Annotated in this window: 48 protein-coding genes, 4 pseudogenes, 1 riboswitch and 1 other annotated feature (1 of these 54 cut by a window edge); of the genes and pseudogenes, 34 read left to right on the forward strand and 18 right to left on the reverse strand. The window is 38.7% G+C overall.

Annotated features, from left to right (window positions below; genetic code table 11):
• Positions 1-558 precede the first annotated feature (558 nt).
• On the forward strand, positions 559-2,925 hold the full coding sequence (gene helD, locus HNQ85_RS06545; protein WP_181536939.1) for an RNA polymerase recycling motor HelD: 2,367 nt from the start codon (positions 559-561) through the stop codon (positions 2,923-2,925).
• A 613-nt stretch (positions 2,926-3,538) separates the two neighbouring features.
• Here the strand turns inward: helD and brnQ are convergent.
• From brnQ to HNQ85_RS06560, 3 genes and pseudogenes are all read right to left on the reverse strand, one after another.
• Complete coding sequence (gene brnQ, locus HNQ85_RS06550) at positions 3,539-4,876, reverse strand: branched-chain amino acid transport system II carrier protein (RefSeq protein WP_181536940.1); 1,338 nt, start codon at positions 4,874-4,876, stop codon at positions 3,539-3,541.
• Between the two features lie 48 nt (positions 4,877-4,924).
• Positions 4,925-5,171, reverse strand: a binding site (T-box leader).
• Positions 5,172-5,378: 207 nt separating this feature from the next.
• Positions 5,379-5,567: pseudogene (locus tag HNQ85_RS06555) on the reverse strand (IS607-like element ISCbo10 family transposase); the annotation flags it as partial.
• A 426-nt stretch (positions 5,568-5,993) separates the two neighbouring features.
• Positions 5,994-6,857 (reverse strand): SDR family oxidoreductase, encoded by an 864-nt coding sequence (locus HNQ85_RS06560; protein ID WP_181536941.1) that lies wholly within the window; start codon positions 6,855-6,857, stop codon positions 5,994-5,996.
• 505 nt (positions 6,858-7,362) lie between these two features.
• Here HNQ85_RS06560 and HNQ85_RS06565 point away from each other — a divergent pair.
• Together HNQ85_RS06565 and HNQ85_RS06570 are read left to right on the forward strand one after the other, a co-directional pair.
• Positions 7,363-7,758 carry an IDEAL domain-containing protein gene (locus HNQ85_RS06565; RefSeq protein ID WP_181536942.1) on the forward strand — a complete coding sequence of 132 codons (396 nt, stop codon included), beginning with the start codon at positions 7,363-7,365 and terminating at the stop codon, positions 7,756-7,758.
• Between the two features lie 115 nt (positions 7,759-7,873).
• A complete protein-coding gene (locus tag HNQ85_RS06570) occupies positions 7,874-8,308 on the forward strand; it encodes an FAD-dependent oxidoreductase (protein ID WP_246326792.1) in 435 nt (144 codons plus the stop codon).
• Between the two features lie 291 nt (positions 8,309-8,599).
• Here HNQ85_RS06570 and HNQ85_RS06575 read toward each other — a convergent pair whose 3' ends face one another.
• From HNQ85_RS06575 to HNQ85_RS18020, 3 genes and pseudogenes are all read right to left on the reverse strand, one after another.
• Positions 8,600-9,082: a hypothetical protein gene (locus tag HNQ85_RS06575; RefSeq protein WP_181536943.1), complete on the reverse strand. Its 483-nt coding sequence runs from the start codon at positions 9,080-9,082 to the stop codon at positions 8,600-8,602.
• Between the two features lie 155 nt (positions 9,083-9,237).
• Positions 9,238-10,167 carry an SDR family NAD(P)-dependent oxidoreductase gene (locus tag HNQ85_RS06580; RefSeq protein ID WP_181536944.1) on the reverse strand — a complete coding sequence of 310 codons (930 nt, stop codon included), beginning with the start codon at positions 10,165-10,167 and terminating at the stop codon, positions 9,238-9,240.
• 758 nt (positions 10,168-10,925) lie between these two features.
• Positions 10,926-11,120 (reverse strand): annotated as a pseudogene (locus tag HNQ85_RS18020) (hypothetical protein); the annotation flags it as partial.
• A gap of 288 nt (positions 11,121-11,408) precedes the next feature.
• Here HNQ85_RS18020 and HNQ85_RS06585 point away from each other — a divergent pair.
• The 12 genes from HNQ85_RS06585 (at position 11,409) to HNQ85_RS06640 (ending at position 23,454) form a co-directional block, all read left to right on the forward strand.
• The gene (locus tag HNQ85_RS06585) at positions 11,409-12,203 is read left to right on the forward strand and encodes an ABC transporter permease (protein ID WP_181536945.1); all 795 of its coding nucleotides are present in this window, start codon (positions 11,409-11,411) and stop codon (positions 12,201-12,203) included.
• A 39-nt stretch (positions 12,204-12,242) separates the two neighbouring features.
• Entirely contained in the window at positions 12,243-13,298 is a 1,056-nt protein-coding gene (locus HNQ85_RS06590) for a taurine ABC transporter substrate-binding protein (protein ID WP_181536946.1), read from the forward strand.
• A 22-nt stretch (positions 13,299-13,320) separates the two neighbouring features.
• Entirely contained in the window at positions 13,321-14,151 is an 831-nt protein-coding gene (locus tag HNQ85_RS06595) for an ABC transporter ATP-binding protein (RefSeq protein WP_181536947.1), read from the forward strand.
• A 55-nt stretch (positions 14,152-14,206) separates the two neighbouring features.
• Positions 14,207-15,139 (forward strand): TauD/TfdA dioxygenase family protein, encoded by a 933-nt coding sequence (locus HNQ85_RS06600; RefSeq protein ID WP_181536948.1) that lies wholly within the window; start codon positions 14,207-14,209, stop codon positions 15,137-15,139.
• A gap of 364 nt (positions 15,140-15,503) precedes the next feature.
• The gene (locus tag HNQ85_RS06605; RefSeq protein WP_181536949.1) at positions 15,504-15,884 is read left to right on the forward strand and encodes a DMT family transporter; all 381 of its coding nucleotides are present in this window, start codon (positions 15,504-15,506) and stop codon (positions 15,882-15,884) included.
• A gap of 366 nt (positions 15,885-16,250) precedes the next feature.
• Positions 16,251-16,583: a nucleotide pyrophosphohydrolase gene (locus HNQ85_RS06610; protein WP_181536950.1), complete on the forward strand. Its 333-nt coding sequence runs from the start codon at positions 16,251-16,253 to the stop codon at positions 16,581-16,583.
• A 1,174-nt stretch (positions 16,584-17,757) separates the two neighbouring features.
• The gene (gene gabT / locus HNQ85_RS06615) at positions 17,758-19,092 is read left to right on the forward strand and encodes a 4-aminobutyrate--2-oxoglutarate transaminase (RefSeq protein WP_181536951.1); all 1,335 of its coding nucleotides are present in this window, start codon (positions 17,758-17,760) and stop codon (positions 19,090-19,092) included.
• A gap of 90 nt (positions 19,093-19,182) precedes the next feature.
• Positions 19,183-20,034: a substrate-binding periplasmic protein gene (locus HNQ85_RS06620; protein ID WP_181536952.1), complete on the forward strand. Its 852-nt coding sequence runs from the start codon at positions 19,183-19,185 to the stop codon at positions 20,032-20,034.
• Between the two features lie 58 nt (positions 20,035-20,092).
• Positions 20,093-20,800: an amino acid ABC transporter permease gene (locus HNQ85_RS06625; RefSeq protein WP_181536953.1), complete on the forward strand. Its 708-nt coding sequence runs from the start codon at positions 20,093-20,095 to the stop codon at positions 20,798-20,800.
• Positions 20,801-20,804: 4 nt separating this feature from the next.
• The gene (locus HNQ85_RS06630) at positions 20,805-21,545 is read left to right on the forward strand and encodes an amino acid ABC transporter ATP-binding protein (protein ID WP_181537015.1); all 741 of its coding nucleotides are present in this window, start codon (positions 20,805-20,807) and stop codon (positions 21,543-21,545) included.
• Positions 21,546-21,673: 128 nt separating this feature from the next.
• Positions 21,674-21,853, forward strand: coding sequence for a hypothetical protein (locus HNQ85_RS06635; RefSeq protein ID WP_181536954.1), 180 nt, complete (start codon positions 21,674-21,676; stop codon positions 21,851-21,853).
• A gap of 188 nt (positions 21,854-22,041) precedes the next feature.
• Complete coding sequence (locus tag HNQ85_RS06640) at positions 22,042-23,454, forward strand: LysM peptidoglycan-binding domain-containing protein (protein WP_181536955.1); 1,413 nt, start codon at positions 22,042-22,044, stop codon at positions 23,452-23,454.
• 170 nt (positions 23,455-23,624) lie between these two features.
• Here HNQ85_RS06640 and HNQ85_RS06645 read toward each other — a convergent pair whose 3' ends face one another.
• The 3 genes from HNQ85_RS06645 to trhA all read right to left on the reverse strand — a co-directional run bounded on the left by HNQ85_RS06645 (position 23,625) and on the right by trhA (position 26,333).
• Positions 23,625-24,500 (reverse strand): fructosamine kinase family protein, encoded by an 876-nt coding sequence (locus tag HNQ85_RS06645; RefSeq protein WP_181536956.1) that lies wholly within the window; start codon positions 24,498-24,500, stop codon positions 23,625-23,627.
• Positions 24,501-24,503: 3 nt separating this feature from the next.
• A complete protein-coding gene (locus tag HNQ85_RS06650; protein WP_181536957.1) occupies positions 24,504-25,226 on the reverse strand; it encodes an NAD-dependent deacylase in 723 nt (240 codons plus the stop codon).
• A 462-nt stretch (positions 25,227-25,688) separates the two neighbouring features.
• Entirely contained in the window at positions 25,689-26,333 is a 645-nt protein-coding gene (gene trhA, locus HNQ85_RS06655) for a PAQR family membrane homeostasis protein TrhA (RefSeq protein WP_181536958.1), read from the reverse strand.
• Between the two features lie 264 nt (positions 26,334-26,597).
• Between trhA and HNQ85_RS06660 the strand changes: the two genes are divergently transcribed.
• Both HNQ85_RS06660 and HNQ85_RS06665 read left to right on the forward strand, forming a co-directional pair.
• Positions 26,598-27,053 (forward strand): OsmC family protein, encoded by a 456-nt coding sequence (locus HNQ85_RS06660; protein ID WP_181536959.1) that lies wholly within the window; start codon positions 26,598-26,600, stop codon positions 27,051-27,053.
• 244 nt (positions 27,054-27,297) lie between these two features.
• Positions 27,298-27,735, forward strand: coding sequence for a YdcF family protein (locus HNQ85_RS06665; RefSeq protein ID WP_343046491.1), 438 nt, complete (start codon positions 27,298-27,300; stop codon positions 27,733-27,735).
• Positions 27,736-27,886: 151 nt separating this feature from the next.
• Here HNQ85_RS06665 and HNQ85_RS06670 read toward each other — a convergent pair whose 3' ends face one another.
• Both HNQ85_RS06670 and HNQ85_RS06675 read right to left on the reverse strand, forming a co-directional pair.
• Positions 27,887-29,278, reverse strand: a complete 1,392-nt coding sequence (locus HNQ85_RS06670; RefSeq protein WP_181536960.1) for an amino acid permease — start codon at positions 29,276-29,278, stop codon at positions 27,887-27,889.
• A 565-nt stretch (positions 29,279-29,843) separates the two neighbouring features.
• Entirely contained in the window at positions 29,844-30,917 is a 1,074-nt protein-coding gene (locus tag HNQ85_RS06675; RefSeq protein ID WP_181536961.1) for a thermonuclease family protein, read from the reverse strand.
• A 319-nt stretch (positions 30,918-31,236) separates the two neighbouring features.
• On the opposite strand from HNQ85_RS06675, the gene HNQ85_RS06680 reads away from it, so the two are divergent.
• On the forward strand, positions 31,237-32,193 hold the full coding sequence (locus HNQ85_RS06680) for a DUF6454 family protein (RefSeq protein ID WP_181536962.1): 957 nt from the start codon (positions 31,237-31,239) through the stop codon (positions 32,191-32,193).
• A 553-nt stretch (positions 32,194-32,746) separates the two neighbouring features.
• Here HNQ85_RS06680 and HNQ85_RS06685 read toward each other — a convergent pair.
• Positions 32,747-34,786, reverse strand: coding sequence for a molybdopterin oxidoreductase family protein (locus tag HNQ85_RS06685; protein WP_181536963.1), 2,040 nt, complete (start codon positions 34,784-34,786; stop codon positions 32,747-32,749).
• 191 nt (positions 34,787-34,977) lie between these two features.
• Between HNQ85_RS06685 and HNQ85_RS06690 the strand changes: the two genes are divergently transcribed.
• The 3 genes and pseudogenes from HNQ85_RS06690 to HNQ85_RS17560 form a co-directional block, all read left to right on the forward strand.
• Positions 34,978-35,430 carry a hypothetical protein gene (locus tag HNQ85_RS06690; protein ID WP_246326794.1) on the forward strand — a complete coding sequence of 151 codons (453 nt, stop codon included), beginning with the start codon at positions 34,978-34,980 and terminating at the stop codon, positions 35,428-35,430.
• Between the two features lie 1,299 nt (positions 35,431-36,729).
• Positions 36,730-37,329, forward strand: coding sequence for an NAD(P)-binding protein (locus HNQ85_RS06695; RefSeq protein ID WP_181536964.1), 600 nt, complete (start codon positions 36,730-36,732; stop codon positions 37,327-37,329).
• A gap of 436 nt (positions 37,330-37,765) precedes the next feature.
• Positions 37,766-37,939, forward strand: a pseudogene (locus HNQ85_RS17560) ((2Fe-2S) ferredoxin domain-containing protein); the annotation flags it as partial.
• Positions 37,940-38,264: 325 nt separating this feature from the next.
• On the opposite strand, the pseudogene HNQ85_RS18025 reads toward HNQ85_RS17560, so the two are convergent.
• Positions 38,265-38,428 (reverse strand): annotated as a pseudogene (locus HNQ85_RS18025) (ABC transporter substrate-binding protein); the annotation flags it as partial.
• Positions 38,429-38,581: 153 nt separating this feature from the next.
• A riboswitch (SAM riboswitch) is annotated at positions 38,582-38,687 on the forward strand.
• 105 nt (positions 38,688-38,792) lie between these two features.
• On the opposite strand from HNQ85_RS18025, the gene HNQ85_RS06700 reads away from it, so the two are divergent.
• Positions 38,793-40,118: a Na+/H+ antiporter NhaC family protein gene (locus HNQ85_RS06700; protein ID WP_181537017.1), complete on the forward strand. Its 1,326-nt coding sequence runs from the start codon at positions 38,793-38,795 to the stop codon at positions 40,116-40,118.
• 326 nt (positions 40,119-40,444) lie between these two features.
• Here the strand turns inward: HNQ85_RS06700 and HNQ85_RS06705 are convergent, their stop codons facing one another.
• Both HNQ85_RS06705 and HNQ85_RS06710 read right to left on the reverse strand, forming a co-directional pair.
• Entirely contained in the window at positions 40,445-40,837 is a 393-nt protein-coding gene (locus tag HNQ85_RS06705; RefSeq protein WP_181536965.1) for a VOC family protein, read from the reverse strand.
• A gap of 572 nt (positions 40,838-41,409) precedes the next feature.
• Positions 41,410-41,742: a thioredoxin family protein gene (locus HNQ85_RS06710; RefSeq protein WP_181536966.1), complete on the reverse strand. Its 333-nt coding sequence runs from the start codon at positions 41,740-41,742 to the stop codon at positions 41,410-41,412.
• A gap of 770 nt (positions 41,743-42,512) precedes the next feature.
• Between HNQ85_RS06710 and HNQ85_RS06715 the strand changes: the two genes are divergently transcribed.
• The 6 genes from HNQ85_RS06715 (at position 42,513) to HNQ85_RS06740 (ending at position 48,981) form a co-directional block, all read left to right on the forward strand.
• Complete coding sequence (locus HNQ85_RS06715) at positions 42,513-43,694, forward strand: ABC transporter substrate-binding protein (protein ID WP_181536967.1); 1,182 nt, start codon at positions 42,513-42,515, stop codon at positions 43,692-43,694.
• Positions 43,695-43,804: 110 nt separating this feature from the next.
• On the forward strand, positions 43,805-44,683 hold the full coding sequence (locus HNQ85_RS06720; protein WP_181536968.1) for a branched-chain amino acid ABC transporter permease: 879 nt from the start codon (positions 43,805-43,807) through the stop codon (positions 44,681-44,683).
• 15 nt (positions 44,684-44,698) lie between these two features.
• Positions 44,699-45,673 carry a branched-chain amino acid ABC transporter permease gene (locus HNQ85_RS06725; protein WP_181537018.1) on the forward strand — a complete coding sequence of 325 codons (975 nt, stop codon included), beginning with the start codon at positions 44,699-44,701 and terminating at the stop codon, positions 45,671-45,673.
• On the forward strand, positions 45,648-46,427 hold the full coding sequence (locus tag HNQ85_RS06730) for an ABC transporter ATP-binding protein (protein WP_181536969.1): 780 nt from the start codon (positions 45,648-45,650) through the stop codon (positions 46,425-46,427). Before HNQ85_RS06725 ends, HNQ85_RS06730 begins: the two co-directional genes overlap by 26 nt.
• Complete coding sequence (locus HNQ85_RS06735; RefSeq protein ID WP_181536970.1) at positions 46,427-47,134, forward strand: ABC transporter ATP-binding protein; 708 nt, start codon at positions 46,427-46,429, stop codon at positions 47,132-47,134. The genes HNQ85_RS06730 and HNQ85_RS06735 overlap by 1 nt, the downstream gene beginning before the upstream one ends.
• Positions 47,135-47,553: 419 nt before the next feature.
• Positions 47,554-48,981 (forward strand): aldehyde dehydrogenase family protein, encoded by a 1,428-nt coding sequence (locus HNQ85_RS06740; protein ID WP_181536971.1) that lies wholly within the window; start codon positions 47,554-47,556, stop codon positions 48,979-48,981.
• Positions 48,982-49,486: 505 nt separating this feature from the next.
• Here HNQ85_RS06740 and HNQ85_RS06745 read toward each other — a convergent pair.
• The 3 genes from HNQ85_RS06745 to HNQ85_RS06755 form a co-directional block, all read right to left on the reverse strand.
• Positions 49,487-49,813, reverse strand: a complete 327-nt coding sequence (locus HNQ85_RS06745) for a hypothetical protein (RefSeq protein ID WP_246326795.1) — start codon at positions 49,811-49,813, stop codon at positions 49,487-49,489.
• Between the two features lie 220 nt (positions 49,814-50,033).
• Positions 50,034-50,489: a CBO0543 family protein gene (locus HNQ85_RS06750; protein WP_181536972.1), complete on the reverse strand. Its 456-nt coding sequence runs from the start codon at positions 50,487-50,489 to the stop codon at positions 50,034-50,036.
• Positions 50,416-51,585, reverse strand: a complete 1,170-nt coding sequence (locus tag HNQ85_RS06755; protein WP_409994122.1) for a DUF2515 domain-containing protein — start codon at positions 51,583-51,585, stop codon at positions 50,416-50,418. The genes HNQ85_RS06750 and HNQ85_RS06755 overlap by 74 nt, the downstream gene beginning before the upstream one ends.
• Before the next feature lie 98 nt (positions 51,586-51,683).
• On the opposite strand from HNQ85_RS06755, the gene shc reads away from it, so the two are divergent.
• The 6 genes from shc to HNQ85_RS06785 all read left to right on the forward strand — a co-directional run.
• Positions 51,684-53,564, forward strand: a complete 1,881-nt coding sequence (gene shc, locus HNQ85_RS06760; protein WP_343046493.1) for a squalene--hopene cyclase — start codon at positions 51,684-51,686, stop codon at positions 53,562-53,564.
• A gap of 434 nt (positions 53,565-53,998) precedes the next feature.
• Positions 53,999-54,760, forward strand: a complete 762-nt coding sequence (locus tag HNQ85_RS06765; RefSeq protein WP_181536974.1) for an IclR family transcriptional regulator — start codon at positions 53,999-54,001, stop codon at positions 54,758-54,760.
• Positions 54,747-55,493 carry a 5-oxoprolinase subunit PxpB gene (gene pxpB / locus HNQ85_RS06770; protein WP_181536975.1) on the forward strand — a complete coding sequence of 249 codons (747 nt, stop codon included), beginning with the start codon at positions 54,747-54,749 and terminating at the stop codon, positions 55,491-55,493. The genes HNQ85_RS06765 and pxpB overlap by 14 nt, the downstream gene beginning before the upstream one ends.
• The gene (locus HNQ85_RS06775) at positions 55,471-56,475 is read left to right on the forward strand and encodes a 5-oxoprolinase subunit C family protein (protein ID WP_181536976.1); all 1,005 of its coding nucleotides are present in this window, start codon (positions 55,471-55,473) and stop codon (positions 56,473-56,475) included. Before pxpB ends, HNQ85_RS06775 begins: the two co-directional genes overlap by 23 nt.
• A gap of 2 nt (positions 56,476-56,477) precedes the next feature.
• Positions 56,478-57,239 (forward strand): LamB/YcsF family protein, encoded by a 762-nt coding sequence (locus tag HNQ85_RS06780; RefSeq protein WP_181536977.1) that lies wholly within the window; start codon positions 56,478-56,480, stop codon positions 57,237-57,239.
• Positions 57,240-57,265: 26 nt separating this feature from the next.
• Positions 57,266-57,671, forward strand: the 5' portion of a protein-coding gene (locus HNQ85_RS06785; protein ID WP_181537020.1) for an NRAMP family divalent metal transporter. It continues 824 nt past the right edge of the window; the window shows 406 of its 1,230 coding nt (coding positions 1-406); it begins with the start codon at positions 57,266-57,268; the stop codon falls past the right edge of the window.

The raw sequence follows: 57,671 nt of genomic DNA on the forward strand, positions 1-57,671 counted from the left end.
TTCTTCCTTATTCCACAATTGGGCCATTTAATTGAATAACACTTGGTAGTTAATTTGGATATTTGGCAGGAATGAAAGAACTAGAAAAAAGCCTAAAAAAATTTTGTTAATAAGCTTGCAAGATGTCGACAAATCCTTTTAAAAATAAAGACTGAAAAGAAATGGAGAAGATCTTTAATGAAAGTAGTAATGAAGTTACAGAATGAGGCTCTAGATGAAATTAAACTCGTGAATAACTGTATTATGCTAGATATGTTCTCTGAAGGATTTCTCAATAAATATGATTCATCTAACCTTACTTTAACTGATCGTATATTTGGATATCATTTTTTGTGAGTCAATTGTCTTGTTAAATAGTTTTTTTTCTTTAAATTGGCAACAAGTACGATCATAGCGGCGGTAGTGTTAAATACATTGATAAAATTGAGAAACTATGATAAATTAGTATAGAAACACATTTTATTCATTAATTTAAAAATAATATCCCAATTTTAATTATACAGCATAAATCCCCTTCAGTCAACCCCAATTTTTCATTTTTTTAAAGGAGTGATTGATATGAATACAGAACATCGGCAGGAGCAAGAACGATTGGACAGCATAATGGAGACAATTACGGAGCAAATCGGCATGCTGGAAGACGAAACCAGCCGGCGTCGGAAAGAAGTGATTGATTTCCGCAAACATTTTTGGGATGACGTCAAGGTGAATACAGATACGTTCGATGATTATCTTGAGACGATCATCGCATTGAGACAACAGGCGCAGAACCTGTCTGTGAGCCAAAGCACCCACAGACAAGCCTTCAAGAGATTGTCCACCCTGCGCCGCATGCAGGAGGTGCCTTATTTCGGCCGAATCGATTTCATTGAAGAAGGGGATTCCGCCGCCGAACGAATCTATATCGGCATCTCCACGCTCACGGATACAAGCGGAGAGAACATCCTTATCTACGACTGGCGGGCGCCGGTCTCGAGTGTCTACTACGATTACGCTCCCGGCCCGGCAGAATATGCTACTCCCGGAGGCACAGTCCGTGGCACACTGGAGAAAAAATGGCAATATATCATCCGCGGCGGCGTTATCAAATCGATGTTCGATACGAGTCTCACCATTGGAGACGAGATTTTACAGCAGGTGCTTGGCAAAGTCACAGACAAACATATGCACAACATCGTGGCCACCATTCAAAGGGAACAAAATCGGATCATCCGGCACGATCGCGGGCGGCTGCTCATTGTTCAAGGCCCCGCTGGCAGCGGCAAGACATCGGCCGCCCTGCAGCGGATCGCTTACTTGCTCTACAAGTATCGGGATAGTCTGAAATCCGATCAAATCATTCTATTTTCACCTAATTCGATGTTTAACAGCTACGTATCCAATGTGTTGCCCGAACTCGGCGAAGAGAATATGCAGCAGGTCACATTCCAGGAATACTTGGATCATCGGCTGAGCAAAGAATTTCAAGTCGAGGGTCCATACGAGCAATTGGAATATGTGTTGACTGCAGCGGATGACCCTTCGTACCGGACTAGGATTGCGAGCATCCGACTCAAGGCATCGACCCGTTTTTTCGAGACGATCAAAACATATTGGAAGTCGCTGGAATTATCCGGCATGTTATTCAAAGATATTATATTCAGAGGAAAACCGATCGTCACCGCCAAACAAATCGCGGAAAGATTTTATAGCAGCGACACCTCGCTCCGCTTTCACAACAGACTTGAGAAGTTGACGGATTGGCTAAACAAGCAAATAGATGAAGCTGAGAAGCTTGAACGGACCAAGCCATGGGTACAGGAAGAAATCGAGCTGCTTAGCAACGAGGATTACCATAAGGCTTATACCCACTTACGGAAAAAACGCGGCTTTAAAGGAGAATCGTTAGACAATTATGAGAACGAGATCGAAGCGCTAGGCCAATTGATCGTTCGCCAGAAGTTGAAGCCGTTGCGCAAATGGATCCGGACGCTTCGTTTCATCGACATGAAGGGAATATACAAGCAACTTTTCGCCGATCCAACGCGGATCAAACGGTGGATGGAGGGGAAAACACCCGAGAAGTGGGAGGATATTTGCCTATCGACTGTGAAAATGCTAGACGAAGGCAAACTGTTTTACGAAGATGCAACTCCGTTTTTATTTTTGAAAGAGCTGATTCAAGGCTTTCAGACGAACGTCTCGATCAAACACGTGCTTGTAGACGAAGCGCAAGATTATTCTCCGTTTCAATTCGAGTTTTTGAAATGTTTGTTTCCTTCGGCAAGGATGACCGTGCTCGGCGACTTTAACCAGGCGATATTCGCCCATGCCAGCGAAACGGTCAATTTTCATACACTTACCAGCTTATACGGACCGGATGAAACGGATGTGATAACCTTGACCCGCAGCTACAGATCCACAAGACCGCTCGTCGAATTTACGCGCGGACTCGTGCCTGATGGTGAGCGGATTATTGCTTTTGAGCGCGACGGCGATAGACCTGTGCTGACGCAATTGTCCAATCATGCCGAACTGCACCGCTGCATTGCTTCCAAAGTCGCGGACTTGCGGAAACGGGGGTATAATACGATCGCGATTATATGCAAATCTGCTGCGGAAAGCACCGCCGCATATGAAGCACTGAAAAGCGTTGAAGAAATTAAACTCGTGAAGAGCGGCACTACCGAATATGAACAAGGTGTTGTCGTCATACCGGCGTATTTGGCCAAAGGCATCGAATTCGACGCCGTCATCATTTATAACGCATCGTCGCAAGTATACGGCGATGAGAGCCTGCGCAGATTGTTCTACACCGCCTGCACCCGGGCTATGCATTACTTGCAGCTTTACAGTGTAGGCGAACCGAGCCCCTTTTTGCGCTATGTTGCGCCGGGGAGTTTACTTCTGATCCAGAGTGAACACGGGACTGGTCGGGAGTCTTAATGTACCACTGTAATTAAAAATAGAAAATGGGGTTTTGCCATTATTAAATTGAATAATCCAAAATTAACTGACCATTCTATCAGAAACTTAAACGGAGGGATTAAAGTGGAGAAAGAACAATCAGGAGTCAACGACTATTGTGGTTCAGGAAGTTTTCCCGAAAAGCCAGCTCGGTACTTAATGTAAATTCGTGTGAAATAAAATCATGATTGGAGTTATATATAACTGATTAATTGTTTCGACATAGTGAAAATCTATCAATGTACTGTGTGACTGTGGTCAATCCTTAAATAACAGACAATCATAAATTCAGCATTAAGATGCAATAGAGATCTATTGTTTTGGCGAGCAGTGCCTGTGCATTGTGATTCCAAGAGTAGACAGTATAAATTCAGTTAATGCGAAGAAATTAGGACTAAATGGCGCTAGTTCCTTTTGTTTTCTCGTTATGACTTTAAGCTAAACATAAGACGGCTTCTTGTGGAAATCAAGACAAGGAGCGCTTCAGAAGCGACTCATCGCACGAAGGAAAGCGCAGCTTTTCGAGGATTTCCTGCAGAATCCGTCTTATGTTTGTCGGAGATAAACAAGGCGCTTACGCTTTTCTAATAAACTACGAAACTTTTACATCAACCTGTTCTTGTACGCCCTGTTTCTTGCTGAATTTGCTTAAAGCGATTCCTATACCTGTACCGACAAGCGCCGGCACAATCCACTCTAACCCAACGGATGAAAGTGGAAGAATATCTCTTATCGTTTGAAGCGGGCCCAAGTCCAAACCAAATGCATTTAATCCGCCAATTACGGCAAATACTCCAGTAAATAACATGGCGCTTCTGTATACTGTTTTCGAATTCTTAAAGAAACGGTTAAAAAAGGTAAGTGTGATTAATACAATTGTTAATGGATACGCCGTGACAAGGAACGGTACTGATATTTTAAGGATTTGGTTTAATCCTAAGTTTGAAAGAGTGAAGCTTACTAGAGTAACGACTAATACTACTGATTTATAACTTGCTTTTGGAATGAGATTTGAAAAATATTGGCCGCAGGCTGTTGTTAATCCCACAACTGTTGTGAAACAAGCTAACGTAAAAATGAAACCAAGCAAAGCTGTGCCGCTTTGTCCCAATAAAATCGTTGAAGCAGAGGACAGGATATCTGCTCCGTTTTCAAACGATCCATTCGCAGCCATTTTTCCTCCAATAAATCCAAGACTGACGTATACTAGTGCAAGCAATATCCCAGCAATCATACCGGCTTTCAAAGTATATTCTGTTAATTTCTTACTGTCGCGCACTCCTCTTTGTTGAATGGAGGTGAGAATGACAATTCCAAAGGCCAATGAGGCCAGGGCATCCATTGTGTTATATCCTTCAATGAAACCTTTAAAAAATGCTCCGGTTTGATAGGCTTCTGATGGCGATTGGAACGGTGCATTAAGTTTAACAAACCCAACTGCACACAAGATAACCATCGATAAAAGTAAGATCGGAGTGATCCAACGTCCCATGTATTTTTCCATTTTGGAAGGGTTTAAGCTTATCACATAGACAAGGGAAAAGAAAATAATAGTATATAAAAATAAGGACAAAGATGAGTTCCTCCACGATTCGCTAAGGAAAGGCGTAATGCCCATTTCATACGCAACATTTGCATTTCTCGGAATGGCCAGGAATGGTCCGATACATAGATAAATGATAACCATAAAGACGGTGCTGAATACCGGATGAACGCGATTTCCGATGGTTTGAACACCGCCCTTTACGAGGGAAACAGCAAGCAGCACTACAAATGGCAGGCCAACGCCGGTAATGATAAATCCTGACATGGCCGGCCAGTAGGAAGTACCGGATTCAGCTCCTAAGAATGGTGGGAAGATCAGGTTTCCTGCTCCAAAAAACATCGAAAATAACATTAATCCAATAAATAAGGTGTCTAATTTTTTCAAAGTAATCTCTCCTTTATTGTTTAGAATATATAAAAACCCGTCCCTATATATAGGGACGGGTTTGTGCCCGCGTTACCACCCTTATTCCGCATATATCGTCAAAAAGCATGCGGCTCTCAGTCACGTACAATCATACGCATTCCATTGTAACGGTGGAAAACCCGTCAAAGCTTACTATGTTTCAGCTTTGCATCTCAGAGATGATCTTCGGATAAGGCCTGACATCGGCTTTCACCAAACGCCGACTCTCTGTAGACCAGGACTCCTATCTTACTCTTCTCGTCATTGATTTTTGTTATTTGAAAATAATTTAGCAGAGGAAAATTGAAATGTCAATATTTTTAGATAATTTACACTCTTTTTGTAAAGAAAGATTCTTGATCTTCGTGTAGGCACAGTCCTGCCTATTCATTTTGTCGAACTCATATTGGACGAACTAGAGTATGTTTCCTTTCAAAAGCAGGGTCAGAACTGTTCTTCCAGGTTACGAATAATGTTTAAATCATAAGAAGATATTCAAATTCTTCCGTGATGAATGTAATTTTATCGAATAACAAGGCAATAAGTTTACTATTTCTTCAACGATCTCTTGAGAATCTAATTTTTCACTCCCTACTTCTGACATAACAACCATTTCGGTATTAAATTTTTTTAATAAATATTCAAATAAACCAAATCCTACACGACTCAATCAATGGTAGTGCCGAGAATTTTGTGTCATGTAAGTTGGGGAGGGAGCCTCTAAATGCAATTTTAGGTAGGGTACTTCTTTCTTTGGGATTGTTGACCCAATCAGAGAATAGCCTACCTTTTTCTTTTGGTCTAGATAACTTGTCACAATATTTGATACATCAGCAACAATCTTTTACGATAAATTCGGGGGCATGGTATTCTTTTTCATGCAGAGCGTCTCTTTCCTTGGTTTGTTTGGTGGTACTTACGTTCTACAGGAAAGGTGCTCTTTTCTCTATCGATTACTGGATTTTATTCGTTAATCAATATGCCTGTTTTCTTGTATGATTTATTCACCCTGAACAAATAAAAAACAGGTCACATGTTGGATATACCGTTCGGTGACCTGTTTTTTATTCAACTTATTTGCGTTATAAGTAATTCCTTAAATTTGCAAAGCTTGTTTTACGGTTTCTTTAAGAGGTGTCAAGGATCCGATAAGTTTCTGCAGATCATCTGACGTTTTGGACGTTTCACCTTCGGAAACCGCGTGATAGATAACCGCCGTAAGTTCAGCAAAAGGCTCAGGGACACCAGCGTTTACGAGAATATTTTTCTCTTCTTCGAATGAAACGGACTGATGCACGACTTTTTTACCGGAAACCTCAGAGAGAATTTGAGCCAGATCGTCAAAACTCCACGGTTGATTGGCAACAAGGTTATACGTCTTGTTTTCATGTCCTTCCTCTGTTAGAACCGTCGCGGCAGCCAAGGCAAGATCACTACGGGTTACCGAATTAATTCTTCCACTTCCTGCATTCGTAACCACTGCTCCAGACTCTATGGATGCGCGCAGACCCTCATTCACAAAAAGTTCCGTATATAAGGCGTTGCGCAGGAAAGTATAAGGAATGTTGGTGGTACGAATGGCATATTCCGTAGCTAAATGAACGTGAGCAAGAGGTAATTTTGCTTCCTCAGCAAAGGCATATCCGGTATAAGCAATATGTTTTACCCCTGCATCTCTAGCTGCTTTTACGACATTTGCATGTTGAACGATACGCAGCGTATTATCAGTATCTGGACTTGAGATAAAGAGCAGCTTGGAGGCACCAGCAAAAGCCTTTTGAAGAGATTCCGGTTCAAGATAATCCCCCTGACGAACTTCAACTCCTAGAGCAGCGAGAGCTGAGGCTTTTTCTACATTACGGGCAATGACGATGATTTGGCTTGCTGGCACTTTTTTGAGTAAATGTTGAATAACAAGACCTCCGAGTTGACCGGTAGCACCAGTAACAACAATTGACATAAACATCTTCCTTTCTTTTCATAAATTTTTGAGAGTGGGTGTGATGAAACCGTCGTGGTTACAACTGATATAAAAAAAATTAGCTCTTTGAAGAGCCGATTTTTCAGGATAGGACTGCAATGGAGAAATGACTGCTAATTTTTTGATGTGTTTCACCCTCTCGTTGTAACCATTATAATTACAACAGAACTGAAAGTCAAATCTCACTTGTGTACCGTCAGGCAACATAAAAGCTTATCATGAAATGGTCAGGTATTTTCTCCGGAGGCAGGTGGTGAGAGAAGAAGACATATTTGGAAAAACATTTTAACATTTTTTCCGAGAAGTCTCCCGTCTCTAAACGGAGTGTAGGGGGAAAGTTTTAAACAATGTCAATGATATTGTTTGATTTTTTTAAAATAAAATGTAATAATTTTTGTTACAGAAAATGTGCTATTCACAGTTACGTGCTTTTTTAAAGATAACTGTAATTATTTTTATAACACTTTAAGTGGTGGTGAATTCAATGGATAGAGTCAATCAGTCGCCAGTGAAAGTAGGAGATTGGGTAAAAGGGAAGACAAAAAATGGAGAATTGATATACGGTTATATTGAAACGATAAATCCATTACAAAGAACTGTAAAAATAAAGGTTATGGATTGTGATAATGAACGAATCATTGGAAGGACCGTTGAAACACTAGAACACTGGGTTAAAAAATTACCTATGTCGACCTTCGATGATGAGGAACAGATTAAGGCATTAATCGATGTAGCTTTACTCACCAAGGATGAAAGCTGGTTTATGGAACTGTCCGCCAAATTAAAATCTATGAGACAAGTGACAAAAGGAAGCGAAATGAAGAATACCGCTCATCCTTCATTTAAAAATAGATTGGGAACATGCGGCATGAGAGATTGAATGATGAAAAATACTCGTGGTGCGCACCAAGAACGAGCGTATGAGCGAAGAAAACCATTTTCAAAGCAGTTTCAAATCCATCCAGACTGGTTGAATGAATGGAAGTAAGATGAGCATGCGAAATCTCCTTTTATTGCAAAATAAAAGTGCAAAGAATTGCCAAACGTTTATACCATCCTATGCACTGGGCTTTACATGGAGTGGTAGTCATTCAGAGTTAATTGTTGAAAATGAAAATCCTGATGCTGTCATTATTGCCACAGGCGCTAAACCGTTTGTACCAAACATATCTGGAGTTAACCTACCAGAAGTGGTGTTTGCTCAGGACGTATTAGCAGGCAAAAAAGATGTAGGCCAGTCATTCGTAGTTGTAGGGGACAGATTGGTGAGTGCAGAGACAGAGGCGCACCCGGCAAATCACGGTAAGAAAGTGGTTATTATTGAGATGCGAAAAGAAATGGTAAAAGACGGCGAACCAGCAGTTAAACATTTCCTTCTTAAAGATTTACAAGAACATAATGTGGAAATTATTACATCTGCCACAGTATAGGTTCATTTTCGTTTGTAGAGGACTTAAAAGAAGGATTCCAATATGTGAAAGGGAACCGAAACCGGCACAAGTATCGCAGGCGTTTACATGATGATAACGTCACTTATTACCGTTTTTATTACTACAAGTGGTATATTTATCGTTGCTGCGTTCGTAAGTTTAAACTTAAATATGAAGGATCGCCTGAATACAGATAGATTAATAAAACGGAGTCCCTTTCATACGGATACTACCCAAAATCAAGAAGAAACTCCAAAACAAAAAAGGTTGGATGAGAGAACCAACCTGTTATTAATAAACATTGTATTCCCCGCTTTGCGGTTCACTTTCAATAGGGAACGAGATTCCCATCGACTTTAATGCTGTTTTTGTTTGAGATAAATAAGATTCTGCTTGATTTTGCCATTGGATGATCAGTTTAATAAAAGGTCTGAAATCTGGAGTAGCATTTTCCTCCATTATTTTTAATCCATCACGAACTTTTTTATCCTGATTTTCTGCATGAATGATACAGGCCGTCATTGTTTCTACAATAGATGGCTGCTGCTCCCCATTTGTTAGTCTTTGAGCTGAACCCACTGCGGTGATACGATGATAGGAAGCGGGAACTAGGTGATTATGCATCTCACTATTACCTTTTAAATCTTTCGTTTTTGGGATATGAAAAAGCTGACTACTCATGGCACATACCATTTCTTCTGCGTATAGGCTTCGCTGTAACAACATTAAAATTTGTGTCCATGGATTCACTCGATACAAATAGTGAAAATGCAAAAAATCATCTCCTTTTTGATAAAATAGAAACTCCTATCTTCATTTTTATGAATAACATTCAAAGTTAATGTAAATGTATGTGAAATAAAATCATGACTGTCACCACGCGAGTTTTTTGAAGATTTGTAGATATTCGGGTGGCGGCAGGGGCTTTTTTACGATTTCATTTGTTTTAATGTTTCCTTGATTCCTATCTCATAGGGGGTTCGCGGAACGGGACCTATCACTCTCTCATACTTGCTGCCGTCTAATATAACGGGTTTTTCATTCAAATACATCATTTCAGTGTATTCTCTCATAAAGGGATCAAATAAGCCAACCAGTTGGATCATCCATTTATATATAGGCTTTACGCGAATTTCTTTTTTTAAATATTCTCCAGCGATCTTGGCAATTTCCTTTCCAGAAATCGTACCGGCTCCAGGAATGTTCCATGCTTGTCCAAAGGAGTCTTCTCTTAGCGACAGCTCCACTAATGCTTCGGCTCCATCTTTTATGTAGATAAACTCTCTTGGAATGGATGTATCTCCAACATAGAAAGCCGTTTTCTTTTTTAGCATCTGCTGAAAAGTAAAGTGAAGTAGTGTATTTCCAGCATTTGGACCATAAAAGTCGGGAAAGTGTGCAATTAAGTATTGGACTCCAGACTGCTCGATTTGTTTCAATAGTTTTAACCGTAACTTTCCTTTTTTTGTGTGTGGATTCTTTGGTGCAGATTCAGTGGTTTTGTGATCTTGTATTCCATAGGAATAAATATTGTCTACATAGATAAAAGGCTTATTCTCAATCCGACATGCTTCTAGAATATTAGAGAGGATAATCATAAGGTTAGGATCCCAATGCTGATAAGGTATGTTTATAGCATGGAAGATAAGGTCAGCATCTGTAACGGCTTTCCTGACATCTTCCGCGTTCATTGCATCGCCGACCATCGGAATGGCTAAAGTTCCCCATCTTTTTTGTTTTTCTAATAAGACGTGTTCTGAGCGTGCAAAAGCAATTACGGAAATTCCTCTTTTCACAAGAGCTTCCACAAGGGCATTCCCCATTCCGCCGGTAGCTCCGAATACGACAGCTGTTTTCATTGTTCCACTCCTATCTTTGTTAGAGAATTATTTAGGATCAGATGCCTGTCACGCTTTGAAGCGATAAGCTTATCAAGCTCCTTAAAAGAAGGAGTCCTAGCCATGAATATGATCCATGTGATCTTTTCGTCTTCTGCTCTTATTTTATGATATTTTTATACACTATTGGTAAATAATTCTGTTTTTTTGATCCGTCTTTTAAGATTTTTTTCGACAAGTTTGGTAGATTTATGATGGTGGGACTTGCACTTTCCCTCGTATTAAGCCTGTTTGTACCAGATACAAGAAAAGTGGTCAATTCTCGTTATGACGAAAGTGTGAAAATTGTCGAAAGATGACGAGTTATCTCAGAGCCAAGGCTTCCACATAGCATAAAAAGCCTTGAACTTGAGAAGGTTCAGAGTTAGAAGATTTGATGAGCTAATGGGCGAATCGTTCAATCATTCTTCCTTCACTTCGAAACTGGTGGGTAACCACGCTCTGCATCTCTGTTGGGACTCTACTCTTACGGACCTTATAGGAAGAGACAACTAGATCGAAAATCGAACGAATCATTTTATTCGTGATTATGTATAGGGCATTAATAAGGTAGAACGGGGGGAGGTTACGCCCTCCACGCAAAAACGCCGTTGTCCCTTTGGAACAAGGGAAGCGGCGTTTTTGCTTTCGGAAATGTGAGCAGAGACAGGCGCTATCTAAGCACTTTCTTGACATACTTGGGGTCAGTTTAGTAATTAGTGATATTGATTGGAATGGTACTACATCCCTTGATTACTATGTAGAAGGATGTTTGAAGCCGTTCTTTTTTTGATCGCCATTTTAATGTTTTTTCTACAAGCTTCATATCGTTTCTGAAAAACGATTATTTTATGATTAAACAGGTCCACCATAGTAGACAAATAGACTGATTGATGATGTCCTTTAAACTCCGTAATATTCGTCATCCATTTTTCATTTGGTTTCTCTGCTTGAAACTCTCGATGTTAGCGCGAATATGAGGGTACTCCATCTTTTTCTTTTGGTCTTGTCAAATGCTTGACACAAAATTTTATACATCATCTTTTAGAACTCAACAAGTAACAAGAGTAGAAAAAAATATTGACAAAGTAAAAACCACTTGTTACCATATTTCCAAGTAATCCTATAGGATTTTAAAAATATAACCAGACTACGGATATTATCTTGAGTTTTTTTGCAAAAAAGGAACTTATTATGAAAACTCATGAAGAAGGGGATGTAAAATGGTTCCAAAATTTGTATGTAAAAAACAAATACTTACTAGAGGGATTTCGATGATCAGTATTACATTGATACTGATCATTTGGACAGTGAGTACAAATTTAAAATGGTTAGATCCTGTTTTTCTCCCAACTCCCCAATCTGTTTGGAGAGCATTTTTAGAGTTAATAAGAGACGGATATAAAGGTACTTCGTTAAGCACTCATATACTAAATAGTTTGTACAGATTATTTTTAGCCTTAATTTTAGCATTTTTCACAGCCGTGCCATTGGGAATGTTCTGCGGCATTTCAAGGTATATACTCGCGATTTTTGATCCTATTATTGAATTTTACAGACCTCTTCCTCCGTTAGCCTACTATGCCTTACTTGTTTTATGGCTAGGAATCGATGATAAATCGAAAGTTGCACTTTTGTTTTTAAGTGCTTTTGCCCCCTTGTTTATTTCAACTGTATCTAGTGTACAACGTGTGCCACAAGATCGTATAAATGGAGCATTGTCTTTAGGAGCTTCGAAACCAAAAGTCCTTTTATATATCATTCTCCCATCTTGTTTGCCAGACATCATAACAGGTCTTCGTACAGCCATCGGTGTTACATATGCTACATTAGTTGCTGCTGAAATGGTAGCGGCTACCTCAGGTATTGGATGGATGGTATTAGATGCGAGCAAATACCTGAGAAGTGATATTGTTTTTGTGGGGATCATCTTAATGGGTGGAATCGCCATTCTTATAGATAGCATCATTAGATTGTATCAGCATGTTCGATTCTCTTGGATTGGAAGACAAGACTAACAAAGTACATAAATGATGAGCATTAAGGAGGAAAATGACATGATATTGAAAAGGAAAGTAAATGTGATATTGTTTATTCCGTTGCTTATCGTATTCATTCTAATAACCGGTTGCTCTAGTCAAAGCGCATCTACTATGAAAAATGGAGGGTCAACCGTCTCTTCTAGTAACGCACCAAAAGAGATTAGATTAGGATACCAAGTTTCTCCAAATGGAGAACTTTTAGCAAAAGCATTGGGTTTGCTAGAGAAAAAGTATCCTCATATTAAAATTAATTGGATTAAATTTGATTCCGGACGAGATGTTAATAACGCAATGGCAAGTGGAAGCATTGATTTTGGTCTTGTTGGTACGCCTCCTGGGTCAATTGGTATCGCAAATGGATTACCTTATAAAGTGTATTATCTTCATGATATTATCGGTGAAAGTGAAGCGTTAGTAGTAAAAGAAGATTCTGGTATTAAATCTTTAAAGGATTTGAAAGGTAAGAAAATTGCTACTACATTTAGTTCGACCTCTCATTTCAGTTTACTAGGAGCCTTAAAGGAAGCAAAAATTACCTCTGAAAAAGATAGGATCACTCTTCTTGATATGCAACCTCCTGATATTTATGCTGCATGGAAACGAGATGATATAGACGGCGCTTATATTTGGCAACCTACACAGACTAAGTTAATAAATGAGGGAGGCTGTGTTATTGTCACATCAAATGATTTGTCTAAAAAAGGGATTGTAACTGGAGAGTTCGGAATTGTGAATAAAGAGTTTGCAAGAAAATACCCTGAAATTGTAAAAGGCTATATTTCTGTTTTAGATAAGGCTGTTCATTACTATCGGAATAAACCGAAAGAAGCATCTCAAGTTCTTTCTAAAGAATTGGGGTTATCGCCTGCGGAAAGCTTAAAAACAATGAAACAAATTATATGGTTGGACGCTTCCCAACAAAAGGAGTTTTTTGGGGAACCAGAGAAACCGGGAAAGCTAGCCAAAATATTAAAAGACACAGGAGATTTTATGGCTAAACAGAAAAACATATCATCTTCCCCTAGCCTAGCCACTTATCAACAAGCTCTATTAAGTGATCTTTACAAATAACCATGAATAGAGAGGGATGTTTATGTATGTAAGCACGTCGATCAAAGCACGTTCCGAGATTTTTAATAATCGCAATCCCACATTAATCGAATTGAAAAATATTAGCTTATATTATTCAAATGAAAATAATGGCCTTCCTATATTGGACAATATCAATCTTCAATTAGAGGCCAACGATTTTGTATGTCTATTAGGTCCGTCAGGTTGTGGTAAATCTTCTTTATTAAATATACTAGCTGGTTTTCAGAAACCAACCACAGGTGAGGTAATGATTAACGATAAACCACATACTGGCCCAAGTCCTAATGTGGGAGTCGTATTTCAACATCATAACCTTTTTCCATGGATGACCATCGAAAAAAATATTGAATTTGGTTTAAAGATGAAATCTATATCAAAATCAGAAAGAAAAAGACTCGTTTCCTACTATTTAAATCTTGTAGGATTAGAATCTTCTGCTAAAATGCTGCCTTACCAGCTCTCTGGAGGTATGAAACAAAGAGCATCCATTGCAAGAACATTAGCTACTGACCCACAAGCCATTTTAATGGATGAACCTTTTAGTGCATTAGATGCTTTAACTCGAGAAAACATGCAGATTCATCTTCTTGAACTTTGGAAGAAAACAAGAAAGTGTATATTTTTTATTACTCATGATGTAGAAGAAGCCCTATTGCTAGGAAAGAGAATTTTAGTTATGCACTCTAAACCCGGAAGGATTATAGTAGATTTGCAAAATCCATTATCACAGTATAATCAATCAGTCCAAAAAATTAAACATTTAAAAGAGTTTAATGAACTGCGACATGATTTAATTTCCGCTATAAGAGGTTATTCTAAAGCAAACAATTGAGTTGTTTTAGTAACTATATATCAACTCTTAATTACTATATGAAAGGGGTATGTACATGTCTGGGATGAATACACATTATTCTCGGCCACTCAAGTTTGAAAATCGTGAGGATTATGTAGGTCCACGTCTTCTACGACGCCTACCCGAAGGTGTGGAGGATCGACCGTACTTGTTATTTGAAGTCAAACCTTTAAGTCCAATCATAGGTGCTGAGATCATCGGAGTTGACTTGAGAGAACCAATTACCCCTGAGCTACAAGCCGAGCTGAACCGTGCACTATTAGAGTGGAAGGTTCTCTTCTTTCGCAATCAAAAAATCACTAGCGAACAGCAGCGAGCATTTGCCCGGCTGTGGGGGGAATTAGAAGTTCACCCATTTTTTCCGATTGAAGAAGGTCAATCAAAAGAAATTGTTCGCTTCTCTAGGAATAATAAGCAAGGTGGTTACGAGAATATTTGGCATGCCGATGTCACCTTTCGAGCCAATCCTGCTAAAGCAGCTGTATTGAGGTTGATTGAAGTTCCTCCTGTTGGTGGCGACACGCTATGGGCCGATATGGGCGCCGCTTATGACAATTTACCCGACGAGATTAAGGGGCGTATCGATAACCTCACTGCTATTCACGATTTCACCCCTGCTTTCAGCCATTTAATGACACCAGAAGAGTTAGCTATTAAACAGAAAGAATTTCCACCTGTTGAACACCCAGTGGTTCGAACTCACCCAGAAACAGGCCGGAAAACTCTGTTTGTGAATCCATCCTTTACTACTCGAATCGTCGGGCTCGAGCCAGAAGAAAGCGAGAAACTACTTCAGTACCTGTTTCGCCAAGCTCATATTCCTGAGTACCAGGTTCGTTTTCACTGGGAGAAGGACTCGGTCGCCTTCTGGGATAACCGTGCTACTCAACATTATGCAGTTTCCGACTATTACCCTTATTCTCGTAGGGCTGAGCGGGTAGCAATCGTTGGAGATCGTCCATTTTAAACATGTCGACGAATGGAACTTAAAAGGTTCCATTCGTTGTGTTTGTATAACCATGAATATGCTACAAAACTTATAACATAAGAAGTTCATTCTGTCGGAAATTACAAATCTCCTATTAATCATCGAAACTAGGAGAAGAGAAAGAGTGATCATGGCCAAAGTGATTTCTGGTTCTGAAAAAACAAATTCGAAAAATGCTTGTTTCAGTTCTGCCACAAGGTTGAGCAGACATTTAATCAGTTAAAGAATGTCAGACTCGAACAGCTACGGTGAATACGGGGCTCATCACTATTTACTCAATGTACCATTTTTGCAACAACATCGAAATTCATTTATTTTCTATTCAGGGGAGGGGAGATAATGAATGAGCTGGATTTTTCTTTTATTAGGAATTATTTCAGAAGTTTTAGGTACAACCTCTATGAAGATGTCAGAAGGATTTACGAAGTTAATTCCCTCAATTTTAATGTTTATTTTTTATGGAATTAGTCTTACTTTAGTAACATTATCACTCAAAAAGCTTGATGTAAGTATTGCTTATTCAATATGGTCCGGACTAGGTACAGCTATTATTGCAACTATAGGAATTTTATTCTTCAAAGAACACTTTTCCTTATTCAAGATGCTGGCAATACTAATGATTATTGTCGGTGTTATTATGTTGAATATAAGTGGAGAAGCGTATGGAAAAGAAGAATCTTTGCCATACCTACAAATAAAAAGAAGTGGAAATGGTGAACAGTAGCAGATGTTGTCCACCTATGGATTGGTTGTTGATCATTGTAATCTTAGGGAGAAAATAAATAAAAACATTTATTTTTTTATGTGCTCTCCTATACTATATACATTCAGTTTATCATTCCGGACAGGTAGTGGAATTTTGCATCCAATCTTTTACGTTGATATAGATATCTGGAATCACTCGAAAATGAGGCCTTGTGGAGAGATTGTTACTTTTTTAATATATTTCTATATTTTTTTCATTTGTTGTTCGTTAAAATAAGGGAGATCATATTTATTCTGCTAGAGCGATCGTTCCATCTATCTTGTGAACGTTGTGGTGATGTTGCAACACGATCAAAATTTCGATAAAGGTTGAGAGGTGACAACATTGAAACACTTACAACAAAAAATCATTGAATTTCGTGATGCACGTAATTGGAAACAGTTTCATACCCCAAAAGATTTAGCGATTTCATTAAGCTTGGAAGCAGGAGAATTGCTAGAAAATTTTCAATGGAAAACCAGCGAGGAAGCGGTTCGAGAGAATTTTGAAAATATGAAGGATGAACTTGCAGATGTAGTGATTTATGCCCTTTTGCTTTCTCATGAATTAGGGATTGATTTAGAGGAAGCTATTATGGATAAAATGAAGAAAAATGAACAAAAGTATCCAATTGAAAAATCCTTTGGATCGAAAAAGAAATATAGTGAATTGGGGTAGGGGGCTAGAAAATAAAACGTCTTCTCCCTCTGTTAAGTTCTTTTAATAACATTCTAGAAGAAAATCTTGTCCGGATCATGTCACGAAACAAAAAACAGGAGCTCAAATAGCTTCTGGCGCAAACATGATCACGCAATATAAATGGATTGATATCTTTCTCCAGTCTTACGAAATCGATGTTTGTCTCCGTTGATTCAAAATGTTTGCGGGCGAATTTGATTTTGTCTTGTTCTTCTTGCTTCAACTTTTTTGATTCCTTTTGACTAAACAAAATGGTCCGGTTAACTTTCCTTGCTGCTGTACACAGGTGCTTTGTTAGAAGGAGAGACGATCACTTTTTATAGTGACGGTCTCTCCTTCTCTTTTATTCTCCCAATCTTTCGGCATTATTATTTGTGACATCTGACATCATTCCTAATGTCATTTGTCAATTAGGGATGTATGTTTGTTGTTCGAGACAGCGTCATCGGGTCGTTATATTTTAGGATGAAGAAGGTTGAGAGATTCTAGTCGTCACCAACCTAATGAATACGTCTGCGGAAACGATTGCGGAGATCTACCAAAAGTGTCGGGAGATTTTCTTAATAAGGGAATGATTTTATTAATTCATTATTCGGAAAATTTTTAATAAGTATATAATGAGCGATAATTTGGATAAGCATTCAAGGTAGGTGGTGAACTTTTAAAAAATGCTTACTACTTGTCTATTTTTCAGAAAAAAGCGATTGCGATACAAGAAAATTCATTACAACCATATGCAGTTGTCTTAAATCATCCAGTATTCTGTTCGATTAACTGGACATAACGGTTTGCTTTTACGTAATTGATGATGGCCTAGATGCTTCCCATGATTTACTCATCTAACAATAAAATTCTGAAAATGGTTACGGTGAGTCTTCTGGGAAATTCGTACTTAATTAAATGTCTTCACAAAATGATTTCTTTCATGCATATGATTCTCACTGTTTATGATGGAGCTGATACACATTCTAAGGCTATTTACAGTTGTGACACCAATCGTGCAAAACAACTCACTCACCTTCCTATTCCTTCAATGTACGAGATATTGATTTTACAAAGAAATTTAATCGTTCGCTTTCGATTCATGAAATGATTGCGAAATATACGAACCTAAATTTTTGGAAATGCAATGTATACAAAAGGAGGATACAATATGTCACATATCCAAATGAAAACAGCTATACCAGGTCCGAAGTCTCAAGAGTTATTAAAGCGTAAAGAGAAGGTTGTTGCACGTGGTCCATTCAATACGGTGCTATCCTTTGCAGAGTATGGCGAAGGAGCATTGCTAACAGATATTGATGGAAATACATTTATTGATTTTGCCGGTGCGATCGGCACGCTCAACGTCGGTCATCGTCCGGCGCGTGTTGTACAAGCCGTGAAAGATCAGCTTGATAAGTACATTCATACTTGCTTTAACGTGATGATGTATGAGCCTTACGTAGCATTGGCGGAAGAACTTGTGCGAATCACGCCCGGCGATCATGCTAAAAAGGTGTTTTTTGCCAATAGTGGTGCGGAAGCTGTAGAAAATGCCATCAAAATTGCAAGAAAGTATACAGGCAGAAAAGGAATTATTTCCTTTGAGAGAGGCTATCACGGCCGGACATTGCTAACCATGTCTTTAACAAGCAAAGTAAAGCCATACAAATACCAATTCGGACCGTTTGCACCAGAGACATTCCGTGTCGGCCATCCGTATTACTACCGTAAACCGGAAGGAATGACAGAGGAAAAGCTTGATCAAGAATTGTTGCAGGAGTTGGAAACCTTTTTCCTCTCAGAGGCGCCAGCGGATGAAATTGCCGCGATTATCATTGAACCTGTACAAGGAGAAGGTGGATTTATCGTTCCATCAGTTGGTTTTATGCAAGGATTAAAGAAAATTTGTGAAAAATACGGAATTCTTTTTATTGCAGATGAAATTCAAACTGGATTTGCTCGAACAGGCTCCATGTTTGCAATTGAGCAATTTGGTATCGTACCTGATATTATGACGCTGTCTAAATCGCTCGGTGCTGGTTTGCCGATTGCAGCGGTAGTCGGTCGCTCGGAAATGATGGATGCACCGGGCCCAGGAGAAATCGGAGGAACGTATGGAGGAAGTCCTCTTGGATGTGTAGCTGCCATGGAAGTAATCAAAATGATTGAAGAGGAAGGTCTTGTTGAACGGTCGCAGGAAATCGGCCGGATATTAACAAGTCGCTTCCGGTCATGGCAGCAACGATTCGAACAAATTGGCGATGTACGTGGACTCGGTTCAATGGTTGCGATGGAGTTTGTAAAAGATCGGGTAACGAAGGAACCGGATAAGGAGCTGACCGGGAAAATTATCGCTACAGCACAGCAAAAGGGACTCATTTTGTTAAGTGCTGGATTATATGGGAACTGTATTCGCACACTCGTGCCGATTGTTATCACAGACGAACAACTTGAAGAAGGTTTAAATGTTTTAGAATCAGTCATAACGGAGCTATTAAGTTAGCCTTCTTAAGAATAAAAAATAGATTTCAAGGTTTATACATGATATCTGTTCAGCTTTATATAGCGTCTAAAAAATAAGGAGAGAGTCAGAATGAAAAAATACACTTTTTTATGTTTAACAGTGTTCCTTTTCATCATGTTGCTTGCTGGCTGCGGTGGTGAAAAGACAGTAACTTCATCTTCAAGTGAAGGAAATTCTTCGAGCAACACGTTGGACGAAATTAAAAAGCGCGGTGTACTAGTCGTCGGTTCATCAAACGATGCCCCATTTGCTTTCATCGATAAAGACACAAAGCAATTCAGTGGGATTGACGCAGAAATTATTACAGAAATCGCTAAACGTCTTGGTATTCCAAAAGTGGAAATGAAAGAAGTGAAGTTTGAAAATTTATTGCTTGAATTAAATAACAAAAATATTGATATTGTCACAGACGGGATGTATGTCAAACCAGAGCGTGAGAAAATCGCTAAATTTACAAACATCTGGTATAAAGAGGGGGAAGCGATTGTTGTTTTAAAAGATTCTCCTATTAAAGGTATTGAAGATTTAAAGGACAAGGTTGTCGGCGGTCAAAAGGGTACGGCGTTTTTAGAATTTGCACAAAAGCTTCAAAAAGAAGGGAAAATTAAAGAGGTAAAAGTGTTCGGCTCTCAAGCAGAGCTGCTGTTGGCCGTGAATACAAATAAAATTGATGCTTGTATTACTGACAGTGCAGTAGCAGGATACAGCATTACAAAAGACCCTTCTTTAAATCTAAAACTTGTATCCCCTTACAAGGCTCAGGCGGCTGGGAACATTGCTGCGGCAGTGCGGAAGGAAGACAAAGAGCTGTTAGATGTCATTAATAAAGAGCTAGATAAATTGAAAGAAGAAGGGTTTGTTTTAAAGGTATTGAAAAAGTACGGATTAAATGAAGATAATGCCGTTCCTGTCGAGAAATAGAAAACGGTAAGGGAGAGTCTAGTTCTCTCCCTATCTTTTTAAAATGTGAGGTGATTATATGAATTTGTTAGAAAAATTAGATTTTCCAACAGCGTTTCGTGAACTCAGCCCTATTTTGATACAGGGTCTTGGAATTGTATTAGGAGCCACTTTGTGTGGATTTTTTCTAGCACTTCTATTAGGAACGTTAATTGCTTTGGGACGCATTTCAAAAGTGGTCCTGTTAGATAGAATGTTAATCATTTTGCTTGAAATTGTTCGAGGAACTCCGTTGCTTGTTCAATTAGTGTACATGTATTATGTTGTTCCTCTACTGATTACGATTGTTGGTCAACTATGGGATCCGTCGTTCCGCTTTACCTTGAGTCCATTTACGGCTGGTGTAATCGGTCTTGGCATTAACTATGGGTGTTATTTATCAGAGGTTATACGATCGGCGATTACAAGTGTCGATAAGGGACAATTCGAGGCTGCTTTAGCGTTGGGCTACACGAACCGTCAAGCGATGTGGCTGATTGTTATTCCGCAAGCGGTAAGAATCGCACTTCCTACGTTTGGAAACTACATCATTATGATGATTAAAGATACTTCCTTATTAGCATTTATTACAGTCAGTGAATTACTACTCCGCACACAAGCTTACGCTTCCCAAACTTTCTTAACGATCGAATCTTATACCCTTCTAGCACTTGCTTATCTCGTGTTGAGTTTGCCTTTAGCACAGATTGTACGAATCATGGAAAGGAGGCTGACTCGGCATGTGTGATGTGATGATTGAAGTGCGTGATCTTAGAAAATCATTTGGATCAAATGAGATTTTAAAAGGAATTAATATGACAGTAAAAAAGGGAGAGAAAGTGGTCATTATTGGTCCTTCTGGTTCTGGAAAATCCACGTTTCTAAGATGTCTTAACTTTCTAGAGATTCCTACATCAGGAACGGTTAGAATAGATGGACATTATTTTGTGAAGCCGAATGAAAAGCTGAATGAAAAGCATGTGGCGGCTCTTCGAACAGAAATAGGAATGGTTTTTCAACGATTTAATTTATTTCCAACGATGACGGCACTGGAAAACGTAATGGCTGCACAGATGAAAATCCGTAAGAAATCAAAGGAAGCCGCTCGTGAAACAGCAGAGAAATATTTAAGAAAGGTTGGGTTAGCTGAAAGAATGAACTATTACCCAAGTCAATTATCCGGAGGACAACAACAACGTGTGGCAATTGCACGAGCGCTTGCTATGGAACCAAAAGCGATGTTGTTTGATGAAGCGACGTCTGCTCTCGATCCCGAGTTGGTCGGTGAAGTATTAAATGTCATCCGCGAATTGGCTGAAGAAGGTATGACGATGGTTTTAGTCACACATGAAATGAAGTTCGCCAAAGAGGTTGGAGACCGCATCATTTTTATGGATGGCGGAGTCATTGTAGAGGAAGGTCATCCGAAAGAGTTTTTCCATCATCCGAAGGAAGAACGGACAAAAGCCTTTATTAAAAAGGTGGAACATTAGAAGGACTGTTTATATGATTCATATCGGTTCGTTTATGAACGGAAAGGCTGTTTCTTAAAAGATTGTTGCTAAATAAAAAGGAAAACAGTGGTCAAATTTCAAATAAAAAAAGGGGGGGTTGAAAACTTATGAACAAATATCAAAAAATTTCCATAGGCGTGATGATTGTCTTTCCAATATTTTTTTTAGTAGTGAGCATGTTTACTGGAAAATGGGGGTTTTTCCTTTGGAGTTTACCACCAAGTTTTATCAGCGGTATGACAGGGTTTTTCGCTTCTAAACATGCAAATAGAAATACCTACAATTAATAATAACAGAGTTTATCAGAACGCTGTGAAGAAGGCGTTCTTTTTTATGCTGACCTTCCCTTGCCAATTAAAAATTCTTGATTATCTTGTATATTTCGTTAGACCTTGTGTTGGGTTTTGTTACTAATAAAAGAACATGAAAGGAATATAGTAGATATAGATACATGACTTTTTAGGGAGAGATGCGGATGCAAATCCATGTGGTACAAAGAGGGGAAAACTTATGGTTGATTGCACAGCGTTACGGCGTTACCATTAATCAAATTGTAACTGCAAACCGGTTGGCAGATCCAAATCGTTTGGTTGTCGGCCAAGCGCTAGTCATTCCAACCCCCTTCAAATATCATACTGTCCGTTCAGGAGAGACATTATGGATGATTGCCAGGCGGTATGGAACATCGATTGAGGCTATCGTTCAGGCCAATCGAATCAGTCCTTCTTCCCAGATTTATCCTGGAACCGTTTTGGTAATTCCTCCAAGAACGCATACGGTTCAGCGTGGGGAAACGTTAAGTCAAATTGCTCAGCGCTATGGCACCACGGTTCAGGAAATCATTAGGATAAATCAAATTACCAACCCGAATCTCATTTATCCTGGCACGATTTTATCCATCCCTTTTTACAAGCCAACCATTGAGGTAAACGCCTTTACACTTCATATGGGAGAAGAAGGAGCTCGGCTAGTCCGGGAAGTAGGCCGTCATTTAACATACGCGTCCCCTTTTGCTTACATTATAAGAGAAGATGGTGGATTGGATTCGATTAATGACACCCCGATTATTCAAGCTGCCATAGCAGAGAAAGTTGTTCCAATGATGTGTATCACGAATTTTACGTACAAAGATCCCGGATCCCGGTTGGCGAGAACAATCCTTTCAAGTACTAATCTGCAAGATCGATTGTTAACCAATATTGTCAATACGATGAAAGAAAAAGGATATCGGGGTTTAAACATTGATTTTGAAAATGTCTATCCAGCTAATCGTGAGTTGTATAATCAATTTCTGCAGCGTGCTGTTGACAGACTTCATCCACAAGGATATTTTGTTTCAACGTCCGTTGCTCCGAAGACCAGTGGCGAACAAAAAGGGCTTTTATATGAAGCACATGATTATCCTGCGCATGGAAGAATTGTTGACTTTGTGATTCTAATGACGTATGAATGGGGATATAGGCTAGGCCCTCCTCAGGCGATTTCACCGCTTAATCAAATCAAACGTGTTCTTGATTATGCCGTCACGGTCATACCGAGAAACAAAATTTTTATGGGCTTCCAAGTGTACGCCCGCGACTGGCTTCTTCCTCATGTACAGGGACAAGAGGCGGAAACGTTTAGTCCGCAGGAAGCGATTGAGCGAGCGATTCGATATGGAGCGACCATCCAATATGATCGGACAGCTGAATCGCCGTTTTACCGATATGTCGATAGTCAAGGTCGTACGCATGAAGTTTGGTTTGAAGATGCACGCAGCGCCCAGGCCAAATTTGATGCGGTGAAGGATTATGGTCTACGCGGAATTAGCTATTGGGTCCTTGGTTATCCATACCCACAAAATTGGCTATTACTTGAAGATAATTTTCAAATTCGGAAAATTTTATAAATGTCCCATTTCATGAGTGGGAATCTTATAGCCTAAAGACAAAAAAGAGCCATGTAAACGGAAAAATTCCGATCACATGCTCTTTTTTATTGGTGTTCAAAATTAAACTACCAACCATCTCGTCAAATAAACCAAAATGTTAAAACTTTTAACCAAGGAGAAGGTTAAGCTTATCCAACATACCTCTGCAAGATTCGATCGACAGAATAACCGTATGTTTCTCCGAACAGATTGAGATGAACAAGCAAATAAAAAAGTTGATACAGTTCTTTTCTTTCCTTATATTCTGGAGAAAGTGGTTGAACCTCGCTGTATGCTTGATAGAACGGATCTGGAAATCCGCCAAATAATTCCGTAAATGCCAATTCGAATTCGTAATGACCATAAAACACAGAAGGATCGATGAGGTAAGGAACTCCTTTTGCTCCGACAATCCAATTTCCTCCCCAAAGGTCACCATGTAGTAAAGAAGGCTGACATTTTTGTGGAAGCCACCGATCAAGCGAAACTAACAATTTTTCTAGTTTGTTTCGTCTAGCTGTTGGCATTCTTCCTTTTTGTTCCGCTAATTGGATTTGAGGAAGAAGCCGGCATTCGGTAAAATAATCGATCCAGTTTTCATACCATCCATTTTTTTGCGGAAGAAGGCCGATATAATTGTCTTCCGCTAAACCAAAATGTTGACCATAACATTGATGAAGCTGAGCGACTGCTTGGCCAAGCAAAACGGCTGTTTGTTCCGTTTTTTCTCCTTCAATCCATTCAAGCAATAGCAAGCCATAGGCTCCATCTTCTGCTTCCATGACGTGATACACGTTTGGAACTTGAACCTCATTCGTTTTCCTCAGAAGTTCAAGACCGGCCGCCTCACTTTTGAAAAAACGAGGAGGAATATTTTGATTGATTTTTACAAAATACGAACGACATTCGCTTCGTACATAAAAGGCGGAATTGATATCGCCGCCAGACACGCTTTGGCATTGGATGATGGCTGTTTGGTCACCCATTTCGTCAAGCGCCTTCCGCAAAATAGTCGAAACGTTCATTTTCTATTCACCTGCCTTTAGCTCATTGTCCATTTCTTTAAGAACTTCACCGATTTTTTGATGATGGATGACCAAATCCGCCCATTCATCCAATTCCGTCGGTTCCATATTCACGATGGCCAGTTTGGCTCCGCTTCGTTTGGCGATGAGCGGCAGTTGATTGGCTGGTGATACTTGTAATGAAGAGCCTAACACGATCAATAATTCCGCTTTTTGCGCAGCAAGCCATGCCTTCTCGATCGCATCCGATGGCAATGATTCGCCAAATAAGACGACGGAAGGGCGCAAAAAACCGCCACAAGCACAATGAAAGTTTTCATTTATATACATATCGCTGGCGTATACCTTATGACAGGATTGACAGTGAACGGTTCTCAATGACCCGTGAAGTTCGATAACGTTTTCACTGCCTGCTTGTTGGTGAAATCCGTCCACATTTTGCGTAATGATGTTCTGAATAATTCCTCGTTTCTCCCATTCGGATAAAAGAATATGTCCTGCATGCGGCTTGCATTGATGAAGCGTACGAATACGATATTGATAAAATGCAATAAACTCATCCCGATTGTGCGCGAGTGCGTATGTACTCGCTAGCTGTTGTGGATTTTTCTTATTCCATAATCCGGTTTGTGCCGAACGGAAATCAGGCAGCCCGCTTTCTGTCGACATACCAGCCCCTGTAAGTACGACCGTATACATGGATGTCTTTAACCATTGCGCTAACATTTCTTCACCTTCTTACTTAATGTTTTTTTACAAAATGATATAACAACTAATTTTTTAATTGGAATCTTTTGATTAGCCATTATCTCTCTAGAAAGATTTTAAATACTTTTCTCGATCTATTTCCACATTTGATTGGCGATATGGAGAAATAGAGTGATTTACTTGTATAACTTACCTTTCAGAAGGTGCTTGGAATGAGGATAGAAAGGGACCTTCCGTCATTGATATGGGACATCAAGAAAAGTTTCTATTGGTATCAAAATGTGATGAAGACAAACGGAGAAGATCTTGGTGAGTAATAAGAATGGTGAGTGGTGTTTATCCATCTTGGTGATGATTCGGGATTCATTCCATAAACGAATACAGAAGAGGAGAATGGATAGCTATGAAGTGAAGCTTCAAAATGTTCCGAAGCTTCACTTTGTAATTTAGACATAGATGATTTCTAAACATGTAAATCCATCAAAAAACCGGAAGTAAAAATAAGACTGCGAAGAAATGAGAGGTGGAACCTGCTAATACAAAAAGATGCCAGATGGCATGGTGAAATTTAAACCCTCGCCATACATAAAATATAGCCCCGACTGTATATAATATTCCACCTAATACAAGGAACATTAATCCTTTAGAAGAAAGACTAGCGACTAATGGTTTCCATGCAAACACAATGAGCCATCCCATAACGACATATAAAGTTGTTGAAGTGTATAAAAATCGATTGACAAAAAAACATTTAAAAACAGTGCCTGCAACAGCAAAACCCCAAACGACTCCAAATAATGTCCAACCTATTGCTCCTTTTACCGCTAGAAAAAGAAAAGGAGTATAGGTCCCAGCGATGAAAAAATAAATGGAGGAATGGTCGAAAATCTGAAACAGTTGTTTTACTCTTCCTTCTGGTAGACCATGAACGATTGTAGATGCTAAATATAACATAAGCATTGTGCTGCCAAACAAACTAAAGCTTACAACATGCCACTCACTTCCATAAATCGATGCCATTACAACCAAAATCACGAGGCCCGCTATGCTTAATAATGCTCCAATCCCGTGAGTGATGGAGTTGACGACTTCCTCCATTTTCGTAAACGTATGCGTATTTGCCAAATGGTCCATTCCTTTCCATCAAGAGGTGTTTCCTCTCATTCTAACATATTTATTTTATGGGGAATATCATTAGTGTTTCATTCATTTTAAAATTCATAATTAAAAATGATAATGGATGGCTACAGTTGGTCCCTGCTCAAATCCATAAAGGATGACATTTATGATCAAGACGTGACTTTGAATCTTTTTTCTTTACACCTGATTGTTATTTTTTTATAATTTATTTAATTCTGAAAAATTTATTTCGTTAAAGGAGGAAAGAGTATGGCTAAGTCTTCTACATTATTTAAAGTGTCTGCTACAGGTAAATGGGAATCCGGTGTTAAAACCAATATCTCTATACGAAATTTTCCTACTTTTTCTATGGATGAACCAGCAGAATTAGGAGGGGGTGATACAGCGCCAACTCCACTGGAATATGTAGCTGCAGCTCTGAACGGTTGTAATGGAGTGATGATTCCATTAGTTGCTCAAGAATTAAACTTTACTTTCTCGGGAATTGATTTTGAAACAACAGGCATTATTGATACCCGTGGACTAATGGGGGAAGAGGGCGTTCGCACGCACTTCCAAAAAGTTCGTTTCCAAGTGAATATCGAAACAGAAGAAAGCGAAGAGAGAATTGAGCAGCTGAAAAATGAAGTAGAGAGAAGATGTCCTGTATTGAATCTTTTGCTTGATGCAGGGGTTAAAGTGGATACAAAATGGAGTAAGAAATAATACAATCATCTTAAGAAGCAGGTCAATTGCCGGATTTAAAATAAATAATAAATAGAGTAAGTAAAAGGGATGGGGGCATACCATCCCTTTGTTTTTTCGTGCGCTTAGCTAGGGCTGCTGTTTGATATTAGTCTAGTTATAGACACACAACGAATGGAGCAATGTAGGGGGAGTCATCCTGTTTTAGGCAAACAAATATCCTTAAAAATGGGATGGTCACCATGTTCTGATAATCTCTAAAAATATTTATACAGAAAATTCAAAGATCATGGTAACTGGTGGAGTTCCTAAACAAGGAATTACAGAAGCAGATGCCATGAGCAACTGGTTGATTTCTCAAGGAATTGATAAAGATCGAATTATTCTCGAAAATAAGTTAACAGATACTGTCGAAAATGCCCTTTTCACAACTGCCATCCTTGAAAAAGAGGGAATAAAAGACGTGACGCTTGTAACAAGTGCAAGCCACATGAGAAGAGCGTTAACGGTATTTAAAGAAGCCAGCGATTTTTACGATAAAATGAATGGCAAAAATACGAACAGAAACTTCACCAACGTTGTGTATTTGGACTATCCAACAATCGAGGAAGCACATAAAGTAACAAAAGATGAAATGCTTGTGATCTACCGTGATCTGTTTAGAGTTTCTGGAATTTGGCAATATCCAGGACTTCAAAGATAATCAATGCAATCAAAAAACCTCGGATTCTATTCAATCCGAGGTTTTTGAACACTAATAAAAACATATCACCAACCATCAATGATAACTAGGAATGGCTGTGTTTTCTAGAATACAACCCACGTTTGTCAACGGGCCTTGTAATGTCCAGGTTTCAGAGATTTTGCACCAGACCCTTTTTTTCCTCCTTGTTATATTCACTGCTTTTTTCTCTTTTGTTTTTATTCATAAAAGAGAATGTAGTCAGTAGCACTAATATGACAAGGCAAACAGTAGAACCGATGATATTATTTTTATTAAATATAAAAGAGATGAAGATGATCAATAAAGATACGATTGCCAAAATAGTTGTGTATGGGAACCATTTTACCTGGAAGAAAGGTTTCTCCTTATAATGGGAACGGAGCTTTAGTTGAGCTAAACAAATGCTCATCCATAATAAAAGAATCGTAAAACCAGGTATGGTCATTAAATAGCCAATGACTTGATCTGGAGTCATATAAGCTAAAAATACCCCAAACAAAATACATATTGCTGTTATAATAATACAGTTTATAGGTATTCCTTGTTTGGAAATCTTTAAAAACCTTGTTGGAGCTTCACCGCTTTGAGCCATTGAATATAATGTTCTGGAAGTTGCATAGATCCCAGAGTTTGCTGCTGATAAAACGGCTGTTATAAGAACAAAATTCATGATATGAGCGGCTCCAGGCAGCCCTGTGATGCTGAATACCTGAACAAATGGACTTTCTTCCCCCGTAACTTTATTCCATGGCATTAAACCGCATATAATAAGAATAGGAAGAATATAAAAAAGAATAACTCTCCACATGGTTCCCTTAATTACTTTTGGCAATACCTTCTCTGCATCTTTTGTTTCAGTAACAGCGACACCAATTAACTCTGCCCCGCCATATGAAAACATAACGACTAAAAAGGCACTTAGCATTCCTCCGATTCCATGAGGAAAGAACCCGCCATGTTCCGTGTAGTTAGACAAAGGATCATCAATATTGCTTGGAATGATTCCTAATAAAATACAAAAACCTAGAATAATAAAAGCTGTTAATGCGATAATTTTAATTCCCGCGAACCAAAACTCAATCTCCCCATAGTACTTCACTTGAAACAAGTTAATTCCGACGATTAAGACGGTACAAAGGAAACTTAAAAGCCATAACGGTACGGATGGAAACCAATATTTTAGAAAGCTTCCCGCTGCTAAAATTTCGACAATGGTGACAATAATCCAATTGATCCAATAAAGCCATCCTACGATAAAGGATATATGAAAGCCAAAAGCTTTATATACAAGATGCTGAACGTTTAAGTTGGGATAGACAATGGCCATCTCAGCCAATGCCGTCATCACAATAAATAATAATAGGCCTCCTAATAAGTAAGCAAAAACGACACTTGGCCCCGCTATATTTAAAGTCTCTGAACTTCCTTTAAAAATACCCGTTCCAATCATGCCTGCTAAAGCAATGAACTGGACGTGCCTAGGCAATAAACCTTTCTTTAAATCTTGATGATTTTTTTCCATGTTGCTCCTGCCCTTCTGTCAAAATATTAAATGATGGTTTGTTACAGATAATGATAGTGTTATAAAATTTTAGAAAAATAGGTGAGATAATGACCAAAGGCTGTTAAGATGAAAGCGGCTTTTTCATTTTCATAAATTTCCTTTCTAAACTTTTTTACTTAAACGCTTTTACGCTTTTATGCTTTTATGTAGTTAAGTGTAAAAGATGTTTTTAGAATATAATAGTGTCCTTCTGTTTGTCAAGAGCGTGTCGCCAAACTCATAGAGATTGATAGCTTGGGAATCATGTGGATCAGAAAGTTAAATAAAAAGGGGAATGTGTAGAGAAAATAAACTGGTGTTATCTGATTGTGTTTATGGAGATCGAATCGTACCTTCCTTATTTCTTCAATTGACGTTCTAGATCAGTTGAAGATAAAATGATAAAATAATCCATCTACCAATAAAGCTAATGTAGAGGGTTAAAAATAATAAATAAATGAGGAAATAGTGAAGGCGACCTTGTCATTCTAATCAGGATGATCAAGGTCGCTTACTGTTGCTATAATTTAGGCTTATTTTCTAATTAGTTGTTAGAAGCTCCTTTGGTCGGTGTTGAATCCATCGTAGCAGACCAGCTTCCTCCGTCTGGCATCCGTACCCAAGACTTATCTGCAACAGAAGAAGAGTAGTGATACTGATCAATAATGGTTCCATCCGGGGATTTTAAAGTCACATCGTCTCCGGAATTATTGTAATATGCAGTAGTTTCCCATACAAAGTATCCTTTTGCAGGGATGGTCGTTCCATTTGGAATGGTATAAGGAGAAGAACCCCCATTGACAATATCATCAATGATATAGCCAGATAAATCAACGGGAGAATCTGTTGGGTTATAGATTTCTACAAACTCTTTCGGATAGATAGTTCCGGATGCAGGTAGAACCTCATTAATCACAAGATCACTAGAGACTGTAGAACCTTCTTTTGTATATCCAGCAGAAAGAGCATCCGATTCCGTAAAGAAAAACACACGCTTTTCAATCGGGATTTGTGTATAGTCGTTTGGTACAACATATTTATGGGTGAAGAAATCCCCTACATACTTGTCTTGAGATTGTCCTGAGACGCGGTCACGAAACTCAAAAGGAAGTTCCGGAATGGGATTGGATGGATTCCACATTCCCCGACCGTTCTGTTTTGCTTCAAGATAAGCTTGCTGATACTCTTCGAAATGAAGCATATTTGGCCAGATGTAGTAAGTCACGGCATGTCCTTGACGAACCATTTCTTTATTGATATCTAATGAGCCTTTATGGATATGAGCGAGTAAACGGCCATAAGCATCTGTTTCCTCTACATCCGTCTCAATCGTTACACGGGTTCCGGATGGAAGGAGTTGATTAAGATAGTTCTTTGCCGTGGTTCCCCAAGGCTCTTGAGCTTGTCCTTGATAGTTGGTTTCAGGAGTATCGATGGAAAGCATTCTTACCTTGTTCGTCCCTTGGATCGTTTCTTTGAGATAAACCGTGTCGCCATCTACTACCCGATCAATAGTAGCCGTGTAAGTAGCAGCAGATGAAGTGTGCGGGAAAAGCCCCAAAAGCGGAATAAGAGTAACAACGACAGGTAAAGCTAGAGAAAAAAATCGTTTCTTCATTGCAATTCCTCCTTTAATCATAAAATCTACTTTCATTAGACCATAATATTGTTTGAGTATTATAAATTTTAAGTTTATATATTGTAAATTTTTGTAATAAAAAAATGATAATCCTTGTAGAAGCACAGTTTTTAAGGAATGATGAAAATTGATTCATATATAAAATGAAAATTCTCTCAAGTGCATTTTTCTTTACGATGTAAACTTCATTTAAAATTTCTGTAAAAGTTACAGGGAAAGGCTTTTTGCATGATTCGGGAAAAAATAAAATGGAATTGAAAAAGGGAAAATTTTTATACTGAATAGGAGGATCATCATCGTGAGAAAAATTGTATTCACCGTTACCGCAACACTTTTAATTGGTGTCGCATCCACAGCTCTAGCAATGCATCAATCGAACAGTATCAGTGCAAAAGAGCAAATACTAGATGATCAGTTCCAGCAGCTTTCCCGTAACACGAAGTGGCAGCAAAAAGAAAAGATTCATCTACAATTTAATGCCTATCACCCACAAGGAATGACTCGAATCGGAGACCTCTATTATATGTCCTCTGTGGAAATCATCGAAAAACCAGTGAAGTATGACCAGCCTCGAGATGGATATGATCGCACTCCAGGAAAAGGAGTCGGCCACTTGTTTGTCTTTAACAAAGAAGGTAAACTACTGAAAGACATCCAGCTTGGTGAAGGGATGATATATCATCCGGGCGGCATAGCTTTCGACGGCAAATACATCTGGGTTCCTGTGGCCGAATATCGCCCTAACAGCCACTCCATTATCTACAAAGTTAATTATGAGACTATGAAAGTAGAAGAAGCATTCCGGGTCAATGACCATATTGGCGGAATGGTTCATGACGCCCAAAGTGGAAAACTTATTGGAGTGAGCTGGGGTTCGCGTAAATTCTATGAGTGGGATGAAAAAGGTCAACAGATGCGTGTAAAAGTAAACTCCAGTCACTTTATCGATTATCAAGATTGTGAAGGCGTGGGACAAGGTAAAATGGTTTGCGGTGGTATTTCTGAACTTCCAAACCCTGCAACTGAATATACTAAGCCTTACGAGCTAGGAGGATTAGCATTGATTGATATGAAAAAATTGAATACGATTCATGAAGTGCCATTCATGGAGTTTTCTCCACAAGGACATGTCATGACCCGTAATCCAGTGTTTCTGGAGAATGCTGGTGATGAGCTGCGACTTTACGCTGTGCCGGATGACGATGATGCATACTTGTTAGTGTATGAAACAACCAACCTTAATTATAAGAAGTAGGATCTGGTAGAGGTTTTGATTATGATATAGAAAAAAGAGCTATTCTTCCCAAAAGGGAAGAATAGCTCTTCTTTTGAAATGACCTCTCTAAGAAACTCGACTCTCTTACTACTTCATGGAAAGCCTCATCATTCAGAATTGAGGAGCATAATTAAATTTTGTTCAACGATCGGGTGTTTGGTTGAAGAAGAGATTGTATAAAACCCCGTTTTTTATGCAGGATTTCTTCAGATTATAAAGTCCTCCATAAACGATAAATTCATGTGCAGTAATAAAAAGGTAAAAACTGTTCCATTAACGAGCTATTTAATTGAATAAGGGGCTGCATACCCCCCATTTTTTTATGCAGCAGTTAGAAAGCTTTATCTGCTGAACCATTTCCTTGCTTGCCGCTTCGCAACCCATGTCCGCAGACACTCCATGTCAGCCACAAACACACAGGGGGGAAGGATATTTTAATGGGAAAATAGTAAAAACATACTCGTTAATGAATTACAAATATTTATTCAATATTCAGATTACTTGTCTAAAAATATAATTAACTATCTCAATCCTAAAGTTTCTCTACGTCTACACGACCAGAAAAGAAAGTCGCTCCATTGCCCATATCGGCAACTCGGTCAGGAGTAAGAGAATTTACCAGATGTTTCGTACCTGGGGAATGGGCCCAGAGACCTTGAGTGACAACGACACCTGGAAGTACGTTTTCTCCAACAGAAACCTTCAATACACATTCTCCTCGATTGTTCCACACTCGGACTTGATCTCCATCCATAATACCTTTCGATAAAGCATCTTTAATATTCATATGCAAACGTGGTTCTTTTTCAAAAGAAATATGTTTTTCATTATTTGAAAAGGTTGTGTTTAAAAAATTATGGTTAGGACCAGGCACAAACAAAAATGGAAAGTCTCCATCGTTTACAAGTGGTGTATAGGTTGGTAAAGGAGGGTAGCCATCTTGTTCCATCTTCCTTGAATAAAGTTCAATTTTTCCACTAGGTGTTGGTAGTTTTCCTGGCAACAATGGTTTTACATTTGCTTTTACATACTGCTTTTTAACCAATGTTTCATAATCGATTCCTTCAAGGTAAGGATTGTTTGGGTTATCAAGGGCTTGCGAAATCATTTCTTCTTCTGTCTCATATAAACACTGATCCTCAAAGCCCATTTTTTTCGCAAGCAATTGGAACACTTCGACATTTGATTTGGACTCTCCATATCGTTCAATAACTGGCTGCTGAATTTGAACATAATGGTGCCAGTATGATGTATACAGATCTGTATTTTCGAATGAAGATGTTGCAGGAAGTACAATATCTGCGTATTTTGCTGTTTCTGTCAAAAATAGGTCATGCACGACGACAAAGAGATCTTCCCTTGCCAGTCCTTTTCTTACTTTATTGCTATCCGGTGCGACAACCGCAGGGTTTGTACCGTACACGAATAATGATTTTATCGGTGGGTTTAATTCCAATAATGCCTGGCCAAGCAGGTTCATATTTATGATGCGTGTATGTTTATTTTGCAATAAATCCGGGCGTTGCAAGTTCTTTGTATTAAGGGCCAAATAACTACTATTTGACTTGATGGCCCCGCCGCCTTTTACAAGCCATTGTCCTGTCAGGGCAGGAAGACAGGCAATTGTACGAATACACATGCCCCCATTATCATGATGCTGTAGCCCATTTCCGATTCGAATAAACGAAGGCGTGATTTGGCCATACATCCTGGCTAATTTATAAATATCTTCAACTGGAACACCTGTTATTCCAGAAACAGTGATGGGATCGTACTGGACAACATGCTCACGCAACTCTTCATGTCCGACTGTATATTGCTGCAAGAAATCGTTGTCTACCATGTTTTCGGCAAATAAAATATGCATCATGCCCAGAGCGAGAGCAGCGTCGGTACCCGGCAATATTGGAATGAACCAATCTGCGAATTGGCCGGTTTGATTTTTATGTACATCAATAACAATAATCTTTGCTCCATTTTTTCGGGCTTTTTGGGCAAGTACAACCTGATGCATGTTTGTGCTTACAGCATTGATTCCCCAGAAGATAATTAATTTCGAATGTATCGTATCTTCCGGGTCTATTCCAAAGCCGCCTCCCATTGTATATTTAAGCCCTTCCGATCCAGCTGACGAACAAATGGACCGATCCAGCAGGGAGGCACCCAACCGATGAAAAAACCGCCGGTCCATTCCTTCGGCGCTGAGTCTTCCCATGTTGCCATAAAAGCTATACGGAAGAATGCTTTCAGGTCCATCTGTTTGGATCAGCTCTTTCCATTTGGCAGCAATTGTCTCAATCGCTTCGTCCCAGCTTATCGGCTCAAATTTCCCTTCCCCTTTAGCTCCCGTACGTTTCATTGGATATTTTAAGCGCTTTGGATCGTAAATTCTTTCAGTCATATTCCGTACTTTATTGCATATATTTCCCTTTGTCACAGGGTGATTCGGATCTCCCTGTATTTTCACCATTTTTCCATCTTGTTTATGTACTAGTAACCCACATTGATCGGGGCAATCCAATGAACAAACGGATGGAAATACACCTGTTGGCTTGTTCACAAATGAGTTCATATATAGGCTCCTTTTATCATTAGATTATATCATAATACTATTTTATAAATTTAAAACATTAATAAAATGACTATATTGATGTTGATGGTTAATATGATAAAATAATTCGAAAATTAAGGCAATCAGCAAAGGGGGATGGGGTAATGTGTAAAATTATATGATTTAGGATATTGTAAACGGGAGGTGCGTACATGCATAAAAGGTTGTTTTTATTACTACTTATTATTCTACTTACTCTCATGGGTTGTTCGAACAATAGGATAGTTGGGGAAAAACCGCCAAAAACCTTGATTAAAATAGGAAACGAAACGTATGAAACCACGCTGGGCAGTTATTGCTGGAAAGGGAGATGTGTTGATACGGCTGGACCAGTTGAACTATTAGAAGGCAAAAAACCTATAAAAGTAAGACCAGGTGAAGATGTAACGTTCGTGATGGAATATGAACCAAAACCAAATAAATTCCATATTGTACAGTTAAAAGAGAATAGAGAAACTGAAGTGGTAGTGGAAGATAATCGTTTTGTCGCACCTATAGAAAAAGGGACCTATTATTATTCATACGGAGTATGGTGGATGGATGAAAATGAAGCGAACTTCTCCCATGGTGATGCCTTCTATGCTTTCGCCTTAGAAGTAAATTAGTAAATAGAACGTAATTTTATTTCACTAAGGGCGCCATTCTTAAATAAGAGGGCGTCTTTTTACATTTGGTCCAGATTGTGGGATAAAAGAAAGGAATTGGTGAGAAAAAATTAAAGTTAATAGTCATGTTATGAGCTTTTCATCAAACGTGTCAGAATAGTTATATAAAACATAAATTACCTATCAACAAGGTTGTTATATTCTGAGATAATCAGGATATGTAATATTGAATACCTACGGTGGAGACAAAATGAAGAAATATATATCGTCAAACCGAATATCCATTACGTTTTATACTTTATTTATAGTAGGCACGTTCGACCACAAAATGAGTTTTCCAAGGAGTAATACAGAAGCACAAAAGAGTTTTCTAGCATTATGTGAACTTTTGGATCCTCACTTTGAAGAAGGAAATTATTGTGAATTATATATTTGTTGGGTTGGTGATGAAAAAGAAGAGAGAAATAAAGAATTAGACCAAATCATAAATCTAAACAATTTTGACATCAATAACATTCAAATATATGAGAAAACACTATTGGTAATTAAAAAATAGTTGTACAAACCCCTGTGAAAATTTAACAGGAACAATATCTGAAAAAGGCTCTATCTGGTTATAAATGGTTAAGTAATCATGAACTTTTTACCTCTCAGACCCTAATTTAAACTTCGTTACTACTTAATATCAAATTGAGGGTGTCTCATAAACGCTTAGATAAATATCAAAGCTCTCGAAACACTAAATTAAGAATTTAATTAGGTTCTAGCGCTTTTATCTTTTAGTCTTCATTTATTAAAGTCATCTTTATATCAGTATGTCCAAGTTTTATAGATTTTTGGCACTAGTACCAAAGCATGAACCTAGGGTACTACCACAATATGTGCTTGACATAAAAACAGAATAGACTGTATATTTTAACATTATAAAATTATTATAAAATTTATTGCGTCATACTCAATGGTTAAGGCTTATGCCCCCTCGTATATGGATGATGAAAGAGATGATAATACCGAATGGAGTTTTAGTCATCTGCATTGCTTCAAGAATCATACCCGTTCGAAAAGGTAGAATCATGCTAGGCGAGTCCCAGCTTTGACGAAGGGCTAGAAATCGTGGCAGCACACGATTATGATTAAGTATTTGTCGTTCTTACTTTTTACTGATTTATTAATGAAAGGAATGGAGCGGACATCGCGTCAGCTGTAAAACGATACTTTTATTCTTTGTACATATCTAGAATATCTTTTGTAAAAGGTGCTGGAAGAGCGAGTTCAAGAAAAAGATAAGGAGTTCAAATCATGTATCCTATTTCAGTACGTATGCAAGGTAAAAAAGTAGTGGTAGCAGGAGGAGGAAAAGTAGCATCCTTTAAGGTTGCTTTATTGTTAGAAGAAGGGGCAGACGTTACTGTAGTCAGTCCGGAAGCCGTAAATGAAATCAGGCAATGGGCGGAAAAAGGGAAATTAAAATGGATCAGTAGACAAATTGAAATAAGTGATTGTGAAGATGCCTTTCTTATCATTGCTGCAACAGATAATCCGGAACTAAACGAGAAACTGGCACAAAACGCCAAGCCTAATCAATTGGTAAATGTGATTACAAATCCCGAAAAAGGGAACGTTCATTTCCCTGCAGCATTAAAGCGCGGTAAACTGCTGATAGCAGTATCAACAGAAGGAGCCAGTCCGAAGCTGGCGAAGAAAATTCGAAACGACCTTGCCAAGCTGTATGATGATTCATATGAAGAATATCTAGAGTTTCTGAATGAATGTCGGGTTCTAATTAAATCAAAGGGATTAGAAAAAGCTGCAAAGAATAAACTGTTGCTGGAAATTTTGCAGGATGAGTTCCGAGAATCGGAAGAAAAACGCAGGAAATTTTTGGAGAGTTTAAATTAATCTATTTTACAAATCTAGTAAACCATTTTATAGTCAGCCCCTTTAATTATTGTGAAAAAACCTTAGCGTCGGTGTTATCTCAACTTGAACTTTTCGGTGATTTCTCATGCCAAGTTCCCTGCTTGCCATTGCCTCGCACAAGAGTCAGGAGACCGACTTTGTCCTAGACACTTCAGTAAACCTACGGGCCTATAGGTGGAAGTGCTGATTGAATACAATACTTTGTAGTTTTGTATGTATTTATTCTGCACCCCTATTTAGTAGGGGGGTTTTTCATAGTGAGCAATTTTGGAGAAAATCTAGCTCCAGCGTCCAGCCTCTCGATGTCAAATAACCTTCCCAGCATAAAGACAAAAAGCGCCTTTAGTGGTGAAAAATATTTACCTGTTGGGACTAAGCTTGGTGCTTGCGCTTTTCTATAAAAAGATAGGGAGAGTTGACTACTTGGAATTTAAAAGGAACGAAGCATCACGTTTTAATTTGTAACGGAAGCAGTTGTATGCGAAAGGGAGGAGAAGAGGTTACACAGGCTATTCGTAATGAAATTACCAATTTGGATTTGGACACGGTTATACATACGACAAGAACCCGCCGTAATGGACGATGCAAGGTTTGCAGTACCTAAAAGCAAAGATGAGTTGTTCCAGAGAATAAGATCCGATATTAAAAAGTTCTATCATCCTAAAGAAATCTGTAAACATGTCATATTGTGATGGCTATGGTATTACCTTCTTTCTTACTTTGTTATATATCGTCTAATTATGATCAATGAAGTAATGATGTTTGATGATGAATGCTACCTGGTGATACCTAAAAAAGTGACAGATGAAGAGGTATATTGCTTTCATCTGTCATTTTTATTTACTTATTTGCTTTTGGTAGTCATATCATATTATGAAACGATAGAATAGGTTTCAACCATTTGCACTCGATCGTTATTTCTTGAATTTTTCTGGGGATAGCCCTTCATCTAGTGTCTTTAATGCAAGTGGTGCACGAATTCCTTCTACTGCTGCTGAAAAAGGAAGGATATAAATCGCTTGTTTTTAATAGCAGGAACATCAGCAAGTTTCTTTTTAGAAAGCAATAAATCTTGTTTCTGTTTGACTGTTGTATCTCTATTATCATGTTAATAAGAGATTGGTATTTATTAAAAAATTTTTAAAAATAAGACATTCTCAAGGTGTATTGCGTAACCGATGAATATGTTGTAATCTTTTATCTGTTTTACAACGAAATACAACTTTCCATCTTCTTATCTAGAGAGGCGGAGGGACTGGCCCGAAGAAGCCTCGGCAGCGGACTCGGTTTCGAGTGCTGTGCCAAATCCAGCAAGCATCGTGCTTGGAAGATAAGAAGGGTCTCTTATATAGATATGTATAAGGCCTCTTCTTATGTTCGGAGAAGAAGGGGCTTTTGCTATGTGGAAAGGATCTTCGAAAAATACAAGAAATGAGGTTGAGGTGGAATTGAAAAAAGGAAATCCATTTGCGTTATTTCCGTTTGTTGTTTTTTTAGTGTTGTTCATTGGTGCAGGAGTAGTTACGGGTGATTTTTATAAGTTTCCAGTCATTGTAGCGATTTTGTTTGCGGCCAGTATTTCGGTGATGATGAATCGAAAAGAGTCCTTAACGAAAAAGGTGGAAGTGTTCACAAAAGGGGCTGGAAATGCCGATGTTATGTTAATGGTCCTTATTTTCTTATTAGCAGGGGCATTTTCGGAAGTAACCAAAGAAATGGGGGCTGTAGAATCAACGGTCAACTTAGCCCTTTCCATTATCCCGCAAAATTTATTAATCGTCGGTTTGTTTGTTATTGGTTGTTTTATCTCCCTTTCGATGGGAACTTCGATGGGAACCATTGTAGCATTAGCACCGATTGGAGTCGGAATTAGCGAACAAACCGATATTTCTATGGCATTATCGATGGCCGCTGTTATTGGTGGTGCCATGTTTGGAGATAACTTATCTTTTATTTCTGATACAACGATTGCGGCAGTACGAACACAAAATACAAAAATGAAAGACAAGTTTAAGGTGAACTTTTTCATTGTTTTACCAGCAGCCTTGATCACGATCGTTCTTTTCTGGATATTTACTGCTGGAGAGCAAGCGGAAATTACAAATCAATCTTTTAACTGGGTGAAAATTTTACCTTACCTTGGTGTATTAGTGACATCATTAATGGGTGTCAATGTACTAGTCGTGTTAGCAGGCGGTATTTTATTAGCAGGAATCATCGGTCTTCTTGATGGAAGCTATAATGCAATGGGCCTCATTCAAGCTATCGGTGATGGGATCGCTGGAATGCAGGAATTGTCACTGCTTTCCATTTTAATTTCCGGTTTGGTGGAAGTCATTAAATATAACGGTGGAATTGATTATTTACTTCAATTAGTTACAAGAAATGTAAAGTCGAATAAAGGAGCGCAATTCGGTATCGCAGGATTAGTGAGCTTAACAAACCTTTCAACAGCAAACAATACGATTTCCATATTAATTGCTGGTCCACTTGCGAAAAACATTGCCGATCAATATAACATTGATCCACGTAAATCTGCTAGCTTATTAGATATTTTCTCTTGCTGTTTCCAAGGGCTCATCCCATACGGTGCGCAAATTCTATTGGCAGCAGGTGTTGCTTCCATTTCACCATTAAGTATTTTGCAGTATTCGTTCTATCCATTCTTAATTGGGGTTTGTGGTATGATTGCGATAGTGATTGACTACCCAAAATTTAAAACGCCAAAAGAAGTGAAGGCAAACTTTGAAGCGAATAAAGCGGTATAAAGAGAAAAGGTCTCATTCATTTATCAAGATCTAAAATCTAAAAATCCTTGAAAAAATAAAGGTAAGCGTTTAATATGTTAGCTTACCTTTATTTTTCTTATTCTACTAATGCCTCTCGTTAAACAACAAAAATAAATCCTTTTCACACAGTACAAATCTTAGCTTAAAAGTCTTCTTGCATTGACAATAAAGTGATTTAATTTCGATCTTATAAACACAGCTACCACCATTCAAGCTTTCAGAACGGTTGTAAAATAGTTGTTTAATTTAATTTTCTCGAATTCAACAACAATGAAGTCGTTTAAGAATTGGACGTCAACGAACCGTTAGCTTTTTGCAAGGTTTAATTGCCATGAAACACCATATTTATCTTCAACCCAACCAAACTTTTCACTAAATGGATAAGCAGTTAATGGCATTAGAACGTTTCCATCTTGCGATAACTGTTCAAAAACTCTATTTATTTCTTCTTCGGTATCACATGTTACAAACAGTGACATTGCAGGAGTAAAAGGAAGCTCCTGCTTGTTGCTATTATCAATAGCCATAAACGTTTGTCCTTTTAATGTGAATGTAGCATATAATACGGTTCCATCTTCATGATGAAAAACACTATTTATTTTGGATTGGTCAAATACAGAGGTGTAAAAATTCATTGCCTCTTCAGCTTTGTCATTGAACATTAAACACGTAGTGATTTTTTGATTTGAATTTCCCACTTAAAACCAGCTCCTTTTATTAAAATTTATCAGGAAAGCAAATGATCACATCATTTACATCTGCTCTTTTGCTTTCAATGATGTTCGGTTGATGACTGAAAAATAACATAAGATGTTTCGACTTTTGAACAAAAAAGCAAGAGATGAAGCAATGAGTGAAAAAGTCATGAAATTGTTTCGAGAGAGTATTCCGTTATGCAATCGATGAAGTGATCAACACCGACAAGATATCATTTTATTGTTGATAGAGCATGGAGATTTAACGATGAATGAAATGATCGAATGCTACACCTACCATTCTCATTATTTGAGGATTTTGAATGCGGCAGGGTTAGTAAAAGTTGAACAAAAAGGAACAGAACGTGCTGTTATTTACATTTGTTTGATTATGCAATCTAACTGCTTAAGCATCTCATTCACTCTACACATAAGCCGATCGAATCGTTCGATCGGCTTATGTGTATATTCATATATCAAAGACTCAACGCATGAATACATTCACATTCGTGAAGAGCATTTCATTCATAACCTCAGCCTAAAATCGTGCTGATCATCACTTAAACAAGTCACGATTACTCCGTTAAAAAATAAATTTTCTCCACTTTCTCTTTAAACTGTTCAATATGAACAAATCTTGCTTCTCGTAAAACTTCTTTTCCATCGACATATAAAATCAAAACAGGGGCGGTAAATATGGAAAGGTGACCTGCTATGTTCGGGACATTATCGACGGTGATAAAAGCGATTTGAATCTTTGGAAATTCAGCCATGACTTCTTTCACTTTTGGCAATAAAGCATGACAAACACTGCAATTTGTTTTCGATATGTATAAAAATGCTAAACGATGATTGTTTACGAACTGCTCGACTTCTTCTATTGAAAATAGTTCATTCTTTGTACTCAAAGTTCATTTCGTCTCCTTCCATGATGATTTTCATCAATTATACCATAGGAAGTTGCAAGAATTTTTGCGGATGATATTGCGAAATGTCCGCTCAGACGAGGTAGGGGGAAATTTAGAAAGGGTCTAATATCAATGTGATCATGCGTCAACTACAATATGTAGATGTTTTCATTGTATCGGCTCGCTAAATGATACTGGATTTAATCTCTTGTATCAGCAGTACTTATCAACGAGAATTTGTTCATATTCGGCAGCATTTTATTAAAATTATCCAAAAATTATCTAGACTCAAAAAATGCTGCAGGTAAAACTTTAAATATGCTACAAAAGGTATCATCGATGAAGATCAAAAATGGTTCAAAAATGAACAGTTTTTATTCACAAATTATCTCTAAAAAGTAAATTATTTTTTATTATAATACTTTCTAATTAAATAACCAAAAAAATAATAGTGGATAAAGAACGATGCAAGACAATCGAAGTAGGAGAAAAATAGAGGACATTCAAACTCATTATATGTAGTTTGGTTATTTAATCAGTATAGAAATGACATATGCATTCGAAGTCATTAGTAATTTTAAATAAAGTATAATATTTATTTTTTACTATACATCTAGACGAGGAGGTTAAATTTTTGTAAAATTACATTGATTAAGAAAAATATTATTATTTAGATTTTTTAGAAAACAATCGAAAGGATGTGGATAAGTGTAAAGCTAGCTGTAGTTAGTCAACGAGTTTACCAAATTTTTTATTATGGGGGGTAAATTATGAAGAAGAAAAAATTAGCTGGAGTTTTTTTATCGCTTATGTTAACAGCCGGTTTGATGGCGGGATGTAAAGGTGGAGCTCAAAATACTGGTTCATCAGGCGATGGAGGCGGCGATACCATTAAAATCGGTGCTAACCTTGAATTGTCTGGTGGAGTAGCTTCATATGGACAATCCATTGCTGAAGGTTTGGAACTTGCGTTCGAGGAAATTAATAAAGAAGGTATTAATGGAAAAGAATTGGAACTTGTGAAAGTAGATAATAAATCTGAAGCAGCAGAAGCAACAAACGGTGCGATTAAACTGATTAGCCAGGACCAAGTCAGTGCGATTGTAGGGGCAGCAACAAGTACAAATACGCTCGCTCAGGTTCAAGTTGCACAGGATAACAAAGTCCCGTTAATTACACCTACTGGAACGAATCCTACTATTACAAATAAAGACGGCAAAGTAAATGACTTTGTATTCCGTACATGTTTTATTGATCCTTTCCAAGGAACGGTAGCAGCTAAGTTTGCTCTTGATGAATTGAAAGTAAAAAGTGCAGCAGTACTTATTGATACTGCAAGTGATTATTCCAAAGGACTTGCTTCAGCATTTAAGAAATCCTTTGAGGAAAACGGCGGTAAGATTGTAGCGGAGGAAGCATATGTTGCAAAAGACACAGATTTCCGTGCGACTCTTACGCGTATTAAATCTGCGAATCCTCAATTTATCTTCTTGCCTGGTTATTATGAAGAAGTCGGTCTTATTGTCAAACAGGCACGTGAACTTGGTATTAATGTTCCTATTATGGGTGGTGACGGCTGGGATTCTCCAACACTGGTCGAAATTGCCGGAAAAGAAGCTTTAAACAATACATTTATTACAAATCACTATTCTGCTAATGATCCAGATTCCAAAATTCAGGAGTTCGTCAAAGCGTTCAAGGCAAAATACAACAAAACTCCAGATGGATTTGCAGCGCTTGGATATGATACCGCATATTTCCTTGCTGATGCCATCAAACGCGCAGGAGATGCAGATCCGGAGAAAATTAAAGAAGCTCTTGCTCAAACGAAAGATCTCGCCCTTGTATCAGGTGTATTGACGCTTGATAAGAAGCATGATCCGGTCAAATCCGCAACGATTCTTGAATATAAAAATGGTGAGCAGCAATTTAAAACAAAAGTAAATCCATAATACCATCATCATGGTATCAGTCGAATAGGGGGCATGTCCCCCTATTTGGGGTTTTAACAGCATTAAATCTTTAAAATAAAATAACAGTCCTTATTAAGGAGAGTGCGAATATGGAACTCATTCAACAGCTAGTTAACGGAATCTCTCTTGGCAGCATATATGCACTGATCGCTCTCGGATATACGATGGTGTACGGAATTGTCAGGCTCATCAATTTTGCTCATGGCGACGTGTTTATGATAGGGGCATTTGTAGGATTTTATGCGATTACAGGTTTACATCTAGGATTCTTCTCAGCGCTTCTATTAGCCATGGCTGTATGTTCTTTATTAGGCGTATTGATTGAAAGAATTGCTTATAAGCCTTTGAGAAACGCCACAAAAATTGCAGCTCTCATCACTGCAATCGGAGTTTCGCTTTTGATTGAATACGGGGTGATCTATATTCGGGGGGCTCAGCCAGAAGCATATCCTGGGACAATACTCCCAGATAAAAAAATTGAACTATTTGGTGTGACAATCAGCAGTCAGTCCATATTAATACTTTGTACTTCCATTGTATTGATGATTCTTCTTCAGTTAATCGTTCATAAAACGAAAATAGGGAAAGCCATGCGTGCCGTTTCTCATGATGCTGAAGCAGCTCGATTAATGGGGATCAATGTGGATCATACAATATCCGCAACCTTTGCAATAGGATCTGCTCTAGCGGGTGCTGCGGGTGTTATCTTCGGTATTTACTATATTAAAATTGAACCTCTTATGGGGATTATTCCAGGTTTAAAAGCCTTCGTAGCGGCAGTATTTGGTGGTATCGGTATTATTCCAGGTGCTATGGTCGGCGGTCTTGCACTTGGTGTGATTGAAGCATTAGTAAGCGGACTGGGTTATTCTCTCTGGCGTGACGGAGTGGCTTTTATCGTTCTTATACTTATTCTTATTTTCAGACCATCAGGACTATTTGGCAAAAACGTAAGAGAAAAAGTATAAGGAGGGGAGAAGATGATGACAACTTTAAAGCGGATCAATGGATTTTGGCTCTCAATGGTGTTAGCGCTTGTGTTTTTTGGAGCGGTTCATCTACTAATATCAGGAGGAGTCCTAAATTCCTTTTATATTAATACTTTATTTTTTATGGCTATTAATATCATTCTAGCAGTTAGTCTTCATCTCATTATTGGTATTACGGGACAGTTTTCAATTGGACATGCCGGGTTTCTTGCAGTGGGAGCCTATGCGTCTGCCATTATGACAATGAAACTGCAGATTCCGTTTTCACTTGCTTTACTGGTAGGTGGTGTTACCGCTGCAGTAGCGGGACTTTTAATTGGTATTCCTAGCCTTCGTCTAAAGGGGGATTATCTAGCAATCGCTACGCTTGGTTTTGGGGAAATCGTACGAATTATCTTGCTAAACGTAGATTATGTTGGTGGCGCCAGCGGAATGACGGTAACCCACCTTACAAGTTGGCCGTGGGTATTTGCCTGCCTGCTTATAACCATCATTGTCATTGCAAACTTTACAAACTCCACTCATGGCCGTGCCTGCATTTCTATTCGAGAGGATGAAATTGCTGCAGATTCAATGGGGATTAATACGACGTACTATAAAGTGGCCGCATTTGTGATCGGTTCTTTTTTTGCCGGTATTGCTGGGGGGCTTTATGCCCATCACTTTTATATTATTCAGCCGACGAACTTTGGCTTTTTAAAGTCATTTGATATTTTGATTTTTGTTGTGCTTGGAGGATTAGGAAGCATGTCTGGAGCGGTGATAGCTGCTATTTTGTTGACAATTGTTTCTACTTTCCTCCAGGATTATCCAGAGACTCGAATGATCATATACAGTTTAGTACTTATATTGGTCATGATCTACCGACCAAAAGGGTTGTTAGGTACTCGAGAATTGACGTCGTTCTTCAGGTTACGCAGAGCGGTTGAAGGGGGAAAGCAGAATGACAACAAACATACCGTTGCTTAAAGCTGATCATGTCGGGATTCATTTTGGCGGCTTGAAAGCATTGGCTGGCGTAAACATCGAATTATATCCGGGAGAATTGGTTGGGCTCATTGGACCAAACGGTGCAGGTAAAACGACTTTCTTCAACCTGCTGACAGGTGTATATGAACCGACAGAAGGAAGTATTGTACTTGGTAATGAAAAGTTAAACGGTCTGGCACCTTACAAAATTACACGAAAAGGGATTAGTCGTACGTTTCAAAACATTCGATTGTTCGGTGAGCTTTCCGTACTTGATAATGTAAAGGTTGCATACCATTCTCTTGCTCGTCATTCCATTTTTAGCTCCATTTTTCGTTTTCCTTCTCATTTTTCTGGCGAGAAAGAAATAGAAGAAAAGGCCATAGAATTTTTAAAGATTTTCAAGCTTGAGAGTTATATGCATGAAAAAGCGAAAAATTTACCATATGGGCAACAACGTCGTTTAGAAATTGCAAGAGCTCTGGCGGCACATCCAAAATTGTTGCTGCTTGATGAGCCTGCAGCAGGAATGAATCCGCAGGAAACCCAGGAACTGATGAATTTGATCGCTTTTATAAGAGAAAAGTTCCATTTAACGATTTTGCTTATTGAGCATGATATGTCTCTTGTGATGGGAGTATGCGAACGAATTTACGTGCTGGATCACGGACAACTCATTGCACATGGTACCCCTGAAGAGATCAGAAATCATCCTAAAGTGATTGAAGCATATCTAGGAGAGGAGGTTTCGTGATGCTAAAGGTAGAAAGTATCAATGTATTTTACGGGAATATTCAAGCATTAAAAGGCGTTTCACTTGAAGTAAAAGAAGGAGAAATCGTCACATTCATTGGTGCAAACGGCGCTGGCAAGAGTACGCTATTAAAGACGATTTCTGGATTGTTAAAGCCAAAACATGGGGACATTTTGTATGAAGGACAATCGATTGCAGGCAAAGCAGCACAGATGATTGTAAAACAAGGAATTTCCCATGTTCCGGAAGGTCGTCGTATTTTCGCCAACATGACAGTAGAAGAAAACTTAGAATTAGGCGCTTTTTTAAGAAAGGATAAAGATGGAATTCGAGAGGATTTCGAGAAAGTGTATCATCTGTTTCCTCGACTTCTTGAACGGAGAAAGCAACTTGCCGGAACTTTGTCGGGCGGAGAGCAACAAATGTTGGCCATGGGCCGAGCATTAATGGCGCGTCCGCGTCTTCTCCTTTTAGACGAGCCATCGATGGGATTAGCCCCTTTACTAGTCAAAACGATTTTCCGGATCATTGAAGAGATTAATTCGTTTGGGACTACCATCTTGCTAGTTGAACAAAACGCAAATATGGCACTTTCTGTAGCTGACCGGGCGTATGTCATTGAATCGGGACGTGTTGTCTTGTCTGGTTCAGCGGAAGAGTTAAACGCTAGTGAACAGGTAAAGATGGCGTACCTTGGAGGGCACTGATAAAAAACATTAAAAGATTTAGAGGCTTTAAGTGTAAATGTTGCAAAGTCAATATTTGACACAGATGAATCAAACCCCGCCATTATCCGAAAAAGGCGGGGTTATTCAATCGATGATGAATCAAACTCAACAGCAACGGCTCTTACAGGTGAGCCATCGACTCCTGGTAAATAGAGGGGGAGGGCGATAATATAAGGATCGGCAAAATCAATTGTTTATTATCCCCGCTCGTCATTACCGATGAACAACTCAATGAAGCGTTAGATGTCATCACACAGGTTGTGACAGAACTGATCGACTCCAAATGATGAGAAAAAAATGAAGAAAGTAGACAGATTTTGTTGTTTATCTTACTGATATTTTCGCTTCAAGCTAATATACTTAAATTAAAAAGATTCTAAGCAAAGAGGAGAGAAACGATGGAGAAAAAGAGACTATATATCAATGGAGAATGGGTGGAAGCAAGTTCGTATACTACATTAACGTCGCCTTATTCTGGAGAGGTACTTGCGGAAATTCCAGTAGCGACGGAGTCAGAAGTGGATCGAGCGATTGAAGCGGCATACCAAGCGAGAAACATTATGGCGAAAATGCCAACACACAAGCGAGCAGCCATTTTAGAAAAAGTGGCAGGGCTCCTTCAAGAAAGAGCGGAAGAAGCAGCGCAGATGATAGCGCTTGAAGCAGCAAAGCCGATTACCACGGCCAAAGCGGAAGTAGGGCGTACAATTCAGACGTATAAGTTTGCTGCTGAAGAAGCAAAACGTATTCACGGCGAAACGATTCCATTAGATGCTGCACCGGGTGGGGAGAACCGGGTCGCTTTTACAGTGAGAGAACCAATCGGTGTCATTGGGGCGATTACTCCATTTAACTTCCCTATGAATCTTGTTGCTCATAAGCTCGGTCCGGCTATCGCGGCTGGAAATACGATTGTACTCAAACCAGCAAGCCAAACGCCGCTATCCGCTTATTTTATTGCAGAGCTGTTTGAACAAGCAGGTCTTCCAAAAGGAGCATTAAACGTAGTAACGGGAAGCGGAAAAACGGTCGGGGATAAGCTTGTTACTGATGACAGAGTCAGCATGATTACGTTTACAGGAAGCCCGGCTGTGGGAATAGGTATCCGAAATAGAGCCGGATTAAAGAAAGTAACACTCGAACTTGGTTCCAATTCCGCCGTCATTGTCGATGAAGATGTAGACATTGATTCTATTATTCCGCGCTGTGTATTTGGTGCTTTTTCCTTCCAAGGCCAAGTTTGCATTTCACTGCAACGGATTTATGTGCATGAAAAACGGTACGAGGAGTTTGTAGAAAAGTTTATCGCTGCTACTAAACAATTAAACGTTGGCGATCCGCTCGATCCAAAAACCGATGTATCCGCCCTTATTACTCCTCATGATGTTGAGCGGTCTTTAAACTGGATTGAAGAAGCAAAGCAAGGCGGGGCAACGGTTGCTGTAGGTGGTGAAAGAAGAGGAAATATATTACTGCCAACTGTTATCCTTCATGCTCGACCTGATATGAAAGTATCTTGTCAAGAAGTATTTGCTCCGATTGTATTAATTAATAAAGTCACATCGATCGATGAGGCGATAGAATGGGTGAATGATTCTAGATATGGATTACAAGCAGGTGTTTATACAAACAATATTCATGTTGCATGGGAGGCTGTAGAAAAACTCCATGTCGGTGGAGTACTCATCAATGACATTCCGACATTTAGGGTTGATCACATGCCTTACGGTGGTGTAAAAGAAAGCGGAACAGGTCGAGAAGGTTTACGATATGCAATCGAAGAAATGACAGAATTAAAGCTTGTGATTTTCAATAGAAATAAATAAGAAGAGAGAGAATGATCCAAAAGGTCGCTGAAATGCGGCCTTCTTCTTTATTGTGTTAAAAGTCCTTTTAAGAAAAACGAACTCATACTCAATGTACAACAAATAAATCAATGAGTATTTTATTTTCGACAAATTTAACAGACGGTTCTGGTCTTGTTCTACTTGAACGTGAACCTTTCTAAGGATAAAGTGTGCGATTAAAAGTTGTTTGGCTTCAAAGGAGAGAATGGAATAAGGTATATCATTCCATGAAGATATTCCTTATTTTTATGATGAGTTACGACCGGAAACAAAGAATCGCATCTATTGTGACGAATAGTAGTTTAAGGAGAATATATAAATTTCTTCAAGCTTCATAATGATTCGTGTGGTTGAACCGTACCATAAAATCAATGAGGTTTTATAAAATAAAAAAGAGAGACGGTTAGAGATAGGAAATGTAGTCATAACTGAATCAAACTACAGCCCTAATCAATAGTCTCCCTTAAGAATCCAGTTTCTCTCATCATTTATATTTATAGCATAATAAAAAGAATAAAACTGTTTCTAGTGTAGTATTGGGAAACTGGTCAGTGTTAGGAAATGTTCTTGGGAAAAGCAGTACCTTTTTTATTTCTTTAAACATACGAATGATAAATTGTTGCTCCATTGAAAATGGGGGTTGCGGTGGTCCGAGAGAAAAAAGGTTTTGGTGGCTGAAAAAAACTGGTATTCTAAAAAGCGCACTTGCCGCTTCATTCAAATCATCCATATCCTTGTAAGCCTGTTTTATCTCTTCACTACTAATATTTTCCTTATGATGTTTATCCTTACTAATTTTTATCATCTCCATGTGATAACTTATTTAGGAGATCAAGGGGAAGTTTGGACAAACATATTGATTAATAAGTCTTTTTTATAAAAACTACTAAAATGGCTAGTGTTAACCAGAAAAGTATGATTTTAGATATTGGTGGAAGAACTTTAGGGGCTGATGAGATAAAATCACCGTTGACCACGGTTGGACAAGGTTATCCTCAGATTTGCATACCTTATGAATAATGCTCAATCATCTAGATTGAACTCATCCATCGGTAGAATTTCCAAATGATAGTCATAAAAAGTAAATATCCAAAAAAGGAATAGCTATGTTCCCATTGATCATTGTGAACAAACCATCCGATTGCTTCGGATTGTTTTTCAATAAGCGTCATCATTAGGCTAATAATGACGATAAAAACTCCTTTTTTCCAAGTTTTCAGTTTTTCTATGAAATAAAGAAAAAAAGTTGTTAGGATTGGCAGGCCGACTAGTGTAAATACAATGTTAATGGTAAAAATAGATGAATATGGTCGGACCGGAAAGCTGTACAATTGTTTTCCAACCAAATAAAGATCTAAATAGGTTCCGATCCATGAGGCAAACAGGATGGTAGAAATATAAGCGGAAAAATGTTTATTGCGGGCGGAAAATGGCTTTCTTTGCGATAATTGCGAGTTCCATTTTTTCGAGTGTTTCGCAGTACTCATGAGTAATCTCTCCATTCATATCTTCATCTTGTTTGTTTAAATAATCGATAATGGTCCAGTCATCAAACCAATCCTCGATGTCTGCTTCTGCATGTGTAACGTTTTTCCACGCGTACTCCAATCTTGGACTATATATCCGAGGTATTCCTTGTTGTATTTGACAATCTTTTATGCGGCGTCTGTAAGGTTGCCCTGGCGTTGATTCATAAACGTCATTAAACAGATGAGGCCAGTAATCTTTACGAGTTCCAGTATGAGGTTGAGACATAGCCCAACGAACAACTTTATCCAACATTTCTTTCTTGTGAAAAAGTAAAGAATATAATCGTTTTCCTAATAATATCCGTTCATGAAGCGAATCGAATTTATGTAACGTTTGCCCAATGAGCCCTATATTTCGTTTCTCATGTTCGGAGTCACAGTAAGGAAAAAGAATATGATTTAAGGAGAAAAAATCTTGAAGCTTAAACTGAATGGTATTAAATACTTTCTTTTGAAAAAGGTGATTTTGGATGACTTGTTTTTCCAAATAGCTTTGTTCATTAATAACAAGAGCTATTGCAAGTATATAGGGGTTACCATATTTCCAAAAGTGACTCCAGATGGTTTCCATAAATGTTGATACATGAAAAATAGGAAGAAGGTAAAAAAGCTGTCTTTGTCTTTTCATGCTTTCTTCATAAAGTAGAAATTGCGGATATACATCCTGAAAAATAAGCCAATTTCCGCGCTCCAAAAACGAAAAGAAGGACTGCTGCTCCTGCTTGGATAACAAATTTGATAACAGTTCTCCCTTTAAATCAGTCATATTCCAGCCGCCATTTCTTGATACCATATGTCCCAAAAGCGCCCAATGAATTTCCGGATGACGTTGATAAAAATCAAGGTATGCTTGTGTTCTTGTTACGTTGTTTTCATTTTTTATTCTTGTTTGAAGGAGTATTTGTTGGACTAGCTTTTTTTCCGCTTTGGTTAAATCAGATTCTTTCATCGTTACCGTCTTTAAACCTTTGCATTTTTTCTTTAACTCATCTTTTATTTCTAGAAGAAATGGAGGTAGGACCGGCTTCTTCTTTTTCTTTATTAGACAAAAAATGTCTACCACTCCCTCGATGAATGGTTTTCAAGATGCGGGAATAAGTATAGATAAGTGATCATTTTTCAAAAATGAAAGGGATGACGAGTGTGAGACTTATCATTCAAAAAGAGATAAACCGAATCGTGAATCAATTGAAACATGAACAATCTTCGGATGGATCATGGCGTTACCCTTTTGAAACCGGCATTTCAACAGATGCTTATATGATCATCTTATTACGTACGTTGGAAATAAATGATGAAGACTTAATCAAAGCACTAGTGGAAAGAATCGAAAGTAAGCAACAAGGTAACGGGGCATGGAAACTTTTCTATGACGAAGGGGAAGGAAATGTAACGACAACCGTTGAAGCATATTATGCGCTTCTCTATTCGGGATATCGTAAGAAAAACGATAAAAACATGCAAGCTGCAAAACGGCGGATCTTGGAAATGGGTGGAATAGAAAACGTGCATATGTTTGCAAAATTTATGCTTTCTTTAACAGGACAATATCCATGGCCGAAATTTTTTCCTATTCCTGTTGAAATCATCCTTTTGCCTCTTTCGTTTCCTATCAACTTTTGGGATTTTTCCGTCTCTGGAAGAGCCAATCTTACACCTATTTTCATTCTATCTGACAACAAATATCGTGTGAAAACGAAAAGAAGTCCAGATCTTTCCGATTTATTTGTTTCGAGATTTGAAGAAGATGATTATTGGAGATTGTTACAAATGGAGCGATCTTTTCTTTCTTATATGAAACAGGGAATCAAAAGTTTCATTGGTTTACCGGAATATATTCACTCTACAGCGATTCATCATGCCAAACAATATATGTTAAACCGTATAGAACCAGATGGAACATTTTATAGTTATTTTAGTTCTACTTTTCTCATGATTTTTGCTTTGTTGTCGCTTGGGTATTCAAAAAATCATCCAATTATGATAAAAGCGATGAACGGATTAAAGTCTTTTGTCTGCCAAATTAATGGCTATATCCACATGCAATATACAACCGCAACGGTTTGGAACACTTCCTTAGTGAGTTATGCTTTACAAGAAGCAGGAGTTTCCTCTACAGACCCCGTCATCGAAAAAGCGAACCGCTATCTCCTTTCACGGCAGCACTACCGATATGGAGATTGGGCCATTCACAATCCTTACAGCTTGCCAGGAGGATGGGGATTTTCAAACATCAATACAATGAATCCGGATGTTGATGATACAACGGCTACTTTAAGAGCGATTCACAAATGGGTGACGAAAGAACCTTTATTCCGTCAGGTATGGGATAGAGGGATCCATTGGCTGTTGTCGATGCAGAATGATGATGGAGGTTACGGAGCATTTGAAAAGAATGTAAATAAGCGCATTTTACACCATATTCCGATTCAAGGAGCGGAGTTCTTATTAACCGATCCGTCTACCGCAGATTTAACAGGAAGAACGTTAGAGTTTTTCGGAAATTTCACCAATTTATCTAAACAACACCCAACCATCCAACGTGGGGTAGAGTGGCTTCTAAATCATCAAGAAAAAAACGGGTCTTGGTATGGCAGATGGGGGATTTGCTATATATATGGAACATGGGCGGCTGTCACGGGAATGATTTCAGTGGGAGTTTCTCCGAAGCATCCGGCTATTCAAAAGGCAGTGAAATGGTTGTTAAACATCCAGAACCATGACGGGGGATGGGGCGAGTCATGTAAAAGTGATATAAAGAAAACGTACGTTCCATTAGGAGCAAGTACGTTAACACACACGGCTTGGGCACTAGATGCACTCATCGCCGTCTTTGATGAACCTATACCGGAAATTCAAGCTGGAATCAAATTTATACTCCAATCCGCCGAAAGAGAAGACTGGACGACTTCCTATCCAGTAGGGCAAGGAATGGCAGGGGGATTTTATATTCATTATCACAGTTACCAGTATGTATTTCCTTTACTAACATTAAGTCATTATCAGAAGAAATTTGAAATCTCTCATGTTTGATTTTATGTACCAATCTTTCTTTTAATGTAGTTCCAAAAGAAGTTCCTCCACTTTAACCGGAAGAGAAGTGTCAGGTAGTTCACGAAACTTTGAAAACAGAAAGAGGAACAAACGTGGCACTTACACTTAGGACGTGAACAATAAAATAACGGTTGGCGGAAAAAACAATAAAATCTAAAGGGAGATATCTGTAATAATAAACAAGCACTTGTTACTACTCTAGGTGACAGGTGTTTTTTATCATCAATAGAAAAGGAAACTGTAAAACCGTTAAGAGAGAGTTGTTCAAAAATAGAGGTGCAAATGAAAATATTAATTTCTGAATAAAAATAAAATTCTGTTGATTTTATCTTTACCAATAAATATAATAATCACTAAAAAATATTCATTTTTCAGAATATTAATTCCGATATTCGGAACAAAAGGAGATTCTTATGAATAAAACGGTAGTAAAAGCGTTGGAACTGTTGCAGTTGTTCACGACATATGAACAATTAACGCTGCAAGAAATAGTACAGTTGACGAAACTGCCAAAAACATCTGTTTTTCGGATGGTTCAGTCATTAATGACAACAGGGTTTTTAAAAAAAGAAGGGGAAGCTTATGAACTTGGACTGTCCTTACTGCAGTTTGGTTGTTTAGTTACGGAACGATTGGATGTTCGAAAAGTAGCGTTACCGATTATGAAGCAATTAAGAGAAGAAACGAATGAAGCTGTTAATTTGGTCGTCAAGGACGGCGATGAAGCTATTTATGTAGAAAAAGTAGAAACATCAGAACCGGTTCGAGTATACACAAGGGTGGGAAGAAGAGCGCCGCTTTATGCTGGGGCATGTCCGCGAGTGTTGCTTACTTTTATGTCAATCGAAGAGCAGAAGAAATATCTTGACCGGGTTGAATTGATTCCAATTACATCAAAAACGATTGTCAATCGTGAGGAATTAAAGAATCTGATCAATGAAGCAAAGAAAAAAGGATATACGGTAAGTCATTCGGAGTTAGCCGATTATTCTTCCGCTGTTGCAGTTCCTATTTTTAATCACGAAGGAAAGGTTGTAGCGGGATTAAGTGTTGTCGGGCCAGAAAATCGTTTTCAGTCTTCTTATATTGAACAATTAGTTCCAAAACTAAAACATAAAGCAGGCCAAATTTCAAAAGCACTTGGTTTTATCGGAGGAAAAGATGTTGAACTATGAGTTGATACCGCTTAACGAGAATGCGTTAGTAATCAAATTTGGCGAACAAATTGCTCTCGACATTCATCAACGAGTTCGCCAAGTTTCTATCTATTTTATGGAGAATCATGTGGAAGGGATTATTGAGGTCGTTCCTGCCTATACAACTGTTACCGTATATTATGATCCGTTACAATTGACAAAGAATACAAATCGGAAATGGGATGTAGAAGTCCTGCCTTTTGAAAGGGTTTGTACCGTACTGAAAAATATCCTTTTATCATTAGAAAATGCAGATGCTCCTAAAGGAAAGGAAGTCGTGATTCCTGTTTGTTATGGAGGAGAGTTTGGACCGGATTTAGAAGAAGTAGCTAGAAGAAATCAATTAACGCCGGAAGAAGTGATTGATATTCATACGAACGGTCATTATCTCGTTTACATGATTGGATTTGCGCCGGGATTTGCTTATTTAGGAGGCATGTCAGAAAAAATTGCCACACCGCGAAAAGATTCGCCGCGATTACATATTCCTGCTGGATCTGTTGGGATTGCAGGTATGCAAACGGGAGTGTATCCAATTGAAAGCCCAGGAGGGTGGCAATTAATCGGGAGAACACCACTCCAATTGTTCCGTCCCCATCATCCACAGCCGAGTTTATTACAAACTGGAGACCGTATTCGCTTTCAAGCGATAACGAAGGAAGAATATAAACAGCTACAGGAGGAAGACAATGGGGATTCGCGTTGTTCGTAGCGGACTATTAACTACGATTCAAGATTTAGGTCGATTTGGTTTCCAAAAGGACGGCGTAGTGGTGAGTGGGGCAATGGATCAAATTGCACATCGTATCGCAAACATTCTTGTCGGAAATGAAGAATCAGAAGGTACGTTGGAGATGACGTTGATTGGTCCAACACTTACTTTTGAGGAAGATGCATTGATTGCGATATGCGGCGGGGAGTTTGAAGCAAGTATTGATGGGCATGAAGTACCGTTATGGCGCCCTATTTTTATTAAACAAGGCAGTGTACTTACAATCGGACATTGTCGCGTAGGATGTCGAGCTTATTTGGCTGTGGCCGGAGGCTTTCATATTCCTGAAGTGATGAACAGTCAATCAACGTATTTACTTGCACGTATCGGAGGTTTTCAAGGAAGAGCTTTGCAAAAAGGAGATATGCTTTTGCTTCGGGAGCCGAGGCGAAAGCACGATTCGTTGCTATTTCATAAGAAGATAACTCTTCTTCCTTTTATAGCTATGAACTGGGGAATTTCATTTGAACTTCGTGCCTATTTTTATGAAACGCCAAAAACGATTCGCGTCATTCGTGGGGCACAATTTGCCGATTTTACGAAGCAAAGCCAGGAACATTTTTTGACCCAACCTTATGAAGTAACCCCTCAGTCAAATCGAATGGGCTATTGCCTTGATGGACCTTTACTTGAGAGAAAGCAGTCAACGGAAATGGTTTCGGAAGCAGTAACTTTCGGAACGGTTCAAGTGCCGGCTGAGGGAAAACCGATTGTGTTGATGGCGGATCGGCAAACGACAGGGGGTTACCCGAAAATCGCACAAGTGATTGCTGTCGATTTGCCAATTTTAGCACAAACGAGACCGGGAGAAATGGTTGTATTTCGCGACATTTCATTTGAAGAAGCGCAACAATTATATCTTCAACGTGAACTTGAGCTTAATCAATGCAAAAAAGGGATTATATCGAAAATGGAGGGATGAGGATGCATCGTGTAGACCTTAATTGTGATATGGGAGAAAGCTTTGGAGTTTATCGGATTGGAAATGACGAAGAAATTTTAAACTACATAACATCAGCGAGTATTGCTTGCGGTTTTCATGCAGGTGACCCATCAAAGATGCGCAGAACAGTCCATATGGCGTTAGAAAAAGGAGTAAGTATCGGTGCGCACCCGGGCTTCCCTGATTTAATCGGATTCGGAAGAAGAAACATGGCGATTACCCCGGAAGAAGCGTATGATCTTATTGTTTATCAAGTAGGAGCTTTATATGCTTTTGTCAAGGCGGCGGGAGGGAAGATGCAACACGTGAAACCGCATGGGGCCTTGTACAATATGGCTGCGAAAGACCAAGCGCTTTCAGAAGCTATCGCAAAAGCAGTCTATGATATTGATCCAACGTTAGTATTGTTTGGATTAGCTGGAAGCGAATTAATTAAAGCAGGAGAAAGAGTTGGCTTAAAGACAGCTAATGAAGTGTTTGCTGATCGTACGTATCAACACGATGGTTCGTTAACATCACGGCGTGGTGATCCTAACGCATTAATAAATGACGAGCAAGTAGCGATACAGCAAGTGATTCGAATGGTGAAGGAAGGGAAAGTGAGATCACAGCAAGGAGTCGATGTGAATATTCAAGCAGATACGGTTTGTATTCATGGAGATGGTCCACATGCGTTAACATTTGCCAAAAAAATTCGCGAAAAGCTAGCAGAATCTGAAATTGTTGTTCAATCTATTCGTTAATGATAAAGGGGAAAGAGAAAATGAACATGGAAAAAGAAGCGAAGAAAAACATAGTAATACCATCTGTAAAACAATCCTCACGGATGAGTATATTGTTAGGTGCAATATTTTTAATGGCTACTTCAGCAATCGGACCAGGATTTCTTACACAAACGACTGTATTTACACAACAGTTGGCAGCAAGCTTTGGATTTGTCATTCTTGTTTCCATTTTACTTGATATTGGAGCACAGATGAACATTTGGAGAATTATGGCTGCTTCTGAAAAACGAGCACAAGATATAGCGAATTTAGTGCTACCAGGATTAGGGTATGTTGTTGCCGGACTCATTGTTCTCGGTGGATTGGCGTTTAATATCGGGAATATTGCTGGAGCAGGCCTTGGAATGAATGTATTGTTTGGAGTTTCAGTGGAAACAGGAGCGCTGATTA

Origin of the sequence: [Anoxybacillus] calidus (assembly GCF_013760845.1) — a bacterium.
GTDB lineage: Bacteria > Bacillota > Bacilli > Bacillales > Anoxybacillaceae > Paranoxybacillus > Paranoxybacillus calidus.

Excerpts from the sequence above, each read along its gene's own strand:
- helD (WP_181536939.1), top strand. The coding sequence starts at position 559 with ATGAATACAGAACATCGGCAGGAGCAAGAACGATTGGACAGCATAATG.
- HNQ85_RS06560 (WP_181536941.1), bottom strand. The coding sequence starts at position 6,857 with ATGTCAATTGTTGTTACTGGTGCTACCGGTCAACTCGGAGGTCTTGTT.
- HNQ85_RS06565 (WP_181536942.1), top strand. The coding sequence starts at position 7,363 with ATGGATAGAGTCAATCAGTCGCCAGTGAAAGTAGGAGATTGGGTAAAA.
- HNQ85_RS06570 (WP_246326792.1), top strand. The coding sequence starts at position 7,874 with ATGCGAAATCTCCTTTTATTGCAAAATAAAAGTGCAAAGAATTGCCAA.
- HNQ85_RS06580 (WP_181536944.1), bottom strand. The coding sequence starts at position 10,167 with ATGAAAACAGCTGTCGTATTCGGAGCTACCGGCGGAATGGGGAATGCC.
- HNQ85_RS06585 (WP_181536945.1), top strand. The coding sequence starts at position 11,409 with ATGGTTCCAAAATTTGTATGTAAAAAACAAATACTTACTAGAGGGATT.
- HNQ85_RS06590 (WP_181536946.1), top strand. The coding sequence starts at position 12,243 with ATGATATTGAAAAGGAAAGTAAATGTGATATTGTTTATTCCGTTGCTT.
- HNQ85_RS06595 (WP_181536947.1), top strand. The coding sequence starts at position 13,321 with ATGTATGTAAGCACGTCGATCAAAGCACGTTCCGAGATTTTTAATAAT.
- HNQ85_RS06600 (WP_181536948.1), top strand. The coding sequence starts at position 14,207 with ATGTCTGGGATGAATACACATTATTCTCGGCCACTCAAGTTTGAAAAT.
- HNQ85_RS06605 (WP_181536949.1), top strand. The coding sequence starts at position 15,504 with ATGAGCTGGATTTTTCTTTTATTAGGAATTATTTCAGAAGTTTTAGGT.
- gabT (WP_181536951.1), top strand. The coding sequence starts at position 17,758 with ATGTCACATATCCAAATGAAAACAGCTATACCAGGTCCGAAGTCTCAA.
- HNQ85_RS06620 (WP_181536952.1), top strand. The coding sequence starts at position 19,183 with ATGAAAAAATACACTTTTTTATGTTTAACAGTGTTCCTTTTCATCATG.
- HNQ85_RS06625 (WP_181536953.1), top strand. The coding sequence starts at position 20,093 with ATGAATTTGTTAGAAAAATTAGATTTTCCAACAGCGTTTCGTGAACTC.
- HNQ85_RS06630 (WP_181537015.1), top strand. The coding sequence starts at position 20,805 with ATGATTGAAGTGCGTGATCTTAGAAAATCATTTGGATCAAATGAGATT.
- HNQ85_RS06635 (WP_181536954.1), top strand. The coding sequence starts at position 21,674 with ATGAACAAATATCAAAAAATTTCCATAGGCGTGATGATTGTCTTTCCA.
- HNQ85_RS06640 (WP_181536955.1), top strand. The coding sequence starts at position 22,042 with ATGCAAATCCATGTGGTACAAAGAGGGGAAAACTTATGGTTGATTGCA.
- HNQ85_RS06645 (WP_181536956.1), bottom strand. The coding sequence starts at position 24,500 with ATGAACGTTTCGACTATTTTGCGGAAGGCGCTTGACGAAATGGGTGAC.
- HNQ85_RS06650 (WP_181536957.1), bottom strand. The coding sequence starts at position 25,226 with ATGTTAGCGCAATGGTTAAAGACATCCATGTATACGGTCGTACTTACA.
- HNQ85_RS06660 (WP_181536959.1), top strand. The coding sequence starts at position 26,598 with ATGGCTAAGTCTTCTACATTATTTAAAGTGTCTGCTACAGGTAAATGG.
- HNQ85_RS06670 (WP_181536960.1), bottom strand. The coding sequence starts at position 29,278 with ATGGAAAAAAATCATCAAGATTTAAAGAAAGGTTTATTGCCTAGGCAC.
- HNQ85_RS06675 (WP_181536961.1), bottom strand. The coding sequence starts at position 30,917 with ATGAAGAAACGATTTTTTTCTCTAGCTTTACCTGTCGTTGTTACTCTT.
- HNQ85_RS06685 (WP_181536963.1), bottom strand. The coding sequence starts at position 34,786 with ATGAACTCATTTGTGAACAAGCCAACAGGTGTATTTCCATCCGTTTGT.
- HNQ85_RS06690 (WP_246326794.1), top strand. The coding sequence starts at position 34,978 with ATGCATAAAAGGTTGTTTTTATTACTACTTATTATTCTACTTACTCTC.
- HNQ85_RS06695 (WP_181536964.1), top strand. The coding sequence starts at position 36,730 with ATGTATCCTATTTCAGTACGTATGCAAGGTAAAAAAGTAGTGGTAGCA.
- HNQ85_RS06715 (WP_181536967.1), top strand. The coding sequence starts at position 42,513 with ATGAAGAAGAAAAAATTAGCTGGAGTTTTTTTATCGCTTATGTTAACA.
- HNQ85_RS06720 (WP_181536968.1), top strand. The coding sequence starts at position 43,805 with ATGGAACTCATTCAACAGCTAGTTAACGGAATCTCTCTTGGCAGCATA.
- HNQ85_RS06725 (WP_181537018.1), top strand. The coding sequence starts at position 44,699 with ATGACAACTTTAAAGCGGATCAATGGATTTTGGCTCTCAATGGTGTTA.
- HNQ85_RS06730 (WP_181536969.1), top strand. The coding sequence starts at position 45,648 with ATGACAACAAACATACCGTTGCTTAAAGCTGATCATGTCGGGATTCAT.
- HNQ85_RS06735 (WP_181536970.1), top strand. The coding sequence starts at position 46,427 with ATGCTAAAGGTAGAAAGTATCAATGTATTTTACGGGAATATTCAAGCA.
- HNQ85_RS06740 (WP_181536971.1), top strand. The coding sequence starts at position 47,554 with ATGGAGAAAAAGAGACTATATATCAATGGAGAATGGGTGGAAGCAAGT.
- HNQ85_RS06745 (WP_246326795.1), bottom strand. The coding sequence starts at position 49,813 with ATGGAGATGATAAAAATTAGTAAGGATAAACATCATAAGGAAAATATT.
- HNQ85_RS06750 (WP_181536972.1), bottom strand. The coding sequence starts at position 50,489 with ATGAGTACTGCGAAACACTCGAAAAAATGGAACTCGCAATTATCGCAA.
- HNQ85_RS06765 (WP_181536974.1), top strand. The coding sequence starts at position 53,999 with ATGAATAAAACGGTAGTAAAAGCGTTGGAACTGTTGCAGTTGTTCACG.
- pxpB (WP_181536975.1), top strand. The coding sequence starts at position 54,747 with ATGTTGAACTATGAGTTGATACCGCTTAACGAGAATGCGTTAGTAATC.
- HNQ85_RS06775 (WP_181536976.1), top strand. The coding sequence starts at position 55,471 with ATGGGGATTCGCGTTGTTCGTAGCGGACTATTAACTACGATTCAAGAT.
- HNQ85_RS06780 (WP_181536977.1), top strand. The coding sequence starts at position 56,478 with ATGCATCGTGTAGACCTTAATTGTGATATGGGAGAAAGCTTTGGAGTT.